The following is a 55091-nucleotide window of genomic DNA, read 5'->3' as shown; positions in this document are numbered from 1 at the left end:
CCCGGGCGGGCCGCCTTCGGACACGGCCTTTCGATCATGAGGGAGAGGATGGAACAGCTCGGCGGCACACTGCTGGTGGAGAGTGCCCCGGGCGCGGGCGCCACGGTGGCGGCCAGCCTTCCGGTGGTCGCGCTGAGCGGGGCGCGATGACCGTCCGGGTCCTGATCGCCGACGACCACCCGGTGGTCCGCGACGGCATCCGGGCGATGCTGGGCACCCAGGACGACCTGGAGGTGGTCGGCGAGGCGGTCTCCGGCGCGGACGCGGTGCGGCTGGCGCGCGGCCTGCGGCCCGACGTCACCCTGATGGACCTGCAGCTGCCCGAGATCGACGGTGCGACGGCGATCGGCCGGATCCTCGAACACGACCCGGGCGCCAAGGTGATCGTCTTGACCACTTACGACACCGACGGCGACATCTCGCGCGCCATCGACGCGGGAGCCATCGGCTACCTGCTCAAGGACACCGGCCGTGAGCAGCTGTTCGACGCGATCCGGGCGGCGGCGCGAGGGGAGAGCGCCCTGTCGCCGGCGATCGCGACCCGAGTGTTGTCGTGGGCGCGGGCCGATGCCCCCGACGCCCTCAGCGGCCGGGAGGTCGAGGTCCTCGGCGCGGTCGCCCAGGGGATGAGCAACAAGGCCATCGCCGCCCACCTGTGCATCAGCGAGGCCACGGTCAAGACCCACCTGCTGCACATCTTCGCCAAGCTCGGCGTGGACGACCGCACCGCCGCGGTGACGGTCGCCGCTTCCCGCGGCATCATCCGGCTGGGCGGTCAACCGCTCTCCGGCTGATATCGCGGTGACCCGGCCGGCCGAGGCCCGCCACCACGCCGCCGAAGGAAAGATCACCCAGTACCTGGCCGGTGTGCCGGTACTGCTCGTCCGCTACAGCGAAGCCCCGCCCGCGGCCAAGGCCCTGATCCACACCGCGATGGACGCCCGCCGGCTCGGCCACGGACCCCACCTGCCCTACCAGCTGCCGGCCAAAGCCGCCCTCGGCTACCTCGGTGCGCACGAGCAGATCGCCGTACTGTCTCGCCGCCTTCCTGCACTCGGCCTGTTCGAGTTCTACCGCGACATCGGAGGCAATTCGTCGTTGAAAACGTTCGGCTGCCGGCCTGACGGTTCCCCCGCGCGGCGATGGGACTGGGATGACCTGATGTGAGAGGTGCCGGGAACCGACCCCTTGAAGATCACGATCAACCGATGGCGTCTTCGGCTCCACAGCTTTGCCGATCATGCGTGAGACCGGAGGCGCCCAGTGCGAACACGGGCGCCATCGCCTTTCACGAACGGCACGGCGCCCGCCGTACGGACGAGCGGATGTGCCGTTTCCCGCGGGGTTTCGAATCGCCCGAGTTCGAGTACGCCCGGCCGGCGAACCGATCGGCCAGGCGCGCACCGGACCCTGTACGGATCCCGCCGTCCCACAAGCGTCCGCGAGGTCACCGCGGGTCGATTCGGTGACCGCGGTCCGTCACACCGGTTCAACGGGCAGCCACAGCTCGCACGTCGCGGTGCTGAAGTCGTCCGCCCGCTCGAGGACCGCGACGATCGAGGGACCTGGCCGCAGACGCCACGGGTTGGAGGGGAACCACTCGGTCGCGGTCGCGGCCCAGGCCGTCTGCAGGGCCTGCGGATGCGGTCCGGCGGTGCGGAAGACCGCCCACATGCCGGCCGGCACCTCGATGGCGTCGAGGTCGTCGGGGACCGGCGTGTCCCGGGAGACGGCGACCCCGTGCAGGTAGGTCAGCTCGCTCCCCTCCGCGCTGTCGGGGTCGAGGTCGTCGGAGACCTGCAGCAGGCCCCTCGGTTCGGTGTCGCCGAGGGCCTTCAGCCGCAGATGCTCCTCCTGCGGCAGTGCGGCGATGTGCCGCTGGATGTGCGGGTTGACGCCCCGGTGGATGAGCGGAACCCGGGCTGCGTGTCCGACCAGACGGAACGCGGGGCGGTCGACGATGCGGGTGTCCATGGGGATGCTCCCTTCGACGGTCAGGCGGAACCTGAGCTGCGGTTGTGTGCGCAGGGGGCCTCCGTCGCGGCGCACGTCGCCGGGACCGGAGCCGTGGACCGCGCGGAACGCGCGTCCGAACGCCTCGGTCGAGCCGTATCCGTACCGGACGGCGATGCTCAGCAGATCGTCCTCGCCCCGGACGACGTCGGCGGCGGCGACGGTCATGCGGCGGCGGCGCACGTACTCCGACAGCGGCATGCCGGCCAACGACGAGAACATCCGGCGCAGGTGGTACTCGGTCGTGCCGAGTTCCCTGGCCAGCCCGTGGATGTCGAACTCCCCGGCGAGATGCTTCTCGACGAGATCGACGAGTTGGTTGAGCGCCGAGATCACGAGGCCCCCTTTCGGTGTCAACCCTGCCGGAACAACCCCGGCCGTACCCGACCGCTGCGGTCCGATCCGATCAGGTGCCCGGACGGACGCGGGGCCGGCGCACGCTCATGCCGCCCGTCCCTCACGGCAAGTGCCAATGCTGTCAGACGAGCGGGGCGGCTCAGGGGGTGAGGTGAGCCGACGGTCCTTCGCCGTCGCCTCCTGGGAGCCGGTCGCCGATCACCGGACGTCCCTGCGGGCGAGCGCGACGGCCGCCGCGCCGAGGGCCGCGACGACGTACAGGGCCATCACCGCCAGCGCCGCCGCCGGGGACAGCCCGATCCCGCCGGGCGCGTCGCCGAGCCCGACCGCCAGGGGCGGCTCGCCCGCGGCCTGCCGGGTCAGGTCCTCCAGCAGCACCGAGCCGACCCTGGCGTTCCACGGGTCGGGCAGCGCGGTCGCGAACCTCGGCAGGACGTACAGGTACGCGACGACGCCGGTGATGGCCCCGGCGGTGGAGCGCAGCACGGCGCCCGCGCCGAGCCCGACCATGGCGAGCACCACCGCCGACAGCCCGGCGGCGAACATCCCGGGGAACTCCTCGTGCAGCGACGAGGCGAAGCCCGGGATCGGGCGGTCACCGATGATCAGCCGGCCGGCGGCGAACGTCACCAGCCCGCTCCCCTGCCCCACGGCGAACGCGACGGCGGCCACGACCGCCGCCCTGGCCGCCAGCACCGCTCCGCGCTGCGGAACCGCCGTGAAGGTGGTGCGGGCCATGCCGGTGGCGTGCTCGGAGGTGAACGCGAGGACCCCGAGCACGGCCATGCAGATCTGCACCGGCAGCAGCAGGAGCTGTTCGGGCCGCGCGGCGCGCAGGGTGGCCCGCCGTTCGGGAGGCAGCCCGTCCCACAGGCCGCCCACGTAGAGGGTGAACACCACCATGAGCACGACGGAGGCGGCGACGGCGGCCAGGACGTACCAGGTGGAGCGGACCGTGCGCAGCTTCAGCCACTCGGCGGCCAGCACGTCGGCCGCCTGCCTGCTCCCCGCCACCTCGCGCCGCGGGAGACGCGGGAGACCGGTCATCGCCCGCCCGCCCGGTACTCGGTGCTGTCGCCGGTCAGCTCCATGTACGCCTCCTCCAGCGTGGCGCTGCGCGGGGTGACCTCGTGCACGGCGAGGCCGGCGGCCGCGGCCAGGTCCCCGATCCGCGCGATGTCCAGCCCCCTGACGACCAGTCCCCCGCCCGGGTCCGCCTCGACCGTCGCGCCGGCGGCCTCCAGCACGCCGGTGAGCTCGGCGGCGCGCGGGGAGCGCACCAGCACGCCCCGGTCGTGGCGGGCGGCCAGGTCCCCGACCGTGGTCTCGGCGACCAGCCGGCCACGCCCGATGATCACGAGGCGGTCGGCGGTGAGCTCCATCTCGCTCATCAGGTGGCTGGAGAGCAGTACGGTGCGCCCCTCGGCGGCCAGCGAGCGCATCAGGTGGCGGATCCACCGCACGCCCTGCGGGTCGAGCCCGTTGACCGGCTCGTCGAACATCAGCACGCCCGGGTCGCCCAGCAGTGCCGCCGCGATCCCCAGCCGCTGCCGCATGCCGAGCGAGAGGTCACCGGCCCGCCTGCGGGCCACGCCCGCCAGGCCCACCCGCTCCAGGACGCCGGCCACCCGCGAGGTCCCGATCCCGTTGCTCCGCGCCAGGCAGCGCAGGTGGTCGTAGGCGCTGCGCCCGCCGTGCACCGCGTTCGCGTCGAGCAGCGCGCCGACCTCGTGCAAAGGGTGCCGCATCGTCGCGTAGCGGCGCCCGTTGACGAGCCCCTGGCCGGAGGTGGGGGCGTCCAGCCCGAGCAGCACGCGCATCGTGGTCGACTTCCCCGCGCCGTTGGGGCCGAGGAACCCGGTGACCAGGCCCGGCCTCACCTGGAACGACAGCCCGTCCACCGCGACGGTCGCGCCGTGGCGTTTGGTCAACTCCCTGACTTCGATCATGTCGTCGAGGCTCTCGCGGGGCGGGCGCCGGGCGCGTCGGGCCAGGGCGGGCACTTCCCGGTCGGCCCCGGGTCCGACGGCGGCGCCCGCGGCGCGGGGGGGTCGGCCCCGGGGATGACGTCCCGTGGGAGGAGGCGAGGAGGCGACCTCGGCGGATACGGTCTCATCGTGGACCTCACCATGGACGACTCGCTCTTCCCGCGGCACTGGAGCCGCGCCCGGCTCGTCCGCCTCGACACCCTGGGGGCGGCGGGGTACGCGCTCGCGCTGCTGCTGTTCGGCGCCGGGCGCCCGGACCCGGCGGTGCCCGCGTGGGCGGGGTTCCTGATCCTGGCCGGGATCACCCTGCCGCTCGCGGTACGGCGGCTGTGGCCGCTCACCGTCTTCTGCGCCGTCTTCGCGACGTCGCTGGTGTCCCTCGTCGTGCTCGGCACGGTGCACGACAGGTTCGCGGCGGCGGCCTTCGCGCTCTACCTCGTGGCGCTCACCCGGCCCCGGCCCCGGCGGGAGCCCACGATCGCGATCGGCGCCTGCGGCGCGGTGGCCGTCCTGCTGCTGTCGGCGGTGGGCGCCCCCGCCCCGGCGCCCGGCGTCGCCGGGCCGCTGCTGGTGGGGGTGGCGTTCATGGGCGGCGCCTGGGTCGCGGGCCGCGCCGTGCGGGAGCGGCGGGCGTACACGGCGCGGGCGGCCGAGCAGCTCGCGGGACGGGCGGTGGCCGAGGAGCGGCTGCGGATCGCCCGCGAGCTGCACGACGTGGTGGCGCACAGCATGAGCCTGATCGCGGTCAAGGCGGGCGTCGCCCACCACGTCGCCGCCGTGCGGCCCGAGGAGGCCACGGACGCGCTGCGCGTCATCGAGACCGCCAGCAGGGGCGCCCTGGCCGAGATGCGCCAGCTGCTGGGAGTGCTCCGCTCCGACCTCGACGCCGACCACGACGCCGATCTCTGCGCGCCGCCCGCCCTCTCCCCCTCCCCCGGTCTCGCGGGTCTCGGCGGCCTCGCGGAGCGGGCGTCGATGGCCGGGGTGCGCGTCGAGCTGGACGTCCGGGCGACCGGCCTGCCCGAGGGGGTGGAGCTGTCGGTCTACCGGATCGTCCAGGAGGCGCTGACCAACGTCGTCAGGCACGCCTCCCCCGCCCGGTGCCGGGTCTCGGTCGAGGCGTCCGGGGGCGAGGTCCGGGTCGAGGTCGCCGACGACGGGCCCGGCGAGCGGGTGCTGCCCGGCGGGCCGGGGCACGGCCTGATCGGGATGCGCGAGAGGGTGGCCGTGTACGGCGGGAGCTTCACCGCCGGGCGCCGCCCGGAGGGCGGGTTCGGGGTCTCGGCCCGCATCCCGTACGAGGAGACGCGCCTGCCGCACCGGGAGGCGCGCGCACCGGGCGAGGGGGCGTGCCCGCCACCCCCGGGAACCCACCCGGCGCACGTGCCGTACGGAGAGACGGCCGGGTCACCCGGCCCGGCGCGCGTGCCGTACGAGGAGGCCCGGTGATCCGGGTGCTCGTCGCCGACGACCAGGCGCTGCTGCGCGGGAGCTTCCGGGTGTTGGTGGACACCGCGCCCGACCTGGTGACGGTCGGCGAGGCCGGGACGGGTGCCGAGGCGGTGGAGCTGGCGCGCGGCGAGTCGCCGGACGTCGTGCTCATGGACGTGCGGATGCCGGAGATGGACGGCATCGAGGCGACCCGCCGCATCTGCGGCCCCGCGGGCGTCCCGGGGGTGCGGGTGCTCATGCTCACCACGTTCGACCTGGACGAGTACGTCTACGCGGCGCTGCGGGCCGGGGCCAGCGGTTTCCTGCTCAAGGACACCCCGCCGGGCGACCTGCTGGCCGCGATCCGGGTGGTCGCCTCCGGCGAGGCGCTGCTCGCGCCGACGGTGACGCGCCGGCTCATCGCCGAGTTCTCCCGGCGTCCCGAACCGGCGCGCCCGACGGCCCGCGAGCTCGACGGGGTCACCGGGCGGGAGCTCGACGTGCTGGCGCTCGTCGCCAGAGGATTGTCCAACACGGAGATCGCCGATCACCTGACCCTGAGCCTGGCGACCGTGAAGACGCACGTGGGCCGCCTGCTCGGCAAGCTCGGCGCGCGCGACCGGGCCCAGCTCGTCATCGTCGCCTACGAGACGGGCCTGGTCACGGCGGCCCGTCCGCCCCGCTAGGCCGGGGCCCGCGCCCCACCGTGACGGGCCCTTTCCGGCATCGGACCGGACCGTCCCCCGCCGTCCCCCGCCCTCGCGCGGCGGGGAACGGTCCGGTCAGCGGGGCTCGCCGGTGCCGGTCGCGCGCTCCAGGACCTCCAGGACGGTCCCGGCGAGCAGGGCGAGCTTGTAGGAGTCGCGGGCCGCCGGGGCGCACCGGGCGGTGGCCAGCCCGGCCGCCCGGTCCAGGGGCTCGCCCGCCAGGAGCGCCTCCTCGACCTCGGGCAGGCGGACGGGGACGCGGGCGACGCCCCCCGCGGCCACCCTGGCGAAGGTGATCCCGCCGCCGCCGCCGCCGTCGACGACGAGCCGCGCCACCGCCTCCACCAGCGGCCACTCGGCCTCCGACCTGCCGATCGCCCGGTGGTAGGCGGCCCGCTCCCCCGGCACGGGCGGCGGCAGGACGACGGAGAGAAGGATCTCCCCCGCGGCCAGCAGGTGGTCGCGGGAGGGGTCCGAGCCGTCTCCGTACAGCTCGGCGATCGGGAACGCGTCCCTGCCGTGCACCTCGACGGAGGCGTCGCAGGCGAGCAGGGCCACCGCCAGCGACGACGGGTGCGGCGCGACGCACGGGCCGGTGCCGAGGATCGCGGCGTTCGGGGCGAGCCCGGCGCGGGCCGGGCAGTGGTCGCCGCCGTCCTGGTGGCAGGAGAAGGCCGGGTTGCGGAAGTACACGCAGCGGTTGCGCTGCAGCAGGTTGCCCCCGACGGTGGCCACCTCCCGGATCTGGGGGGTGGCCAGGGCCGCCGCCGTCAGCGCCAGGCAGGGGTGGCCGGCGGCCAGGCGCGCGTCGCGGGCCACCCCCGCGACCGTGGTCAGCGCGCCGATCCCCGCGGAGCCGTCCGGCCGCCAGGTGACGCCGGACAGATCGGGCAGGCCGCGCAGGTCCACGTGCGGCCCCGCCGCGCGGCGGCCCATCAGGTCGGTGCCTCCGGCGCGGAACTCGCCCCCGCGCCGCACGGCCTCGCCGAGGTCGGTGAGTACGGTCATCGAACACCTTCCAGTGCAGGGATCATCGGACGCCTTCCGGCGCGGATCCGCGGGAAGAGGATCACCGGGCGATCCCCTCGAGGAGCCGGTCGGGGCGGATGGGCAGGTCGTGGGGACGCCAGCCGGTGGCGTTGTGGACGGCGTTGCCCACCGAGGCGGCCACGCCGACCGTGGAGATCTCGCCGACCCCGACGCCGTGGCCGTTGACGTGGTCCCACCCGTCGCGGTGGAAGTGCACGGTGATCTCCGGGGTGTCGCCGATGCCGGGGACGCGGTAGTCGTCGAGGTTGGCGGTCAGCACGACTCCCGTCACCGGGTCCACCAGGCGCTCCTCGTACAGGGCGTAGCCGATGCCCTGCACGACGCCGCCCTCGCACTGGCTGCGCGCCAGCCTCTCGGCGTAGATGTGGCCCACCGCGATCCCGGCCCACACCCGCAGCGGCCTGACGACGCCCAGGCGGGTGTCGACCTCGACCTCGGTGACGTGGACCGAACCGCTGAACCCGCGGCCGATCGCCATGCCGCCCACCGGGAACGGGGTGACGTAGCCGCGCCGGTCGCGGCGGCGCCCCCCGACGGCCCGGGCGCCGTCGGCCACGCCCAGCTTCCGCAGGCGCCGCGCGGCGTCGCGCGCGGCGGGGGCCACCGAGACCGTGGTGCGGCTGCCGATCGAGGCCGGCCCGTGCACGGTGCCCGTCCTGCCGATCTCGACGCGGACGCGCTCGGCGGGCAGCCCGAGCTCCTCGCGCACGACATCGGCGATGACGGTGCGGATGCCGGTCCCGATGTCCTGGGTCGTGGTGCGGGCCACGACCACGTCGCCCTCGACGCGCAGCTCCACCTCCGTGCCGGGGTCGAGCATGTAGGCCCAGTTGGCGGCGGCCACCCCGACGCCCCGGCGGAAGCGGCCCGTCTGGGAGCCGGTCCGCGGCCTGGTCGTCCATCCGGGCAGGGCCGCGGCCACGTCGTAGAGGGCGTGCCGCTTGCGGTTGCCGTCCCAGCGGCGGCGCAGCGCGATCGGGTCCTCGCCCAGGCGGTGGGCGGCCTCGTCCACCGCCTGCTCCAGCGCCCAGAGCATGGGCGGCGCCCCCGGCCCGCGGAACGGGGTGCCCGGCGGCTCGTTGGTGACCACGTCGTAGTCGCGGAGCCGCCGGGGCGCGGTGCCGTACATGAGGCGGGCCATCACCGCGACGGCCGACCCGATGGCCACCCCGCCGCGCCCGTGGACGTCCATGGTGAGGGCGGCGAGGTCGCCCCGGTCGTCGGCGAGCAGTTCGAGGGTGGTGCGGGTGCCGGGGCGGTTGCCCGCGTCGGTGAGCTCCTCGGCACGGCTGAACACCACGCGCACCGGCGCGCCGCAGGCCCGCGCGAGCTCGACGGCGGCGATCGTCTCCGTGCCGACGCCGCTCTTGGCCCCGAAGCCGCCGCCGACGTGGTCGGCGACGACGTGCACCCGCCCGGCGGGCAGGTTCCACCGCTTGGCGGCCTGCTCGGCGGCCACGCCCACGGTCTGGGTGGACAGGTGCAGGTGCAGGTCGCCCTCGGCGTCCCAGCGGGCGACGCAGGCGTGCGGCTCCAGCGGGGTGTGGACCTGGACGGCGGTGGTGAAGGTGCCGGTCACCAGGCGGGGGTCGGCGTCGCGGCGGGCGGCCTCGATCCTCTTGACGGCGGTGCGCCCGCGCCAGCTCGCCCGGGTGAAGGGGCCGCGCACGTTGCCGTTCCAGTCGCCGGGCAGCTCCAGCCCCTCGCTGGAGCTGGGGACGTGCTTCCTGGCGGCCTCGTCGTAGACGGGCGGGGCGTCCGGCGCGTCGTCGAGCGCGGCGGGCATCGGGTCGTAGCCGATCTCGGCGGCCTCCGCGATCGCCAGCGCCTCGCGGCGGGTGGGGGCGGCGACGGCGGCGACGGGCTGGCCCGCGTAGCGGACGGTACGGTCGGGCGGCAGCAGGTCGACCACGTGGGCGGCGTCCACCGTGACCGAGGTGACGCGGGCGTGCGCCCTCGTGGAGCGGATGATCACCCCTTCCAGCTGGCCCTCGAGGCGTACGTCGGTGGTGTAGCGGGCGCGGCCGGCGACCTTGTCCATCGCCTCCACCCGGGCGGGCGTCCCCGCGGCGCCGTCGTGCTCTCCCCGGCAGGCGGCGGCGATCGCGGCGTGGATCCCCTCGTACGCGCCGCACCTGCACAGGTGACCGGCGAGGGCGGCGGCGATCCGCTCGCGCGGCGGCGCGACGTCGCCGTGCTCGGCGCGCCAGGCGTCGACGAAGGCGGCGCCCTCGACCGCGAACCCGGGCGTGCAGTAGCCGCACTGCAGGCCGTCGTGGACCGCGAGCGCCCGCTGGACGGGGTGGTCGAGGCCCTCGGCGGTGGTGATCTCGCGATCCTCCAGCGCGGCGGACGGCAGCAGGCAGCTCGCCTGGGGAACCCCGTCCACCATGACCGTGCACGCGCCGCAGACTCCGGTGCGGCAGGCGGCCTTGGCGCCGGTGAGGCCGAGTCCGTCGCGCAGGACGTCCACGGCGGCGTCGTCGGGGCCGGCGTCCACCGTGGCGGGCAGCCCGTTCACCGTGATCTTCATAGCTCTCCGGTTGACGTCGTCAACATCATGTTGACAGTGTCAACCAGGTACGTTGACGTTGTCAACACGCGAGGCCCGGGAAGGTGGACCTGCATGGTGGACGACACCAGGACCCGCCTGGTCGACAGCGCGCTGAGGCTGCTGCGCGAGGGAGGTCTCGACGCCGTGACGCTGCGCGCCGTCGGCGACCTGGCCGGCCTGTCCCGTACGGCCCCCTACCGGCACTTCGACGACAAGACCGCGCTGCTGGCGGCGCTCGCCGTCCGGGTCATCACCGACCTCAGCGCGCACGTCGCCGCGGCGGCCCTGGAGGGGACGAGCCCGCGCGACCGGCTGCGGGCCTTCTACCTGAGCTACGTCGAGTACGCCACGACGCACCGCGAGGAGTACCGGCTGGTGTTCGCCGCGGAGTTCCTCGCCGGGCACCACCCGGAGCTGGAGACGGCGATCGACCAGGTGACGAGCGCGCTCGGCATGCGGGGTCCCTGGGACGGGCCGGCGTCCAAAGCCCGGGTGATGGCCCTGCTCTCGACCGCCCACGGCCTGGCGGAGTTCGCGGTGGCGGGACAGTTCACGCACAAGGAGATCGGGTACGCGGACATCGTCGACGTCCTCGTGACCCGCGAGGGCGAGCCGTGACGGGCGGGCCCCCGGCGGGTCAGCCGGGGACGGCGTCCCGGGGCTCGCCGGCGGCGGGCACGCCGGAGGCCGGGGCCCGGTCCCCGGGAGGGACGGGCAGGACACCGCGCTCGGCGGCCTTCGCCACGTTGCGCAGCATCGGCCCGAAGATCAGGCTGTGGAAGGGCGCGACCGACCACCAGTAGAGGTGCCCGGCCAGGCCGCGGGGGTGGAAGATCGCCCGCTGGCCGTAGACGGTCTCCCCCCGGTATGTGAGCACCCGCATCTCCAGCCAGGCGAGGCCGGGCAGGCGCATCTCCGCGCGCAGTCGTAGCAGGCGCCCCGGCTCGACCTCCTCGACCCGCCAGAAGTCGACAGAGTCGCCCACCCGGAGCCGCTTGGGGTCGCGGCGCCCCCGGCGCAGGCCCACCCCGCCGACCAGCCGGTCGAGGAGGCCGCGCAGGCTCCAGGCCAGCGGCAGGGAGTACCAGCCCGACTCCCCGCCGACGGCCTCGACGACCGCCCACAGGGCCTCCGGGGAGGCGCCGACCCGGCGGGCCCGCGCGTCGACGTACAGGCTGCCGCCCGCCCAGTCGGGGTCGGTGGGCAGCGGGTCGCTCGGCGCGCCGGGGATGGAGGCCGAGGACCAGCGGGTGACGACCTTGGCCTCCTTGATGCGCTCCAGGGCGAGTTCGATCGCCCGTCTCAGCCCGGTCAGGCCGCCGGGCGGGTCCTCGACGTGGCGGGCGATGTCGTGCTCGCCGCAGACGGCCTCGTTGCGCAGCGACTCCACCAGCGGGCGGGCCAGGCCCGCAGGGACCGGGGTGACCAGTCCCACCCAGTGGCTCGACAGGCCGGGGCTGAGCACCGGGACCGGGATGATCAGCCGGCGGGGCAGCCCGGCGACCTCCGCGTAGACCCGCATCATGTCGGCGTAGGTGAGCACGTCCGGGCCGCCGATGTCGAAGGAGCGGTTCACCTCCTCCTCGACGGAGGCCCAGCCCACGAGGTAGCGCAGCACGTCGCGGATCGCGATGGGCTGCGTCCTGGTGGCGACCCAGCGCGGCGTCGTCATCACGGGCAGCCGCTCGGTGAGGTAGCGCAGCATCTCGAAGGAGGCGGAGCCGGATCCGATGATAATCGCCGCCCGCAGCACCACCGTGGGCGTCGAGGAGCGCAGGAAGATCTCCCCCACCTCGACGCGGGAGCTCATGTGCGGCGAGAGCTTCTCGCCCGGCGCGGGGGCGCCGGGGTGGGGGCGCCCGTCGTCCGGGACGAGACCGCCGGGGTGGGAGTGCCCGTCGTCCGGGACGAGACCGCCGGAGTGGGAGTGCCCGTCGTCCGGGACGAGACCGCCGAGGTAGACGACGCGGCGGACCCCCGCGCGCTCGCACGCGGCGGCGAAGGTGGTGGCCGCCTCGCGGTCGGCGGCGGCGAAGTCGCTCCCCCCGCCCATCGTGTGGATGAGGTAGTAGACCACCTCGATGCCCTCCAGGGCCCTGGCGGCCTGCTCGGCGTCCGACGCGTCCGCCTGGGCGATTTCGACCCGGGAGGCCCACGGCTGGTCACGCAGACGGCCCGCCGACCTCACCATGCAGCGGACCTCATGACCCGCGTCGAGCAGTTCGGGGACGAGCCGCCCTCCGATGTATCCGGCCGCGCCGGTCACGAGACATCTCATGCCCACATCTTCGTACGGCGCCGCCCCGCGGTTGCGGCCGGGCCGCGTCACGGGCCCGGGGCCCCGCGTGAGGCGCACCGCCCCGCGGTCGCGGCCGGGCGACGTCACGGGCCCGGAGACCCCGCGTTCACCGGTCCCGCGAGCCCCGTTTCCGGATCGTTCACCGGTCCCGCGAGCCCCGTTTCCGGATCACAGCCTCCGCTGGAACTCCTCGCGGATCCCCAGGAGGATCTCACGGGTGCGCGTGGCCGGCTCGGCCTCGATGCACAGGCGCTCCATGACCTCCAGGTAGCTGTCGACGTCGTCGCGCTTCTCCAGGTAGACGGCGCTGGTGAGCTGCTCCATGTAGACGACGTCGGGCAGGTCGGGCTGGGAGAACCGCAGGATGCTGAAGGGCCCGCCGGCCGCGGCGTGGCCGCCGACGCTGAAGGGCACGATCTGGACGGTCACGTTGGGCAGTTCGAGCGCCCGCAGGATGTGGTCGATCTGCTCGCACATCGCCTGGACCCCGCCGAGCGGGCGGCGCAGCACGGCCTCGTCGAGCACGGCCCACAGGTGGGGCGGGTCCGGGCGGCGCAGCAGCCGCTGGCGTGCCATGCGCAGCTTCACCCTGCGGTCCAGCTCGTCGTGGGAGGCCGCGGGGAAGCCCAGCCGGATGACGGCCCGCGCGTAGCCCTCGCTCTGCAGCAGGCCGGGCACGAACTGCACCTCGTAGTTGCGGATGCCGGTGGCCGACTCCTCCAGGCCCACGTACGTCTCGAACCAGTGGGGCAGCACGTCGTTGTAGTTGTGCCACCAGCCGGTGAGGTTGGCCTTCTCGACGAGGGACAGCAGCGGCTCGCGCTCGGCGTCGCTGGTCACCCCGTACAGGGTGAGCAGGTCGGCCACGTCCCTGATCCGGAAGCTGACCCTGCCGAGCTCCATGCGGCTGACCTTGGAGTGCGAGGCGCGGATGGAGTGCCCCGCCTCCTCCAGCGTGATGCCCCGCTGCTCGCGCAGGCGGCGGAGCTGCGCGCCCAGGACGATCCGCAGCACGGTGGAGCTGCCTCGCGGCGCGGCCATCGAGGTTGGGCTGACCGGCGGGCCGTCGGCGTCGGGTGTGATCATCTGCAGTCCTTCGGGCGCGGAACGCGAGCCTCTGCACACTCTTTGTGGCGATCGCGAGCCTTCACGGTACTCCGCTCGCCCCGCCCAGACCATAGAGAGTTTTATTTTTCAACCACGACCTAATTCTCAGACGATCAGGTCGTCGAACTCCCCGCCCTTCACCCCGCGGACGAAGTCGCCGGCCTCACGGCGGGTGTAGATCAGCGCGGGGCCCTCGGGGTCGCGGGAGTTGCGCATCGCGACCCTGCCGTCGGGGAGCTCCGCGAGTTCCACGCAGTTGCCGCTGGGGTTGCTGAAATGGCTCTTGCGCCACACGACGCCGTCCATCAGGGCGGCCGACATGCCGCTGTACAGCTGGTTCATCCTCGCCTCTCACCGGTCGGGGAGGGAAACAACACTCCGAGCATAGAGCTTTTTGTGCAGATGCACGTGCATCTGTACTTGCCTATGCACATTACGGAAGGCAAGATGACTAGACGGATCAACCTCGCCATACGATCGCCCCCCTCCGCAAGGTCGCCGATGACTGGTTACCAAAGATACGAAGCCACACCTGTCCGAGCTGAGATCGGAGGGTGGGAACGGTGGTTGTCGATGCTTGATCACCTACTTCCCCCGAGCGGCCTGCCCCCCTGGGCCGGCGACGAGGGCCACGCCGGCCAGTTGCAGATGGCCGTGCGCAGCCTTCGTTACGACCCGTGCGCGGCACGGACCGCCCGCGAGTTCACCACCAGGTCGCTGCGGGCCTGGGAGCTGGAGCCGCTGATCGACGACACCGGTGTCGTGGTCTCCGAACTCGTGACCAACGCCCTGCGCCACGGCACCCGCGGCGTCCTGCACGCCCGCCCCTTTCCCGAGGTCAAGGTGATCCTCTGCCACACCGAGCGCTCGGTGCTGTGCGCGGTCACCGACCCCAGCGACCAGGGGCCCTGCCTGCGCGAGCCCGACTACGAGGCGGAGAACGGCCGGGGACTCCAGTTGGTCGACGGTGTCAGCGAGACGTGGGGCTGGGCCCCGCTGGAGAGCCGCGGCAAGGCGGTGTGGGCGGCCTTCGCCCTGCCCTCGGCGGGGGAACGTCACCTGGAGGCCTGCCACTGACGGCACCCGCCCGCCGACGACACCCGAAAGGCCCGCCGCCGGCGAACCCGTCCCGGCGGCCTGCCCGCCACCGGCGGGGGAGACGCGGAGCAGGGGGTGCGGACCGCCGAGTGTTCAAAAAGTGACATGGGCAGAAGGAGGCTCTGGCAAGAAATACAGCACAGCGTGGGCGGAAGGTCGATAATGTCCGCTGGAACCGCATGGCTGGACGGAGGACATCATGGCGTCGCCACAACCTGAGCGCCTCAGGTTCGACCCCACGATCCCGAACGCCGGCCGGATAACCGACTACTTCCTGGGCGGCAAGGACAACTTCGCCACCGACCGGGCCGCCGCGCAGGCGGCACTCGCGATCGCCCCCGAGCTCCCCGCCATGTCGCGGGAGGGGCGCAGGTTCCTCGACCGCGCCGTACGGTTCCTCGTGCAGGCCGGCATCCGGCAGTTCGTCGACATCGGCTGCGGCCTGCCGACCCAGGGCAGCGTGCACCAGATCCTGCGCGGCGTCGCGCCCGAGGCGCGGGTCGTCTACGTCGACAACGATCCGATGGTCGTCGTCCACGCCCAGGCCCTGCTGAAGGAGAACAGCCCGGCCGCGGTCGTCGAGGCGGACATCCGCGACCCGGAGCGGCTCCTGGCGCATCCCGGCCTCACCGACATGATCGACCTCGACGAGCCCGTGGCGATCCTGCTGTTCTCGGTGCTGACCGACCTCTCCGACGACATGCAGGCCACGCAGATCACGGCCGCCCTGCAGAAGGCCGTCGTGCCGGGCAGCTACCTGGCCCTCTCCCACGCGGTCTCGGACCTGTGCCCGGAGAAAACCGCGAGGCTCGCCGCCCTCTTCCAGGACAGCGGGTCGATCACCGGTCCCCGGCGGGCGAACCTGCGGACCAAGGCCGAGGTCGAGCTCTTCCTCGACGGGCTGCGGCCGGTCGAGCCGGGCATCGTCTACATCCCGGAATGGCGGCCGGAGGGCGCGGTGCCCCACCGTCCGGACTCCATCTGGGTCGTCGGCGGCGTTGCCCGCAAGGAATAGGCTTTCTTGGCAAATAACCACGTTTTTCATGTATCAACCGCGCCTTGACACCTGTTCACACATCGTGCGGTTCTTTATTGTCACAGGCAAAGGAGGGGGCGACACATGAGCGATGCGTCCCGGCGGCCGGGGGCGAGCCTGGACACCAGCGTGCCCAACATCGCCAGGATGAACAATTACTTCCTGGGCGGTAAGGACAACTTCGCCGCCGACCGCAAGGCGGCCGAGGAGGTGCTGGCCATCGCGCCCGAGGTCAGGGCCATGACCCACGAGGCCCAGGCGTTCCTGGGCCGGGTGGTGCGCTATCTCGTCGAGGAGGGCATGACCCAGTTCGTCGTCATCGGCTCCGGACTGCCCAACCGGCGCAACGTCCACCAGGTGGCCCAGGAGATCGTGCCCGAAACGCGCGTGGTCTACGTCTCCAACGACCCGGTGGTGCTCTCCCACGGCCGCGCCACGCTGGCCACCAACCCCTGCACCACCGTCGTCGAGGGTGACGTCATGCACCCTCGCGAGCTGCTCACCGACCCGGAGCTGCTGCGCCTGGTCGACCTGGACCTGCCGGTGGCCGTCCTGATCCTGTCGGCCCTGCAGTTCATCCCCGACGAGGACGACCCGCACAAGAGCGTGGCCGTCCTTCGCGACGCGGTGCCGGTCGGCAGCCACTTCGGCATCGGCCACGTCGTCTTCGACACCCGCCCGGAGGCCCAGCGCCCGCTGGTCGAGATCTTCCAGCGGATCCTCGGCCGCGGCGAGGACGCCTCCCGGCGGAGCGAGCAGGTGCTGCGCTTCTTCGACGGGCTGGAACTGGTCGATCCCGGCCTGGTCTACGTACGCCACTGGCGCCCCGACAACCCGCTCGCCGCGCAGGGCCGCGACAGGACGTGGACGATGGGCGGGGTGGGCCGCAAGTCCGAGGGCTGACCCGGCTCCGGCCTCGCGGGCCCTGCCCGGCCCGCGACGCCTAGCCCGCGACCAGGAGGTCGTCGCGCTCGACGGCCTCCAGGGAGAGCGTCTTGTAGCCGACCTCGTCGAACAGCACGGTGATCCGGTCGCTCTCCCTGCTCATCACCATCCCCGGCCCCCAGGCGCTGTGCCGCACCCTGGCGTGCATCGCGAAGGGCCCTTCCTCCCCGGCCCCCGTCACGGCCTCCTGTTCGTCGGGGAGACCGGCGCGGCAGGTGTCGCAGGCATCGCAGCCGCGCTCGCGCGGCTCGCCGAAGTACTCGAGCAGGAAGCGGCGGCGGCAGCCCGTGGTCTCCGCGTACGCGCGCATCATGTCGATCCGGGAGTCGTCGATGCGGCGCCGGGTGTCGTCCAGCTCGACGGCCCGCGCCGCGGCCGCCTCGGGCTCGGGCCCCTCGGGCACCCCGCGCAGGTCGCCCTCCCCGGTGACCTCGATCGCGTTCGCCCGCTCCAGCAGGTTGACCAGCCGGGTGAGCCGGGTGGCGCCGACGCCGAGCAGGGTACGCAGTTCCCCCGCCGGTACGGTGCCGCCGTGCTCGTGCACCAGCGTGGCGACCCGCAGCAGGAGCTCCTCGTCGGCCCGTCCCCCGGCGAAGAACCTGCGCAGCCCGAGATCCTCCGAACGGTAGAACAGCACCGCGGCGGCGGGCTCGCCGTCCCGCCCGGCACGGCCGATCTCCTGGTAGTAGGAGTCCGGCGACTCCGGCGGGGCGGCGTGCAGCACGAACCGCACGTCCGGTTTGTCGATGCCCATGCCGAACGCCGAGGTCGCGACCACCACGTCCAGCTCGTCGTCGCGGAACATCTCGTGGATCCTGTGGCGCTCGGCCGCCTTCATCCCCGCGTGGTACGGCTCGGCCCTGCGCCCGGCCTCGCGCAGCGCGGCGGCGTACTCCTCGGCGGCGCGGCGGGTGGCGACGTAGACCAGCCCGAGCCCGGAGCGGGACGCCGCGTCCTCCACCAGCGCCCGCCTCAGGTCCTCCTGGGTGACGAAGCGGCGCACCTCCAGGTCGATGTTGGGCCGGTCGAAGCCCCGCACGATCTGGCGGACGTTCCTCAGGCCGAGGGCGGTGACGATCTCCTCGCGCACCGCGGGGGCGGCCGTCGCGGTAAGCGCCACCACCGGCGGATGCCCCAGCCGCTCGATGACCTGGCCCAGCCTCAGGTAGTCGGGCCGGAAGTCGTGCCCCCACGCCGACACGCAGTGCGCCTCGTCCACGGCGATCAGCGAGGGGCGCGCGGCGCGCAGCCGCTCGACCGTCTCCGGTTTGGCGAGCTGCTCGGGCGAGAGGAACACGAACTCGGCCGCGCCCGCGCGTACGGCCTCCAGGGACGCCTCGCCGCCGGACTGGGCGGAGTTGACCGCGACCGCGCCGCCCGCGTCGGCCTCGGCCAGCCCGGCGACCTGGTCGCGCTGGAGGGCGATGAGCGGTGAGACGACGACGGTGGGCCCGTCGAGCAACAGGGCCGGTACCTGGTAGACGGCCGACTTGCCACTGCCGGTGGGCATGACCACGAGGGCGTCGCCGCCGCCCAGCAGGTGTCGCATGGCGTCGAGCTGCCCGGGCCGCAGGTCCCGCCAGCCGAAGACCTTGCGGGCCACCGCCCGCAGCCTCCGCGCCCTCGGCCCGAACCTGTCCTTGATACTCATGCCCTCCGCCTTCCCTCCGTGTGACGGCCAGTTACCCGTGGATCGGGGCGCTAGTCGCACGACGTCCCCTTGATCGCCGGATGGCACGAGACGGGTATGGGCGGGCGGCGGACACGGATGAGAGGCGCGCGGGCGGGGCCATGGGACGGGACCGTGGGACAGGGCACGCGTGCAGGGCGTGGGTGAAGGACGCGCGTCGGAGCCGTGGGGGCGGGGCACGCGGGCGGAGCCATGGGTGAAGGACGCGCGCGCGGGGCCACAGGTGAGGGGCGCCCCACACGGGCACCCCTCCTCCGGCCGGATCACCCCGGCCGCTCACGACCCGGCCGATCACCAGGCCGGATCACGACCCGGCCGGCCGGGCCACGACGGCCACCGGGACCGTCGTGGCCGTCACGGCGGTCACTTCGGCATGAGCACCGTGTCGATGAGGTAGACGACGGCGTTGGAGGTCTGGATGTTGCCGCAGACGACCTTGGCGTCGTTGACGGTGAAGTCCTCACCGGAGCCCGTGACGTTCAGCGTTCCTCCCTGCATCGTGGTCAGGTCGCCGCTGCTCAGGTCCTCGGGAGCCTTCTTCCCCTCGACGACGTGGTAGGTCAGGACCTTGGTGAGCTGCGCCTTGTCGGCCAGGAGCTTGTCGAGCGCGTCCTTCGGGATCTTGGCGAACGCGTCGTTGGTCGGCGCGAACACCGTGATGTCCTTGGCGGAGTTGAGCGTCTCGGTCAGGCCTGCCTGCTCGATCGCCTGGGCCAGCGTGGAGAGGGCGGGGTTGGAGGCGGCCGCGGTGGCGACCGGCTGCGAGGCCATCTCGCTGAGGCTGCCCTCGCCGCTGGCGGGCAGGGACGCGCACCCGGGGCCGAACGGCTCCGTCATCGCGCCCGAGGGCTCGGGCGACATGCTGTCCGTGGGCGAGGCGCTGTCGGTCGGCAGGGCCGTGTCCGTCGGGATCGGTGTGGGAGAGAAGATGCGCGCGTCGGCGGCGACCGCCTGCGCGGCGGGGACGGCGGTCAGGGCGAGCACGGTCAGGGCCGATGCCAGAAGAGACTTCTGCTTCACGGTTATCTCCTTGTTTGGGCGGATGAGCCATCCGGGGTCCGTCGGCGGGTTCCCGAGCCACTCATGTCCTGCATTGGAGATCAATTCCCTGATATTTGGTGTCAAATGCCCCATTAGACGACTCTTGACCACATATCTCCCGAGAAAGAGAGCCATTTTCCATTCGTCAGGGCGTTAATTCGGGCGTGCCACATCCCCCGTAGAGTGGGCATTATGAGCCCGAAGATCGCAACCAACGAGGTCGTCTCCCGCGACCGGCTTCTGGATTTCCTCCGTGACCGCCACCGCGCGCTGGTCATCACGGCGCGACGCGACGGCAGGCCGCAGGCGTCCCCGGTGACCTGCGGCGTCGACGCCGAGGGCCGGATCGTGGTGTCCACCTACCCCGAGCGGGCCAAGACCTCCAACGCCCGCCGCGACCCCCGGGTCAGCGTCGTGGTCCTGTCGGACGACTTCGACGGCCCCTGGGTGCAGGTGGACGGCACCGCCGAGGTCCTCGACCTGCCGGAGGCCCTCGAACCGCTGGTCGACTACTACCGGTCGATCTCCGGCGAGCACCCCGACTGGGACGAGTACCGGGCGGCCATGGCGCGGCAGGGCAAGTCGCTGCTGCGCCTCACCCCGGAGCGCTGGGGCCCCATCGCCACCGGCGGCTTCCCGGCCCGGCTGGCCTGAGGGAGACACCCCCCGGTCAGGCGCCCAGGTCCGCCAGGACGGCGTCGGCGGCCCGGCGCCCCGAGACCAGGGCTCCCTGCTGCGAGCCGGTGTCGCGGTGGTCCCCGCACACGTAGCGGCCCGGCGCGAGGCGCACCGCGCGCCGCAGCCGGAACGGCGGCACCATCGCGGGCAGCGCCCCCTTGACGGCGTACGTCGCCAGATGCTCCCAGCCCGAGGTGTCGGTCCCGTAGATCTGCGACAGCCGCGCCCTGACCCGGGGCTCGTCCGCGTCGGAGAGGACCCCCAGCACCGACGTGGAGACCAGCGCCCGGCCCGGCGGGGCGTACTCGGGCGCGGCGTCGCTGATGACCAGGGTGTCGGTGATGTGGCCCTCCGCGTCGACGATCTGCGTGGGGTCGTCCATGGGGGAGCGGGGGGCGGCGTGGTAGAAGGTCGTCACCGAGCGCATCGCCGGGATCTCCAGCCCCGGACAGAGCGTGGCGGCCGTGGCGGGGTCGGTGGCCACCACCACCGCGCGGGCCGGGATCGTCGCGCCCCCGGCCGTCTCCACCCCCTCCCCGGTCACGGCGAGGACCGGGGTGCCCGGCGCGAGCGCCCCCGGGGGGAGGCGGGTGGCGAGCTGCCGGGCGATCTCCCCCATGCCGAGCGCGGGCACCCCGACCGTTCCCCGGGCGAAGGCGCGCCAGACGAGGTGGAAGAAACGGCTGGAGGTCTCCAGTTCCCGCTCCAGGACGACGCCCGACAGGAACGGGCGGATCAGCTTCTCGACCATCTTCGGCGAGATGCCCCAGTGCCGCAGTTCCTCGCGCGTGGTGCGCTCGCGCCCGCCGCGCAACCGGCTCGCCGGCAGCAGGAGGTCCCGCGCGGTCAGCGCCGCCAGGGCCGCCTTGTCGGCCGGTGAGCCCACGTCGGCCAGGAGCCCGCTGAGCGCCTGGCCCGGGTGGCGCCAGGGCAGCATGAGCCGCTCCCGCCGCCCCCTGTCGAAGGAGATGAGGCCGGACGGGATCGGGCGCAGGTCCAGCGCGGCGACGTCGAGGACCCGCGCGGCCTCCGGGTAGGCGGTGTTGAACACCTGGAAGCCGTGGTCCAGCCTGAAGCCGTCCACGACGTCGGTGCGCACCCGGCCCCCCACCTCGTCCGCCGCCTCGACGACGCGGACCTCCACTCCGGCCGAGCGCAGCCGGAGGGCGCACGCGAGACCGGCGAGCCCCGCACCGACGATGACCACCGTGTCCCGCATGACGCATCCCCCCGGGTCGGCGGCGGCACGGAGTCCGCGGGGCCCCGGTTCACCGGGTTCGCCGGTCCGTGGGTCCGTGGAGTCCCCCCGGGCGCGGGGAGCCGCCGCCTGTGTCTTCGAGAAGGCGGGCGCCGGGGGTTGCGTCCGCCGCTCCGTTCCTCGTACGGCCTACCCCAGCCGTACGGTGATCTCTCCCCCGAGCCGGAAACCTCCGGTCAGCTCCAGGTCGTCGCCGCTCCAGAACCGGCCGGGGTCGTACCAGTTCGGCCGCCGTCCCCCCGGCAGCAGCCCCATGGCCTCGTACGTGACCGCGACGACCTCGGCGCAGTAGGCGCTCTCCAGGGCGCTCTCCTCCGTACCCCGCTTGAAGATCCTGGGCACCCGCCCCTTCATCCAGCGGCCGGCGAGCCTGGCCGTCGAGGGGAAGGGCGTGCCGTCCAGCCGGGCGACGGTGCGCAGGACGGCGTCCTCCATCTCGCGGGGGGTCTGCGGCTCCAGTTGCCTCAGCCAGCCGCGCTGGCCGTACCTGGTCGCCCAGACCGTGACCGCCTCGCGCAGGTCGTGCAGCTGGACGCCGCGCTGGTGGGTTCCCGACCACAGGTCGGGCAGGGAGCGGCCCAGCTCCGCGTGCCACATCAGGGGCGGCATGTCGTCGATGACGACCGACATGCCGACGTGGTTGACGGGGCTGTTCGTCATGGTCTGGATGGCTCGATCGGGCACCGTTCGACCGCGGAACAGCCACACGTCGCCGGTGCGGGTCAGGTTGACGGCCTCATCGAGGCTGATGCTCTTGCCGGACATTCCGCTAGCGTAGGCACATGCGATGGTGGAAGGTACTCGGTCTGGCAGGCGTGGCGGGCGTCGCGGCCACGGGGGTCGTGATCGCGCGGGCCGAGCGCCGGCGGCAGGCGTACACCCCGGACGAGATCCGCGCCCGCCTCCGCGCCCGCCTGGAGGAGTCCGCGGGAGAGCCCGCCAAGCCTGAGCTGAAGATCGTCGGTCCCGCCGACCAGGCCCCCTGAGCGAACGCGCCCCGGCGCGGCCGGGGGCGGGCCGAACCCCCGGCGGCGCTCACACCGGCCCGTCGGACACTCGCACCGGCCCGTCGGAGGCGAGAGCCGCGGACAGGGCGTCGAGGGCGGCCGGGTAGGCGCGCTCGGACGGGGCGGCGAAGCCGACCAGCAGGCCCTGCGGACGGCCGGCGGGATCGTGGTGGAGTTCGGTGAGACCGCGCAGGGCGACGCCGTGGCGGGCACACCCGGCCAGGAGCCGCTCCTCGGTGGGGCCGCCGGGCGCGAGGGTGACGAGGGTGTGCAGGCCGGCGGGGACTCCGTGGGCGGTGAGGCCCGGAACGGCGGCCAGCCGGTCGAGGAGGAGTTCACGGCGGCGGCGGTAGCGCAGGCGGGCGGCGCGGATGTGGCGGTCGTAGGCGTGAGTGGTGATCAGGTCGGCGAGGACGAGCTGGCCCAGGGTCTCGGTGTACAGGTCGGATCGCTGCTTGGCCAGCGTCACCGGCCGCACCAGGTGCGGCGGCAGGACCATCCAGGCCAGGCGGAGGGCGGGGCCCAGGGTCTTGGACGCGGTGCCGCAGTACACGACCTGGTCGGGAGCGACGCCCTGGAGGGCGCCGACGGGCTGGCGGTCGTAGCGGTACTCGCCGTCGTAGTCGTCCTCGACGATCGGCCCGCCCGTGGAGCGCGCCCACGCGACCAGTGCCTGACGGCGGCCGGGACGCAGCGGAACGCCGGTCGGGTACTGGTGCGAGGGGGTGAGGAACACCGCTTCCGCGCGCCGTGTCAGCGTCTCCACGCGGGCGCCGTGCGCGTCGACGGGCAGGGCGAGGACGGTGAGCCCCGCGCGCCGGACGACGTCGCGGAAGCTGTCGTGGCCCGGGTCCTCCACGGCCGCGGTGCGGGTGCCGCCCGCGGCCAGCACCCCGCTGAGCAGGCCCAGGCCCTGGTAGTAGCCCGAGGTGATCACGATGCGGTCCGGGGTCGTGATCACGCCGCGGGTGCGGCCCAGGTAGCCGGCGAGCGCCTCGCGCAGCTCGATCCGCCCCTGCGGGTCTCCGGCGCCGAAGACGTCGGGGCGGGCGTGGGCGAGGACGCGGCGGGTGGAGGCGAGCCAGGCCCGGGTGGGGAAGGCGCTGACGTCGGGGCGGCCGGGACGGAGGTCGTGGCGCGGGGTCACCGGCGCGGGCGCGCGGGGCGCGGGAGCCTGGGCGCGTTGCGGCACCTCGGCCACGCTGGTGCCCGATCCCGGCCGCGTGGTCAGGTAGCCCTCCTCGACCAGCTGGTCGTAGGCGGCGCTGACGGTGCCCCGGGAGAACCCGAGTTCCCTGGCCAGCCCGCGCGTGGACGGCAGGAGCGTCCCGGCGGGCAGCCGCCCCTGACGGATCGCCGCCCGGAGCGCGGCCTCCAGGCCGGAGCGCCGCCCGCCCGCCGCGTCGGGGGAGATGTACAGGTCGAGCCGGGAACCGGCCCAATAATCCGGCATGAAACTGGATCTTATTCTTGGTCCGGTGACCTTCTACGTTCGAGGTGAGCCTGGACGGGGAGCACGAGCGCGAAACGGGTCGCCGTCATCGCGACGGGTGCGTGACCGGGGCCGCTCGGCCGTCCTCGCTCACATCCCGCACACCGCGAAGAAGGGACCCCGGTGATGATCGTGATCGCCCACCTCAGCGACACCCACATCGACGGCGGGCGGCGCAGCGCCGAACGCACCCGGGCCGTCATGGACCACCTCGAAGACCTCCCCCACGACCTGGACGCCGTCCTGGTCACCGGCGACATCGCCGACCACGCCCTGCCGGAGGAGTACGAGCGGGCCCGCCGGCTTCTGACCTCCCGGCACCCGGTCATGATCTGTCCCGGCAACCACGACGAGCGCGCCGCGTTCCGGCGGCACCTGCTCGGGCAGCCGGAGACGACGGCACCGATCAACCAGGTGCACCACGCGGCCGGCGTCGTCATCGCCCTGTGCGACTCCTCCGTGCCGGGCAGGGACGAGGGCTTCCTCGAGGACGAGACGCTGGCGTGGCTGGAGGAGACCCTGGCCCGGGCCCCGGCCAGGGTGCCCGTGCTGGTCGGCTTCCACCACCCGCCGGCCCGGCTGCACGTCCCCTTCGTCGACGGCATCCGCCAGTTCGGAGCGGAGCGGCTCGCCGCGATCGCGGACCGCCACCACAACCTCGCGGCCTTTCTGTGCGGGCACGCCCACACCCCGGCGGCGACCACCTTCGCCGGACGGCCGCTGCTGGTGGCACCGGGAGTCGTCTCCACCCTCCGGCTCCCCTGGGAGCGCCGGGCCCACCCCGAGGACCACGTCCACCTCGACCAGCCGCCCGCGCTCGCCTTTCACGTCCTGGACGACGAGGGACGGCTGACCACCCACTACCGGTGCGTTCCCACGCCGGGGGTGGGGTAGAGGCCGGAACGGGGGTCGTGGAGCCCGGCCAGCGCCTGGTAGACGTTCATGATCACCAGCATCAGGACCGAGAAGACCCCGTACTGCAGGCCGCTCAGCCCCACGGCGAGGTCGATCGGGAGAGTCAGGGCGATCGCCACCCGGACGGCCGCGTCGGCCAGCGCCCCGGCGCCCCAGACGACCGTGGAGACCCGCCACACCCGGCGAAAGCGCGGCGAGCCGATCCAGAGGTCGTCCCACGACACGTCCCTGGCACCGGTCCGGCCCTCCAGCAGCGGCCGGGAGAACTGCAGGGCCAGCGGTCTCGGCCCCCGGGCGGTGGCCAGGAACCAGCCGCCGACCACGACCATCAGCAGGGCGCCCTTGAGCAGCAGGAAACGGGGACTGCCACCGAGGACCGACAACCCGGCGCTCACCAGCATGGCGCTCACCATGAAGAGACCCACGGAGTCGAGGCGGCGCTCCCTGACGAGGACGGCGACCGTTCCGGTGCCGGGCACCAGGGAACCGACGACCAGGGCGGCGACGTAGCCGACGTCCGCCGCGCGCAGGGCGTAGTAGAGCCCGACGGGCAGGACGAGGTCCACGAGCATCAGGACGGCGGCGGCACGACGGCCCGCTCTCGTCCCCGGCCTCGTCTCCGTCCCTGTTCCCGGCTCCGTCTCCGGCTCCGGCTCCGGCTCTGTCCCCGTTCCCGGCTCCGCCCTCGCCTCGCGTTCCGCCCTCATCTCCCGCTCCGCGTGGCCAGGTCGAAGACGGTCACCAGCTCGGCGGCGTAGAGAGCGGTGTCGACGTCCGGGTCGGCCTCCAGCAGGAAGGGCAACCCGTCCACGGACCGCTGGATGCTCATCGCCACCACCCTCGGCTCGAAGGCGCGGAACTCGCCCTCCCGCTGGCCCCAGCGCAGGATCTCCTCGAGGTGGGAGAGGGTGCTCAGGTCGGTGGCCGCGTCGTGGGAACGCGCACCGTCCTCGCCCCGATGGTTGACGAAGATCTCGTACAGCGCCCTCATCCGGGCGCGGTGGGTCGCGATGAACTCGACGTTGCCCGCGATGTAGGCCCGGATCGCCCCGCCGGCCGTGGACTCCGCCCGCACCCGCTCGGACATGAACGCGCCGATCTCCCGGTGGACCTCGGCGACGACCTGGGCGATCAGCTCGTTCTTGCCCTGGAAGTGGTACGAGATCAGGCGGGTGCTGCTGAGCCCGGCCCGCTCGGCGATGCGCGCGAAGGAGGCCTGCCCGTATCCCAGGTCGGCGATCGTCTCGATCGCCGCCTCGACGATCTGGGCGCGTCGCGCGGTGGCCGCGAGACTCGGAGGCTTTGTTACTTGCATAAGTAATAAATAACTCGGATGAGTAACAAGAGCAAGGGGTGGACCGGAAAACGGTCCACCCCTCGCGTGTTCGCCGTCGGGCCCTCGGGCCCGGAGCCGTCAGCCGAAACGGATCTCGGCCGGGTCCCACCCCTCGGGCAGCGGGGCCGGTACCGGGCAGGTGCTGCCGATCTCCACGAACTCGGCCCGCTCCGCGGACTCCGCGACGGCGATCATCGTGTCGAGGACGTGCAGGCCCAGCTCGCCGGTGGCCCGGTGCGGCCTTCCCTCGCGGATGGCCTGGGCCATGTCGAGCACGCCCAGGCCGCGACCGGCCTCGGTGCCCTTCGTGGGGACCGGCACCCACTCGTCGTCGACGGCCCGGCGCAGCCGCACCTCGCCGCCGAAGGTGTTGGGATCGGGCACCTGCATGGTCGCCTCGGTGCCGGTGATCTCGACGAACCCGGTGCGGCGCAGCGGCGAGTCGAAGCTGAAGACCATCGTGGCGGCCTGTCCCGCGGCGAACTCCAGGAGCGCGCTCGTGTGGGTGGGCACCGCCACCGGGAAACGCGCCCCGGTCTTGGGGCCGGAGCCGACGACCCGCTCGTCCCTGGCCCTGCGGCCGACCGCGGTCACCCGCGCCGCCGGGCCGAACAGGGTCACCAGGGTCGTCAGGTAGTAGGGCCCCATGTCGAACAGCGGCCCGGCTCCCGGCTGGAAGAAGAACTCCGGGTTTGGGTGCCACGACTCGGGGCCCGGCGTCTGGAACAGGACCAGGGCGGTGAGCGGGGTGCCGATGGCCCCCTCGGCGACGAGCCTGGCCGCGGTCTGCAGCCCGGCGCCCAGGAAGGTGTCGGGGGCGCTGCCCAGGAGCACCCCCGCCGCCGCGGCGGCCTCGACGAGCCGCGCGCCCGACTCCCGGTCCACGGTGAACGGCTTCTCGTTGTAGACGTGCCGTCCGGCCCGGACGGCGGCGAGCGCCACCTCTGCGTGCGCGGCGGGGACCGTGAGGTTGACCACCAGCTCCACGTCGGGGTGCGAGATCGCCTCCTGCGGGGAGGCCGCCACCGGCACGCCGTACCGGGCGGCGACCTCCGCGGCGCGGTCCAGGTCGAGGTCCGCGCACGCCACCACCCGCACGCCGGGGAAGGAGGTGAGGTTGGCCAGGTACTGGTGGCTGATGTTCCCGCAGCCGACGATCGCCACCCCGAGCGGGCCGGTCACGGGCTCACCCGCCCGGCGGCGGCGAGACCGGTCAGGTAGGCGTGGCTGTCGGCCAGCGCCTGGAGCATGTCGGTGGCGCAGTGGTCGAGCTCCACGATCCGCACCGCGTCCGGCGCGGTGTTCAGCGCGTCCACGATGGGCACCCGGCCGGAGCCGACCGCGGTCATCGGGCCCTCCTGGGTGGCGGGGCCGTCCTTGACGTGCAGGTGGCTCACCCGCTCGCCGAGCCGGGTCAGCAGCCCCGACGGGTCGACGCCGCCGGTCGCCGCCCAGTAGAGGTCCACCTCCAGCAGCACCGAGGGGTCCAGCAGCTCCGCGAGCACCTCCAGCGCGGGACGGCCGTCCACCCGCTGCTCCAGCTCCCACCAGTGGTTGTGGTATCCGAGCCGCAGCCCGTGGTCGGCCGCCTCGCGGGCCGCCTCGCCGATGGTCCTGGCGGCCAGCTCGACCCCCTCCCTGCCGGCGAACCACTCGGCGGGGGCGGCGGGCACGATGACGGTCTCCGCGCCGACGGTGACGGCCCCGGCCAGCGCGGCCGCGCGCCGCTCGTCGAGGAGCGGGGCGTGCACGCTGCACACCGAGAGCCCCGCCTCCCGCAGGTCGTCGCGGAGACCTTCCGGATCGAGGTGCACGTCGTACGGCTCGACCGCGCGGTAGCCCATGTCGGCGATGCGGCGCAGCACGGCGCGGCGGTCGACGGCCGCCTGTTCGCGCACGGAGTACAGCTGGACGGCGAGTGAGCTCATCGGTTCTCCTTAGCGTGGACACCTCCGCCTGCGGGCGGAGGAGAGAACGCGGTCCTCTACCCCGCGACGGGGAGGACCAGGGCCGCGGCGCCGTACAGGCCGGCGTCGCGTTCCAGGGAGGTACGTTCGACGTTCAGGCCGCGCAGGAAGCCGAGGCCCGCCCGCTTGGCGACCGCCTCGCGCAGCGGGGCGAGCAGGGTCTCCCCCGCCCCGGAGACGCCGCCCCCGATGACGACGTCGTCGAGGTCGAAGAGCGCCGCCGTGGTGAGGATCGCCACGGCCAGCGCGTCGGCGGCCCGCTGGAAGGCCTGCCGGGCGACGGGGACCCCGCGCGCGGCGTCGGCCGAGAGCGCGCGGGCGTCCGGGTGCGCACCGGGCGGGCTCCAGCCGTTCTCCAGCGCCCAGCGAACCATGCTCGGGCCGCTGGCGATCGTCTCCAGGCAGCCGGTCGCCCCGCAGGGGCAGAGCCGTCCGTCGCCGTCCACCGCGATGTGCCCGATGTGCCCGGCGTTTCCGGTCGGTCCCACGTACGGCACCCCGTCGAGGACCAGGCCCCCGCCCACGCCGGTGGACACCACGATGCCCAGCAGGGCCCGGGAGCGCGAGTGCCCGCCCCGCCACCACTCCCCCAGCGCCATGCACTGCGCGTCTCCCGCGAGCGCGACGGGAAGGCCGGGAAGGAGCTCGCTCACCGCGCCGACCAGCGGGAAGTCACGCCAGGCGGGGATGTTGACCGGGCTGACCGTACCGGCGACGGCGTCGAGGGGACCGGCCGAGCCGATGCCGACCCCGGTCAGATCTCCCAGATCCCCGGTCTCTCCGGCTGCGCCCTCGGTGCCGCCGATGTCCGGGACATCGCGGATGTGCCGGACGAGCGAGGCCAGCGTCGCCTCGGGATCCTGGCCGACCGGCAGTTCCGCCCTGCGTGCCACGGTCCCGTCCGGCCGGACCAGCGCCGCGGCGAACTTGGTGCCGCCGATGTCGATCGCGAGGGCGGTCATCGGCCGGCCTTTCCGGCGTACCGGAACCCGGAGGGACGGCAGGCGGCCGCCAGGGCCACCACGCGGCTGTGCAAGGGGATCCTCCGCTGATCAATGGCACAAAGGGTGTATTCCCCAAGTGACCGGGCAAACAGGGTGACGGTACGACGTTGATGACAACGTTGTCAACGGCATACGGGGCGGGCGGGACCACCGGTTTGCCATCAGCCCTCCATGAGTTGTGCAGGCTTATCCGATTTGGGGGCAGATACGGTTAGCTCAGGTGTGATGTGAGGAGACTGCGATGACGCACGAACACGCGGGACAGCCCGCCAGGCCGTCCGACCTTGTCGACGTGGCCCGCCTGGTGACCTCCTACTACGCCCTGCATCCAGACCCGGGCGAGGTGGGCCAGCGGGTGGCGTTCGGGACGTCGGGACACCGGGGTTCCTCGCTGAACGTCGCGTTCAACGAGGACCACATCCTCGCGACCAGCCAGGCCATCGTGGAGTACCGGGCGGCGCAGGGCGTCGACGGCCCGCTGTTCCTGGGCGCCGACAGCCATGCCCTGTCGGAACCGGCGCAGGTGTCGGCGCTGGAGGTCTTCGCGGCCAACGGGGTGACGGTCATGGTCGACAGCCGGGACGGCTACACCCCGACCCCCGCGGTCTCCCACGCGATCCTGGCCCACAACCGTGGGCGCTCCTCGGGACGGGCCGACGGCGTGGTGGTGACCCCCTCGCACAACCCGCCCGGCGACGGCGGGTTCAAGTACAACCCGCCGCACGGCGGCCCGGCCGACACCGACGCCACCTCGTGGATCCAGGACAGGGCCAACGCGCTGATCGCCGACGGCCTGAAGGAGGTCAGGCGGGTCCCGTACACCAGGGCGCTGGCGGCCGACACGACCGGCCGGTACGACTTCCTCGGCCACTACGTGGACGACCTGCCCTCGGTGCTGGACCTCGACGCCGTCCGGGAGGCGGGGGTGCGCATCGGCGCCGACCCGCTGGGCGGGGCGAGCGTCGCGTACTGGGGGGAGATCGCCGAGCGGCACCGGCTGGACCTGACGGTGATCAACCCGCTGACCGATCCGACGTGGCGGTTCATGACGCTGGACTGGGACGGCAAGATCCGGATGGACTGCTCGTCGCCGTACGCGATGGCCTCGCTCATCGCGGGCCGCGACGCCTTCGACGTCTCCACGGGCAACGACGCCGACGCCGACCGGCACGGCATCGTCACGCCCGACGGCGGGCTGATGAACCCCAACCACTACCTCGCCGTGGCGATCTCCTACCTCTACTCCCACCGGCCCGGCTGGCCCGCCGCCGCCGGGATCGGCAAGACGCTGGTGAGCAGCGGCATGATCGACCGGGTCGCCGCCGACCTGGGCAGGCGGCTGATGGAGGTCCCCGTCGGGTTCAAGTGGTTCGTGCCGGGCCTGCTGGACGGCTCGCTGGGCTTCGGCGGCGAGGAGAGCGCCGGGGCGTCGTTCCTGCGGCGCGACGGCTCGGTGTGGACCACCGACAAGGACGGCCTGATCCTGGCGCTGCTCGCCTCGGAGATCATCGCGACCACCGGCCGCTCGCCGAGCGAGCACTACGGCGACCTGGTGGCCAGGTTCGGCGACCCCGCCTACGCCCGCGTCGACGCCCCCGCGACCCGGGAGGAGAAGGCGGTGCTCGCCAGGCTCTCGGCCGAGCAGGTCACCGCCGGCAGCCTCGCCGGGGAGGAGATCACCCAGGTGCTCACCTCGGCGCCCGGCAACGGCGCCGCCCTCGGCGGACTCAAGGTCTCCACCGAGAGCGCCTGGTTCGCCGCCCGCCCCTCCGGCACCGAGGACGTGTACAAGATCTACGCCGAGTCCTTCAAGGGGCCCGAGCACCTGGCGCGGGTGCAGCAGGAGGCGCGCGACCTGGTCTCGGCGTCCCTGGGCTGACGGCGACGACGCGCGCCCGGCACGCGCCCGGCGGGCACCTCCCCGAGCGGCCGCCCGCCGGGCGGCCGGGATCCCCGGGACACCGGCTCGGACGGGCGCGCGACGTGGCCGCGACCCGCTCGGCACCCGGCCGGGGCGAACATGACCGGACGGCCGCGACCCCGCGAACCGGCCCCGGGCGGACGCAAGCCGGGCGGCCGGGCTCTCGCGAACCGGCCCCGGGCGGAGCGGGCGCGGGCTCAGGTGAACATGCGCCAGGCGGCGGGCACGACCGTCCAGCGGCGCCGGGTGATCCGGCCGGTCAGCTCGCCGTCGGCGTTCACCGGGACGGGGCCGCCCTCCACGGTCACCTCCCCGCCGCGAGTGGTGATGACGTCGCGCAGGCCGAGGTGGGTTCCCTTGCGCAGCCGGAGGGCGTAGACGAGCCTGTCCAGCGGACCGGTCGTCAGCGAGACGACGACGTCGGCCATGCCGTCGTCGGGCCTGGCCCGGGGGGCCAGCGGGGCGCCGCCGCCGATGGTGACGCCGTTGCCGATGCCCACCATGAGCGCCGGGCGCCCGTCGCCGACGGAGCGGCCGTCCACGGTGACGCGCAGCCGCCAGCCGGGGCTGAGCACCCCCGCGAGCAGCGCTCCCGCCGCGTAGGCGAGCCGTCCGAGCACCGGCTTGAGTGGCGTGGCACCCTCGGACGCCCGGGCGCCGATGCCGAGGTGGACCATGTTGACGACGACCCCGCCCTCGTCGTCCACCAGGAGGTCGAGCGGCCGGGGCCGGCCGGCGAGCACGACGCGGGCCGCGACCGGCGGGTCCAGCGGGATGCCCAGGCCGCGGGCGAAGTCGTTGCCGGTGCCCAGCGGCACGAGCCCCACCGTGCGGGCGTCCAGCTCGCCGCGCCGGTGCAGGGTCGCGACCACCACGTGCAACGTGCCGTCACCGCCCAGCACGACCACGTCCCTGCCGGGACAGGCGTCGAGCATCTCGTCCAGGTCCTTCTCCCCGGCGGGCGCCTCGATCACGTCGGCGCCACCGCCGCGCAGCGTCTCGAGGGCGGTGGTCCTGGCCTCGTCGTCGGCGCTCCCCGCGCTCTCGTTGTAGATCGCCAGCAACTCGGCCATGTCGTTCCTCCAGGTGGTCGTCCCTACGGTCCCTGCCCACCGGAGTCACGATCACGCGGGTCCCTGTCCATCCGCCACCAGCGCAGCGACACCCAGAGCCCGGCTCCGACGCCGATCAGCGCGGCCAGGACGTACACCGCGCCGATCGTCGTGTCCGAGGTGTAGCCGTTGCCGGCCACGAGGACGGCCATGAGCAGCGCGGCCAGCAGCCCCACGCCCGCGCCCCCGGCGAGACCGAGCAGGCCCACCTTCAGCGCGCGTGACAGGCCGCCCGCGCGGCGCGGCACCGGCGTCATGACGGTCATGAGGCGGCCCACGACGAGGGCGGGGTCGTCGTCGACCCCGCCGGCGACGAGCTGGACGGTCACCCCGCCCCGCTCGGGCTCGCTCAGGCAGATCCAGTGGCGTTCCTCGAGGAAGACGGTGGCGCCTCCCGCGCCGGGAACGGTCAGCCACAGGAACGGCGTGCCCTCGGGAAACGTCCTGACGCCGTGCCTGGCCGCCGGGGCGTGCACGTCGAGCGCCGCGCCGAGGGCCCGCAGCGCCACCTCCTGGCCGGATCTCCCCACGGCAGCCTCCCTTCCTCATCCCTTCGCGCCTTCGTGGCGCACGACGCGGCGGTCGCCTCCCGGCGGGAACCGCCCGGTGGCAGGTCGAGGGGCGCCCGGAGGATCGGGACCGTGCGGCGGGATCGCGGACGCCGTACGGCGGATCCTGGGGACCGGGGCCCGAGGGCCCCGGCGAGCGGTCAGGCGGATCTCACCCGGCTCTCACACGGTGGACCTGCCGAGAGAACCGGCCCCGGCGAAAGACGGGGAGCAGATCTCCTCCAGCACGTCGCGGAGCCGGCCCCGGTACTCCTGGTCGGCGAGCCTGCCGGCGGCGTCGAACTGGTCCGGGGCCGGGGAGACGGCCAGTTCCGCGCCGCACACCACCGCCCCCGCCGCGCCGAGGGCCCTGCGCAGCTGGATCTGCGTCCACATCCCCTCGTGGGCGCGCGGGCAGGCGGTCACCACGCCCACCGGCTTCCCCACCAGGACCGCGCCGCCGCGCGCGGACGAGATCCAGTCGAGCGTGTGTCCCAGCTGCGCCGGGAGCGCGCTGTGCGCCGGCGCGGTGATCAGCACACCGTCCGCCGCGGAGAGGCGGTGCCACAGATCGGCGACCGGCCTCGGGAGCTCGCCCTCCTCGAAGGACGGCACCTGGTCCAGGCCCCGCCAGATCTCGAAGTCCACCGTCTCGGGCAGTTCCCGTGCCGCCGCCTCCAGGAGCCTCCAGACGTACGCCCCCGGGCGAAGGCTTCCCGCGATCCCAACGATCCTCATTCCCGGCCCCATCCCTGTCGCCATACCGCGACGTTACGAGTGAGGAAGGTCCCGCCTTCGGTCACGCGGTAGCGGCCGTCAGCGGGGCGCTCCCCCGAACTCACCGACAAAAACCGCTACTCGACGCCACCGTGACGCGGAGAGAGTGGTCCGCCCGCGGTACCGGTCGAGCCGCCCCGCTCACGAACCCCGGGACGGCGGTCACGCTTCCGCAGGTCGGCGCCGCGACGGCGGTGCCGGCGAACCTCACGCTCCATCACACTCGGGGGCCTGCCCTCAGTGCGGGGCGACGAACATGATCAGGCGTATCGTTCGCGAAAAAAGCGGTTATTTCTCCGTCAAGCGCGGCGAGGACGCTGGCAGGGAGGCCCCGTCCCGCGCTATGTGGCCTGCGGCCAGGTGCGGGGAACCGCCCGGTCGGTGACCCGCTTGAGCTCGAAGAACGCCTCCTCGGTGGCGAGCACCTTGAACGCGTCCCAGAGCCGCCCGGCCCGCTCGCCGGTCGGGATCTCGCTGATGACGGGACCGAACTGCCCGGCGTGCCCGTTCACCGAGATGGTCGGGACACCGATCAGCGACGGGTTCCGCCTCCCTGCGGGCACCAGGGCGTGCGAGGCGTGGATCGCCTCGTCCCAGGTGCCGTCGGTCCTCGCGTCGAGCAGTTCGGCGGGCAGCCCGGCGTCGGAGAGCGCGGCGGCGATCACCGGTTCCAGGGCCTCCATCGCGGCCCGCCAGCCCGCGAGACCGCCGTCCGGCGTCGTGTCGCGGGGCCGCCGGAACAGGCCGTCCTCGCCGTGGTAGCGGGTGCCGAGCGTGGTGTAGAGGTCGCCGACGGCGGCGTCCCCGGCCGTCGCGCGCGCCGCCGCGAACACCCGCATGGTGCCCCGGCCCAGCTCGACGATCTCGCGGTACTCCTCGGACATGTCCTGCTTCTCGTTGAGCACCGCCAGGCTCATCTCCCGCCAGCTGATCGTGATGGGGCGCACCTCGCGCACCTCCAGGATCCAGCGGGAGGTGATCCAGGCCCAGGGGCAGCCGGGATCGAACCAGAAGTCGACCAGGTCCTCGCTCATGAGGGTCCTCTTTCCTCGGGGGTCCCCCCAGGATGAGACCTCAACCCCGCTCAAGGTCAAGCCCGGGCGGCCCCGGCCGGGGCACGGTTCCCCCGCCGGTTCAGGAGGCGGTGTAGACCCAGGCGCGCACGCCGGAGGCGAGCGTCACCGGCACCCGGCTGTAGTCGGCCACCTCGTAGCCGTCGGCGGCGGCCAGCTCCGCGCCGGTGATCTCGAACACCGTTCCCTCGACCCGGTCCGAGGGATCACCGGTGGCCCGCACGATCGGATGGCGGTCGGCGCCGCTGACCGCGACGACGTCCGGGTCGGTTATCGCCACCGTCGACAGGGTGTGGCCGGGCAGCAGATCCGGCCTGCCGTCCAGTTCCCGGCCGAAGGTGGACAGCTGCACGTCGCGCTGCCGCAGGGTCCCGTAGGAGAACAGGTACGTGCGCTCCTGTGCGGCCTGACCGTCCTCGGACAACGAACACCCCTCCCCGCGCGGACGTGGACTCCCTCACCGAAGTCTAGAACGTGCCGGTCACCGTCCTTTGGCGGGGAGACCGCCCTGGCGGCCGGCCCGGGGCGCCGGCCCTTCGGCGAGCCCCCGCCCGTCCTCACGCTTACCGGCCCTGCGCGGGGGCCGTCGGGCGGGCACCGGAGGCGAGCGCCCCCACGAGGCGTGGCGCGAGGGCCGCGGCCTGGGCGCGGATCTCCGGGATCGCCGTCGTCTCGTACAGGCTTCCGCGCAGCATCGGGCCCAGCGTGAAGATCCGGTCGTCGGGGTCTCCCGCCGCGTCCAGGACCGCACCGCCGGGAGCGGCGTCCAGCCCGAGCCGCAGCGGGTCCGGCCGGACCACACCGCCGGCGACGAGGCCGGCGAGGAGGGGATCGCGGGTGATGTCGGCCCCGGGCCCGGTGGCGTCGACCAGCCAGCCGACGTCGAGTTCCCGGACGGCGCCGTCCGCGCTCACCTGGACGCGCAGCCCGCCGGGACCGGCCTCGGCCCGGAGCATCCGGCCGCGCAGCACCCGGAGGCGGCCGCCGGCCCGCAGATCGGCGATCCTGGCGGCCGTGACGGGAGGGATCCGGTGCCGGTGGACCTCCCAGTAGCGGGCCGCCAGGCCGAGGAACCGCCGCCGGTCGTCCGGGGAGAGCCGGGTCCACAGCCTCTGGGCCTGGGGCCGCAGGCCGTCGACCACGCCGTGCCAGTCGCCGCCGTTGTCCCGCACGGCGAGGCGTACGGCGCGGAGCAGGTCGCCGACCCCCAGCGGCCCGTCCGGGACCGGCGTCGGGACCGGGGGCGGCACGGGCCGGGGGTGCGGCCGCGGCAGCAGGGCGTGCCGCGACACCGCGTGGACGACGGTGTCCGGGTGCGCCCGGGTCACGGTGACCGCCACGTCCACCATGGTCAGCCCGGTCCCCAGCACGAGCACCGGCGCGCCGTCGCGGATCCCGGCCAGCGCGTCCGGCGCCCACGGATCGGCGACGTAGCCGGGGCTCGCGGCGTCCGCGATCGGCGGCCGGGCGGCCTGGGAACGGTTGCCCAGGGCCAGGACGGCGGCGTCGGCGTCGATCCGGCCGCCGCCGGACAGGTGGACCCGCACCCCCCGGCCCCGGGTCAGGGCGCTCACCGTGCCCGTCACCTTGCGCACCACCCGGACGGGCCACTCCTCGGCCCCGGCCAGCAGGTCGCGGAGGTAGCGCCCGTACGTCCGTCTCGGCAGGTAGTCGGAGGCGGAGACGTCCAGCCCGCCCTCGAGGGCCCAGCGCAGGAAGTGGCCTGGGTCGTCGTCCAGCCCGCTCATCTTGTTCGCGCAGGCGTTGAGGAGGTGGTGCGGGTCGGTGGTCGAGTACGCCTGTCCCAGCGCGTGCCGCCCGTACTGGTCGATCAGCACGACCTCCAGCGGCATGGCCCGCGCCCGCGCCTCGCGGAGAAGGTGGACCGCCGCCAGCGTGCCGCTCGCGCCGCCGCCCACGACGGCGACCGATGAGGAACCTGACACGCGACCCAGCATAACCTACTATTCCTGTAGGGTATACAGGATAGCGGGAGCGTGAACCGTTCCATCCACGATCTTGACGTTCGCGGCGGGCCCATGCTCGGCCGCCACGACGCCCGCCCCCCCTCTCCCGGCCCGGAGGCCGCGCGGCCGGAGGGACGCCCCCACGACCTATCCGGCCGCCCCCGCCGGGGTGAGGCGCAGGCGGCGGGGTCCCTCGCCGAGGGGTTCGGGCAACCTCAGCGCTCCGGCGCCGGGAGTGATCGCGCCGAGGAGGCGGGGGCCGGACGCGCCCGTGCAGCCGGGGACCGTCGCGGGCAGCCCGTGCGCCGCCAGCCAGCCGAAGAGCGAGAAGGCGATCGCCTCCTTGGCGCCGGCGGGGACGCCGAGTTCGTCGCTCGGCACGATGCGCGCGCCCCCGGCCCGCGCGGCCAGCATCGCCATCAGGACCGGGTTGCGCACCCCTCCCCCGGAGACGACCACCGTCTCGAGGCGGTGGCGCCGGATCTCCGCCGCGACGGTCTCCGCGGTGAGCGCGGCCAGCGTCGCCAGCAGGTCGGGCAGGTCCGGCCGGTACGGCGACGTCTTGCCGTCCAGGTAGCCGGGGTGGAACAGCTCCTTGCCGGTGCTCTTCGGCGGCGGTGCCCGGTAGTACGGCTCGGCCAGCAGGTCCGCCAGCAACCCCTCGTGCACCTCCCCCGAGGCGGCGAGGCGGCCGTCCTCGTCGTAGGGCGCGCCCGTGGCGGCCGACACCGCCGCGTCCATCAGCGCCGACGCCGGGCCGATGTCGTAGGCCGTCCCGGCGTCCCGCACGGTCAGGTTCGCGATCCCGCCGAGGTTGAGCGCGCCGCTCGGCCCCGGCAGCCCGTCCAGGAGCAGCAGGTCGAAATAGGAGACCAGCGGCGCGCCCTGCCCTCCGGCGGCCACGTCCCTGGCCCGCAGGTCGGAGACCACCGGCACGCCGGTCCGCTCGGCGATCCAGGCGGGCTGGCCCAGCTGCAGCGTGCCGCGCACCCGGCCGTCCTCCACCCAGTGGAACATCGTCTGCCCGTGCGAGCAGATGAGATCCACCGGCCCGCACGCCTCGGCGGCGTCGGCGAACGCCTGGCCGACCAGGGTGTCGAGCCGGCACACCTCGGCCATGTCGGCCGGGTTGGGCGGCAGCGCGCCGGCGATGCGCTCGCGCAGCCGCTCCTCGTACGGCCGCGTGCCGGTGTGCTCGACGACACCGGTGAGCACGTCGCCGTCCGTGGACCAGTCCACGACCGCGCCGTCGATCCCGTCGTGGGACGTTCCCGACATCAATCCCAGCACGCGCACGCCCTCACCCCCTCACGATCCCCCCGGATCCCGCCGGGCCGTCACCGGGCCGTCACCGCGCGCGGCAGGCGTCGCTGGGCGGGCTCAGGCGGCCGGCCCGGTCGACGGCCACCACGTGGTAGTACGCGCGCCCGGTGCCGCCGGGGCCCGCCGGGTCCGTCCAGCGCATGTCCCGGGCGGCGGGGACGACGGCGATCAGGTTCCGGGCGTCGGTGAAGTCCCCGGGCCCGGCCGGCCGGTCGAACCGGAAGATCGCGAACTGGAACGGGACGCGCCGGCCGGCGGCCAGGATGCGCAGCTCGACACCACCGGGCACCCGGCGCGCCACGGGGAGGAGCGGGCGCTCCGGGGCCCGGCCCGAGGCGAGCCTGGGCAGCAGCGGGGACAGCGCGGGGCGGGTGTAGTGGCCGGTCACCACGGCGCTGATCGAGCCGATCCGGTCGTCGCGGACGTCGCCGGAGTTGTACCAGATGTCGCCGCCGACCTCGGGGTGGTCCTCGTTGAGGGTGAGGTGCCTGCTGAGCTCGTCGGGCCGGGACCACTCGGCGGGCTGGCCCGCCGCCCCGGCCTTGTAGGCCGCCTGGCCGATCCACAGCTGGGTGCCCGTGCCCGCCGCCACGTCGGACCACCAGGGGACCAGCTTGGCGTAGTCGGCGTTGGACTGGCCGATGTACCAGTAGAGCTGCGGCGCGATGTAGTCGAGCCAGCCCTTCTTCACCCAGCCGCGCGTGTCGGCGTGCAGGTTGTCGTAGGACTGGCCGCCGCCGGTCTCCGACCCCAGGGGGTCGGTGGCCCGGTTGCGCCAGATGCCCGAGGGGCTGATGCCCCAGGCGATCTCGGGCTTGGCCCGCCGCACCCGCCGCTGCATCTCCCGTACGAGAAGGTCGACGTTCTCGCGCCGCCAGGCCGCGAGGTCGGGGAAGCCGGCGCCGTACCGGGCGTAGGCCTCGGCGTCGTCGAAGGCGGTGGTGTTGACCGGGTAGAAGTAGTCGTCGAAGTGCAGGCCGTCGATGTCGTACCTGGTGACCGCGTCCATCATCGCGTCCTGCACGAACGCGCGGACCTCGGGCATGCCGGGGTTGTAGTAGAGCTTGCCGCCGTAGGGGACGATCCAGTCGGGGTGCCTGCGGCCGGGGTGGTCGGGGTGCAGCAGGGCCGGGTCGTCCCGCATCGACACCCGGTAGGGGTTGAACCACGCGTGGAAGGCCAGGCCCCGCCGGTGCGTCTCCGCCACCAGGAAGGCCAGCGGGTCGTAGCCGGGGTCACGCCCCTGCACGCCGGTCAGATACTGCGACCAGGGCTCGTACCGGGAGGGCCAGAAGGCGTCGGCGGTCGGCCGGATCTGCACGAACACCGCGTTGAGCCCGCGGGCCCGCGCCAGGTCGAGCCAGCCGAGATACTCGGCCCTCTGCTGCTCGGCGCTCAGCCCGCTCCTCGACGGCCAGTTGATGTTGGCGACCGAGGCGATCCACATGCCGCGCATCTGGCGCAGCGGCGGCACCCGCCCGGCCCCGGAGGAGCCCGCGTCGAAGACCCCGGTCTCGTACGAGATCCCGGAGGCGGCGGCCGAGGCCCGGCCGGACAGGGAAACGGCGGCCGCCGAGACGGCGAGGGCGAGGCCGCGCAGGACGGCTCGCCGGCTGGATGAGCTCATGTGGGCTCCAGGGGTGTTCGGCCCCGGACGGCGGGCCGGGGACCGCGGTCCGGACGCCACCGGGCCGACGTGAGGGCGGGCACCGGGGCGGGCACGAAGACGAACATGAGGACGGACGCGGAAATGATCGCGAGACCGGCACGGGATCACAAGGTCACAGGGTCACGGGTTCTCGATCGAGAGAATGACAGAAAGCTACTTCTAAGGCAACGATAATGAAGGAAATTGTCATCGATGTGTAATCTACCTTGGGACACCTCCTCCCGCCGCCCTGTCGAAAGACGCCTGCCTCGATCGAGAAGGTGACCGCATGCCCCATCGCAGCCCCGACCTGGCCCGGCTGGCCATGACCGTCCTCCAGCCGGGTTTCGACGGCACCGAGCCGCCCGGGTGGCTGCTCCGCGCGCTCGGCGACGAGGGCCTCGGCGGGGCCGTGCTGTTCGCCCGCAACCTCGACGGCCTCGGCCACACCGCCGGCCTGGTCGCCCGGCTGCGCGCGGAGAACCCCGCCGCGGTGATCGCGGTGGACGAGGAGGGCGGATCCGTCACCCGCCTGCAGGCCGCGCGGGGCAGCTCGTGGCCGGGCAACCGGGCGCTGGGCGTGGGCGACGACGTCGAGGCGACCCGGCTGGTCGCCCAGGAGATCGGCCGTCTCCTCGCCTCGGCCGACATCACCCTCGACTACGCCCCGGTGGCGGACGTCAACGCCAACCCGGTCAACCCGGTGATCGGTGTCCGCTCCTTCGGCGCCGATCCCGACCTGGTCTCCCGGCACACCGCCGCCTGGATCTCCGGGCTCCAGGGGGCCGGGGTGGCCGCCTGCGCCAAGCACTTCCCCGGCCACGGAGACACCCACACCGACTCCCACCACGCCCTGCCGACCCTGCACGCCTCCCCGCGGCTCCTCGCGGAGCGTGACCTGCCGCCCTTCCGCACGGCGGTGGCCGCCGGGGTACGGGCCGTCATGTGCGGGCACCTGCTGATCCCGGCCCTCGACCCGGAGAACCCCGCGACGCTGAGCCGGCGGATCACGACCGGGCTGCTCCGCGAGGAGATGGGCTTCACCGGGATGATCGTCACCGACGCCATCGAGATGCGCGCCGTCGCGGCCCTCCACCCGCCGGGGGAGATCGCGGTCCGCGCCCTGGCGGCCGGGGCCGACGCGATCTGCGCGGGCATCTCCTCCCCCGGGGGCGAGAACGTCCACGAGCTGCGCGACGCCATCGTGGACGCCGTGCGTGAGGGCAGGCTGGCCGAGGACCGGCTGGCCGAGGCCGCCTCCCGCGTGCTCGCGCTGTCCGGCTGGTACGCCGCGAGCGCCGCCGCGCGGGCTGCGGGGCTCGCAGCCCGGGGCTCGGGGGAGGAGGGCGAGGAGCTCGGCCTGCGAACCGCCCGGGCGGCCATCCGCGTGACCGCCACGGACGCCCCGACCGTGCTCTCCGGGCCGCCGCTGGTCGTCGACATCGCCCCCCGGCTGAGCGAGGCGGTCGAGCCGGGCATGCTCACCGGTCTCATCGGCGCCCTCACCGAGGTGCTGCCGGGCACCGTCGGCCACGTCGTCACCGTGGAGGCGCCCGAGCTGCCCGACCTGGGCGACGGGAGCCGCCCGCTGGTGATGGTGGTGCACGACGCCAGGCGCCACCCCTGGGTCGGTGAGCTGCTGGCGCGGGCCGTCGCGTTGCGCCCCGACACCGTGGTGGTCGAGACCGGGATGCCCGGCGAGCCCTCGGGGGCCGTGTACGTGACCACGAACGGCATCTCCCGGGCTTCGGCCCGCGCCGTGGCCCGCTGGTTGACCGGCGACCAATAGGCTGATTTATGACATGAAAGGCGCTTAATGAACGTCCTCGACGGCCCCACCCCCGTGAACCTGGTGGCCACGGTGAGGGCCGTCCTCCCCTCCCTCACCCCCGCGGCCCAGTCCATCGCCCGTCTCATCCTCGACGACCCCGGGGTGGTGGCCCGCAGCACCATCACCGAGTTCAGCGCGGCCTCCGGCACCAGCGAGGCCACGATCGTGCGCACCGCCAGGGCCCTGGGCTTCGCCGGATACTCCCAGTTGCGCTTCGCCCTGGCCGCGGCGGTGGCCAGGGACGAGCCCGAACGGCTGGTCCCGGGCGACCTCGGCCCCGACGACCCGCTGACCGACGTGATCGCGAAGGTGGCCAGGGCCGAGTCGGAGGCACTGGCCGACACCGCGGCGCAGCTCAACCCCGACCGGCTGGGCATGGTGGTGGAGGCGATGGCCGGGGCGCGCAAGGTCGACGTCTACGGGGTCGGCGCCTCCGGGCTGGTGGCGGCCGACATGGTGCAGAAGCTGATGCGGATCGGCCTGCCCGGCCACGCCTACACCGACGCGCACCTCGCGCTGACCAGCGCGGCGCTGGTACGTGAGGACGACGTCGCGGTGGCGGTGAGCTGCACCGGCGAGACCCCCGACGTGCTGGCGCCGATGCGCGTCGCGCGGCGGGCGGGCGCGACCACGGTGGCCATCACCAACAACCCGCGTTCCTCCCTGGCCGGGCTCGCCGACCACGTCCTGGTCTCGGCGGGCAGGGAGACCGCCTTCCGCCCGGGGGCGCTGGCCAGCCGGATCAGCCAGCTCCTGATCGTCGACTGCATCTTCGTCGGGATCGCCCAGCGCACCTTCGAGACCTCGGACGCGGCGCTGCGGGCCACCAGGGACGCCATCGACGGCTTCAGGACCGACTACCCCCGCCGGAGCAGGTCCTCCTAGCCCGTGCCGCTCCGCACGGGGCGTCCGGGCACCTCGTTCACAGGCAGCCGTAGAGCGCTTCCAGGATCGGGGGCCAGCGAGGATCGGGGCCCGCGGGGGCGATGATCGTGCGGCTCGGCGTGTAGCCGAATCCGACGCCGGCCACCGGGTCGGCGAAGGCGAGCGCGCCGCCCGACCCGGTGTGCCCGAACGCCTCCGCCCGGGGCGCGAAGGGGCGGACCTCGTTGGGGAGCATGTATCCCAGGCCGAAGCGGGTCCGGCCGCGCAGGACCTCGTCGAACCCGTCGCTGTGCGCCGTCGTGGCGCGCGCCAGCATCCCGGGGGCGAGGAGGTCGCCCGACAGGAGCCTGCCGTACAGGGTCGCCAGGGCCCTGGCGGAGGCGTGGCCGTTGGCGGCGGGGATCTGGGCGGCACGCCAGCGCCCGGTGTTCGGCAGGCCGGGCACGAGCTGGTCGGCCGGGTTGAGGAACGCCCTGGCGGTGACCGACGCGGGATCCGCCATCGCCTCGGCCAGCGGGGAACCCGCGGGCATGGGCGGGCTTTCCGGCGGGAGCACGAACGCCGCCCGGTGCGCGTCCTGCCGGGGAAGGCCGATCGAGAGACCGGGGACGCCGAGCTCCCCGGAGACCAGGTCGCGGATCTCCCTGCCGGTGACCCTGCGGAGCAGCTCGCCGACCAGCCAGCCGAACGTGACCGCGTGGTATCCGTGCCGCTCCCCCGGGGTCCACCACGGCTCCTCGGCGGCCAGCGCGGCCGCCATGGCGTCCCAGTCGTAGAGACTCCCCGGTGGCAGCGGGGAGCGGACCGCGGGCAGCCCCGCGCGGTGGGAGAGCAGCTGGGCGACGGTGGCCTCCGAGGTGAACTCCGGCCAGTAGCGGGCCACGGGCGCGTCGAGGTCGACGAGCCCGCGCTGCGCGCACAGCAGGGCCACGGTCGCGACGACGCCCTTGGAGACCGAGAAGACGTTGACGACCGTGTCGCGGCGCCACGGGCGGCTCCCGCCCTCGTCGGCCGTGCCGAACCAGACGTCCACGACGGGACGGCCGCCCGCGGTGACGGCCAGGGCGGCACCTCCGGGACCCAGTCCCTCCCTGAGCGCCTCGACGACCGGGGTGAACGCGGGATCGCAGAACATGATCTCCTCCTCCAACTACTAAACCTTAGTTGCGCAACCATGGTTGAGTATTGGATGGTGGACCACGTGACGTCAAGCCCGGTCGATCCCGGCGCAGCCGGAGACCTCTCCCTGCTCTTCACCGCCCTGGCCGCCGCCTGCGACGCCGAGGTGCGCGGGCGCATGGCCGCGGCGGGTCACACCCAGGTGCGCACCGTGCACGGCTACGTCTTCCAGCACCTGCTCGGCGGCCCGGTCCGCGTCAGCGACCTGGCGGGACTGCTCGGCATGACGCCGCAGGGCGCGTCCAAGGTCGTGGCGGAAATGGAGCGGATCGGCTACCTCACCCGCAGGGCCGATCCGGAGGATCAGCGGGCGCGCGTCGTCGAGCTGACCGGGCACGGCAGGGACGCCGTCGAGGCCGGCCGCACGGCACGCGCCGCCGTCACCGCCGAGCTCCGCGCGGTCCTGGGCGAGACGGCGGCGGGTGATCTGGTGTCGTCCCTCGATCGGCTGGCCGACCACACGGGCGCCATGCGCGAGCTCCTCGCCCGCCGCCTCCGGCCCCGCTACACGTGACCTCCGGGTGAGCCCCCGGTGAGCCCCGGCGCCCCGTCGCGCGGGCTCAGGACAGGCGCTCAGGACAGGCGCAGGGCCTCGGCGGCGACCGCGTGGCGCAGGTCGCGGATGCCCGCGCGGCCGCGCAGGGGGTGGACGTTGTTGGTCAGCAGGACGACGGTGAGGGCGCGGCCGGGATCGACGACGAGCGAGGTGCCGGTGAAGCCGGAGTGGCCGTAGGCGTCGGCCAGCGGGCCGACGATCGCGGGGTCGCCGATCCGCGCGCCCAGGCCGTGGCGGAAGTCCGCGCCCCGCACGCCGTGGTCGCGGGTGATCTCGGCGACCGAGGCGGGACCCAGCACCGGCGCTCCCCCGGTGCGCAGCGCCTCGGCGAAGCGTACGAGGTCGTCGGCGGTGGAGAAGATCCCGGCGTGCCCGGCGACCCCGCCCAGGCCGTGCGCGGTCTCGTCGTGGACCTCGCCGCGCACGCATCCGGGGCCCGGGCGCTCGGGCTTGTGCTCGGTGGCGACGATCCGGGGCAGCAGGGACGCGGCGGGACGGTAGCCGGTGTCGGGCAGGCCCAGCGGGTCGATGACCCGGGCGCGGGCGAGTTCGTCCAGGGAGGCCCGCCCGGCGATCTCCGCCACCCGGCCCGCCGTGATCAGCCCGACGTCGGAATACAGGTAGCGCTCGCCCGCGGGACCGATCGGCGCCGTCGAGAGGATCCGCTCCATGCGCGTGGCGTGGATCTCCGGGCCGTCGCCGGGGATCTCCTCGTGGGCCCTGCGCCCCGGCGGCAGGCCCGCGGTGTGGGTGAGCAGGTGCCGCAGGGTGACCTCGGGGGCGCCTCCGTAGCGGCCGGGCAGCCAGGCCGCGACGGGCTCGTCCAGGCCGAGAAGGCCGTCCTCGGCCAGTGACAGGATGACGGCCGTGGTGAAGAGCTTGGTGATCGAGGCGAGATCGAAGATCGAGTCGCGGAGGGCCCGCGGCCGGTCCTCGGCGAGGTCCCCGGAGGCCGACGCGTAGCGCACGGCCTCCCCGGCCGCCGCGGCGGCCACCGTGACCCCGCCCACGGCGATCGCGGCCACCGCCGCCGAGCAGACGCGCGGCACCGCCGCCCCGAGGATCCCGGCGAGCCGGGCGCCCTCCGCGGAACCGGTCACCGCTCCCGCTCCACACCTCGGCCCCGGTCCCGCTTCCGCTCCCGGTTTCGGCCCCGGTCCCGCTCCCGGTTCCGCGGCCGGTGCGGCTTCCCCTTCCGAGGGAGGTTCAGGCACCCCTGGCCTGCCCCGCCGCCTCCAGTGCCGCCTCGAGCTGGTCGCCGTGCCGCTCCAGCAGGACCCGGGCGCCGCCGGCGTCGAGGCCGTGCTCGATCATCAGTACCGCGACCTTCACGTGCCATCCGGCGGCCTCCAGCGCGGAGCGGGCGGCGGAGAGGGCCGCCCCGGTGATGTCGCTGACCATCCTGGCGGCCCGGTCGGCCAGCTTGGAGTTCATCGCCGACACCTCGATCATGGTGTTGCCGTAGGTACGGCCCAGCTTGACCATCGCGATCGTGGAGATCATGTTGAGGACCAGCTTCTGCGCGGTCCCCGCCTTGAGCCTGGTGGAGCCGGTCACCACCTCCGGGCCGACGATCACCTCGATGGGGTGCAGCGCGGCCGCCGACAGCGGGGTCGCGGCGTTGCACGACAGTCCCACGGTCAGGGCGCCACGGCGGCTCGCCTCGGCGAGCGCGCCGAGCACGAACGGCGCGCGACCGCTGGCGGAGACGCCCACCACCGCGTCGAGCGCGCCCACCCCCCGTTCCCCGAGGGCGGCCGCTCCCCCGGCGTGGTCGTCCTCCGCGCCCTCGACCGAACGGGTCAGCGCGGGAGTGCCCCCCGCGATGACGCCCTGGACGAGCTCGGGATCGGTGCCGAAGGTCGGCGGGCACTCGGAGGCGTCCAGCACGGCCAGCCGGCCCGACGTCCCCGCGCCCACGTAGAACAGGCGCCCCCCGGACTTCATCCGGGCCACGACCGCGTCCACCGCGGCCGAGATCTCCGGGATCGCCTCGCCCACCGCCGCGGGCACCGCGGTGTCCGCCGCGTTCATCAGCCGGGCCACCTGGTCGGTGGGAAGCCGGTCGATCCGGCTGTAGCGCGGATCGCTCTGCTCGGTGGAGAGCGTGGACAGTGTGGCTAGTTGATCACTCATGACGTCCCATGTCGTTAGTTTTCCTGATCTCACTACCGCTAAGTAGATGATCTTCTGACAGTGAGGCCGTTACAGGCACATACCCGCTGGGAGCCCGCCCATCGGCCCGCCCCGGCGGGCACGGGCCGTCACGGCAGGCCACGGCGGTAGAGCCAGAAGACACGCTCGGCGTACGCGCCGACCGCCCTGGCGTAGAAGCGCAGCGGCCCCACCCAGCCGATCTGGGTGCTCGACATGCCCGCGGCCCGCTGCTCGGCGAGGCAGCGGCGTACGAGCACCCGGCCGACTCCCAGGCCCCGCGCGGCCGGCGCGGTGCCCATCGGGCCGAACCAGGAGGGCCTCGAACCCCAGGCGGCGAAACCGAGGATCTCGCCCTCCCTGACGGCGTAGTGGCAGCCGGTGGCCTGCTCCGCCTCCCAGGCCCACCTGTCGTTCCACTGCTCCTCGACGAAGGCGGACACGGCGGCGCGCTCCCCGGGGGCGGCGGCGCGCACGGTGACCCCCAGGTCCGCCAGCCGCGCGAGGTCGGCCTCGACGGAGAGGTCACCGGTGAGGTCGGCGGTCATGTTCCAGGCGACCCGGTAGCGCTCGTAGCCGAGGCTCTCGGCCAGGCAGGCGGCCTCGGTGTAGCGCACGTCGACGCCGGGCCAGGCGTAGCAGGGCGGGTTGCCGGCCAGGCGGACCTCGGTCGCCCCCCGGTCGCGCAGCCAGTCCTCGGCCGCGGTGACCAGTGCCCGGCCGAGGCCCCTCCCCCGGGCCTCGGGACGTACCGCGAGCAGGTCGACGTGGCCCGCGTGCGGGTCGCGCGCCGACATGGAGGCGAACGCCACACCGTCGAGGCCGCCTGTCACCAGTGCCGTCCAGGACCGTTGCGCGGGCGGCGTGGCGAGCCTGGCGACCAGGCTCGCGGCCTCCCCCGCGTCATGGGTGAGCGCGGCCCCGGCGATTCCCGCGAGCGCCACCGAGTCTGCGGCGGCGGCCTCGCGGATCCCGGACGCCGCGCCCGCGCGCCCCGCCCCGGGACCGTTTCCCAGCGGGCTCACGGGTGGCCGACCGGCATGGCGACGACGTTGCGGGGAGCGGGGTGGAAACAGGCGTGCTCCTGGGGCGTGCCGCCGCCGTGGCCGAGCGGCGGGTGTTCCGACTCGCAGCGGCCGGTACGGAACGGGCAGCGCCGGGCGAACAGGCAGCCCGCGTCGAGGCGGCTCTCGTCGAGCGCCCCGGTCGGCGTCACCGGCTCCTCGCCGGGCCGCTCCAGGCCGTGCAGCACGGGGATGGCCGACAGCAGTGACTGGGTGTACGGGTGCACGGGGCCGGAGATGATCGTCTCGACGTGGCCGCGCTCGACGACCTCGCCCCGGTAGATGACGTACAGCTCGCCGTCGTCACCGATGTAGCGCGCGGTCGCCACGTCGTGGGTGATGAACAGCACGCTCACCCCGAGGCGCTCGCGAAGGTCCTTGAGCAGGGCGAGGATGCCCAGCCGCAACGATACGTCGATCATGGAGACGGCCTCGTCGGCGACGAGCATCTCGGGGTCGACGGTGAGGGCCCGGGCGATGACGACCCGCTGGCGCATGCCGCCGGAGAGCTGGTGGGGGTAGCGCGACAGCACGTAGCCGGGGTCGAGGCCGACCAGTTCCAGCAACTCCTGGGCACGCGCGTCGGCCCACGCCCGCGAGCGGCCGGTCTGCGCGGCCCGCAGCGACAGCGGCGCGTCCAGCGTCTGGTGCACCGTACGGGTCGGGTTGAGCGCCGAGTACGGGTCCTGGTGGATGAGCTGGATGCGGCGGAAGTAGGGCTCACGCTGCTTGGGACGCAGCGACGACATGGGCGTGCCGTCGATGGTGATCTCTCCGGAGTCGTGTCCCTCCAGCCCGGCGATGATCCGCCCGAGCGTCGTCTTGCCGCAGCCCGACTCCCCGATGAACGACGCCGCCCCGCCCTTCGGAATGGCGAAGTCGACGCCGCGCAGCGCCTTCACCTCCCGTCCGGCGAGGATGCCGCCCCGCTGTTTGAAGGTCTTCGTGATTCCCCGACCAGTGATCACGTTTTCTCCCTCGGTCCGTGTGTCCGGGCGGCGACGGCGTGGCAGGCCACGATCCACTCACCGCGCGAGACGGCGGGCGGCTCCTCGGTCTCGCAGACGTCCATGCGCAGCTCGCAACGCTCCCTGAAGACGCATCCCCGCGACGGAACGGTCCCAAGCGTCGGCGGGCGGCCGGGCAGCGCCCTGGCCTCCCCGATGTCGCCGATCAGGCGCGGGATGGCCCGGATCAGGCCCTGGGTGTAGGGGTGGCGGGGGCCGCCGAGCACCTCGGTGGTCGGCCCCTGCTCCACCACGCGCCCGCCGTACATGACGGCCAGCCGGTCGGCGACCTCGGCCACCACGCCGAGGTCGTGGGTGATGACGAGCGTGGTGAGCCCGCGCTCCTCGTGGACCTCCCTGACGATCCGCAGGATCGTGGCCTGAGTGATCATGTCGAGGGCGGTCGTGGGCTCGTCCAGGATGACGAGGTGGGCGTTGAGCACCAGCGCGAGCATGATGCCGACCCGCTGGCGCATCCCGCCGGACAGCTCGTGCTGGTGGGAGTCGAGCACGCGCGCGCCGTCCATGCCCATCCTGCCGAGCAGGTCCTTCGCGTCCCTGACCAGCCCCCGCAGGTCCTGGATGTCGTGCGAGCGGCCCAGGTCGAGGAGCTGCTTGCCGACCGTCTTGAGCGGGTTGAGGGAGTTCTGGGCGGCCTGGAAGACGTACCCGATGTGCCGTCCCCGCGCCCGGCGCAGTTCGTCGCCCCGCAACCCGACGACGTCGCCGAGCCCGTCGATCTCCACGCTGCCCGAGCGGATCCTGCCGGGGGGCTGGACCGCGTTGAGCAGCGACAGCGCCAGGGTGGACTTGCCGGAGCCCGACTCGCCGACCACCCCGGTGATCGTCCCGGGCACCAGCTCGAGATCGATCCCCGACACCGCGGGCAGTTCTCCCGCCGAGGTCCGGTAGACGACGGACAGGCCGTTGACGCGCACTCCCGGCGGGCCGCTCCTCCCGGCCTCGCGGGGGCTCGCGGTGCCTTCGGTGCCTTCGGTGCTCTCGATGGCCCCGACGCCCTCCGCGCGCCGGGCGCCCCAGGCGCCCCAGGCGCGCCGGGGCCGCACGGCGGCGGACCGCCGCTCGCCCGGTGTCACGGACACCTTCTCCGAACGTGTGAACATCTGTTCAGTCCTCCCGCAGCCGGGGGTTGAAGATCTCGTCCATGGCGTCGACGACGAGGACGATGCCCAGGGTGAGCAGCAGGATCGCCAGCAGCGGCGCCAGCATGTACGGCAGCGCGGTGGTCGTCGTCAGCGCGCCCCCGCCGAACACGGCGAGGTTGAGCATGACGCCCCAGTTGTTGGCGTCGAACGGCAGGACGCCCAGGAAGAACAGGCCCACCTGCGCGTACACCGCGCCGGTCACCGCGATGAGCATGTTCATCGCGATGAAGGGCGCCATGCTGGGCAGCAGTTCCCTGCCGACGATGTGCCGGCCGGACAGGCCGAGCCCCCTGGCCGCCTCGATGAAGCCGCGCTCGCGCAGCGAGAGGGTCTGCGACCGTACGGCGCGCGCCACGCCGCCCCAGCCGAGGAGGCCGAGCACCAGGCCCATCTCGATCGCGCTGGTGAACTTCCAGACGGTCGACAGGACCAGCAGCAGCGGGAGGGCGGGGATGGTCAGCTTCATGTCGGTGATCCGCATGAGCACGCTGTCCCAGCGCCCGCGCCGGAAGCCCGCGAACAGCCCGACGGTGGTGCCGAGGGCGACCGTGATGACGGCGGTGACCAGGGCGGTCATCAGGACGTACCGGGAGCCGGTGACCACCAGGGCGAGCACGTCGGTGCCCTCGAAGTCGGTGCCGAAGGGGTGCGCCAGGCTCGGCGCGGCGTAGAGCGCGTTGTCGTCGCGCGGCAGCCGCGCGGGGTAGAGCAGCGGCCCGAAGATCCCCATGAACGCGAACACGCCCAGGATGGCCACGCCCACGATCCGGCTGGGCTTGCGCCGCAGGACCCGCCAGACGCCGCGCCAGAAGTTGCGCCGCTGCGCCGCGCGGGTGCCGGAGACGCCGGGGACGCCCGGAGTACCGGGAGCGCCGGGAGCGGTGATGACGGGCGCCGTCATGCGACCACCTCCGCCACCGGTGTGACCTGCGGGCCGTCTCCTGCGGTTCCCCTGATTCGCCCGGTCATGACGTCTCCTGTCCGGAACGGACCCGTGGGTCGATGGCGGTGTAGAGCATGTCGGCCACGATGTTGGCGATGACGATCGCCACGGTGATCAGCAGGAAGGCCCCGCCCATCAGCGCGTAGTCGCGGTCGGTGATGCTGTTGAGCAGCAGCAGACCCAGCCCCGGGTAGGTGAAGATCCGCTCGATGAAGATCGCGCCGCCGAACAGCAGGCCCAGCGAGAGCGCCAGGATGGTGAACAGCGGCAGGATCGCGTTGCGCGCCACGTAGCGGAAGATGATCCCGCGCTTCATGCCGCGCAGCTCGGCGGCGAGGATGAAGTCGTCGCCCAGCACGGTGACCACGCTCGACTTCATCGCCAGGATCCAGCCCCCGTACCCGGCCAGCGCGTAGGTCAGGACCGGCAGCGTGGCGTACTGGACCAGCGAGCCGATGTAGGCGGCGTTGAGCCCGGGTTCGAGCGTGACGTCCGCGGTGCCGCTGGAGGGGAAGATCGGCAACAGGGTCGTGAAGGCCGCGCTCAGCAGCAGCGCGAGGACGTACTGCGGCAGGCCGTGCAGGAGCGAGCCGGAGACGGCCAGGATGTCCCCCAGCCTGCTCGACCGCTTGATCGCCGCGTAGACGCCCAGGATGACGCCGACCGCGAAGCTGAGCAGGGTGCCGACGAGGACCGGCAGGATCGTCCAGGTGGCCGCCGAGCCGAGCAGGGTGGTCACCTCGGCGCCGGGGACGCTCAGCGACTGGCCGAGGTCGAGGTGGAGCAGGCCCCGCATGTAGTCGAGGTACTGCTCCCACATCGTGCCCTTCGGCATGAACCCGTACAGCACCGCGACGGCGCGCTCGGCCTGGTCGGGTGACATGCCCTGCTCGACCAGCTTCTCGTAGCGGGCCCGCATGGGATCGCCGGGGATGTTCCTGATGATCACGAAGCTGATCGTGGTGACCACCAGGATCATGGCGAGCCCGCGGGCGAGGTGGCCCGCGAGGCGGCGTGCGATGACCGTCATATGTGGCCTTTCCTCTTGACCATGCCGAGTTGGAGCCAGACCCCGGAGGTGAGGCGCAGCGCGTCGCTGTCATCGCCCGGGAATCCGGTGAAGCGGGTGGTGTTGACGACCTGGGTGTTGACGTAGTCCCACAGCTGGATCACCGGGAGGTCCTGGTTGGCGGTCCTGGCGAGGGTCGAGACGATCCGCCGCTGCTCGGCCTCGGGGACGGAGTTCAGCTTCACCGCCAGCTCGCCGGGGTTGACCCTGCCCACGCCCCTGACGTCGATGAGCTCGGCGCCGCCCATCCAGTTGCCCTCCGTGCCGGGGGCGACGTGCTTGAGCCTGCCGCCGAAGAGCTGCCAGCCGTTCTGGGCCCCGTACAGGCGCTGGAAGATGTTGTACGGCGCGGGGCCGAGGGCCACCAGCCAGAAGCCGAGGTCGTACTTCCCGGCCGCCATCTCCTCGAGGTAGAGCGGGTAGTCGGCGGTGGTGACGACCTGCGCGTCGATCCCGGCGTCGTTGAGCTGGCTGGTGACGGCCTTGGCGCCGGCCAGCCAGTCGGAGAAGGACGCGGGCACGTTGATGGTCATCTTCCAGGGGCTGCCGTCGGGCATCGCCCACTTTCCGTCGATCTTCCTCATGCCCGCGGCCCGCAGCTCGCTCGCGGCCCTGGCGGGGTCGTGCCGGTACGGCTCCAGGGCTGCGAGGCCGTCGCCCAGCCACGCCTTCGCGGCCTCCTGGTGCAGGCCGGAGGTGGTGACCGAGGCGGTGCCGCCCTCGGGGGAGGCGACCTTGGTGACCTGCCTGCGGTCGATCAGGTAGGCCAGCGCCCGGCGGACGTGCACGTTGTCGTAGGGCTTCCTGGACTGGTTGAACGCCAGCCCCTCGCTGACGGGCGAGTATCCCCTGACGACGGCGTTGCCCGAGGTCTCGGTGATCCGCCGCATCACGCCGGCGGGGACCGCGGTGAACGGCGCGCTGTCCAGCCTGCCGGCGACCAGGTAGTTCCAGACCTGCTCGTTGCCGGTGTAGTTGAGGATGCGCACCTGGTCGGCGGCGACGTTGGCCGCGTTGTAGAAGTTCTTGTTCTTGACCAGCAGCGCCTCGCCCGGGTTGACGCGCTTCAGGACGAACGGCCCCGCGGAGACGTCCCTGGCCGGGGCGAAGGAGATGACCTTGTCCGCGAGGCTGGTGATCCCGGCCCGCGCCGCCTCGGCCCCGGGGGCGGTGCTCTGCGCGAGCTTCAGCTTCTGCCAGAAGTCGGCGGGCAGCACGCCGCGCCAGACGTGCTCGGGGACGATGACGGTCTCCATGACGCTGCGGACGAAGGAGGAACTGGGGTTCCTCGCCGCCTGGGTGATCTTGATCGTCCTGTCGTCGACGATCGTGATGTCGGAGGCCGTACCGGCCGCGGAGGGGTCGAGGGCATAGGCGGTGCCGCCCTGGGTGTACGCCAGGCCGATGGAGAACTTCACGTCCTCCGCGGTGATCGGCTCGCCGTCGGACCACTTCCCGCCCGGGTGGAGCTTGAGGGTGATCGAGGACTGGTCGGGGGCGATCTGCCAGCTCTGCGCGACCCCTGGGTAGAACTGGTTCGGATCGGTCAGGTGGTTCTTGGTCCACCCGAGCCACTCCGCGTTGTAGCCCCGGAAGGCGTTGCCCTTGGGGTTGTACGGGTTGATCGGCGCGTTCGCGTCGATGCCCGGCTTGAGCGCGTCGATCGTGGTGAAGACGCCACCGGCGGAGCTGTCGCCGCCGCTGCCACACGCCGCGGCACCGGCGGCGAGGCAGAGGGAGACCGCTGCCGCTGCTAGTCGCTTCATGAACCGCTCCGTTGGGTGTTCTTCGAGGTCAGGGCACCAATACCGAGGCGTCGGCGTTGTCCGGACAATACGTTCGACCCACCGTTCGCGTCAATTATCTCCACTTCTGTGATACTCCCTGTAACTTTCCTTCACCGACCGGTCGCCCCGGCGCCGCCCCTCGCCGATCGCCGCCGCCCTCCTGCGGGACGGGCGATCCGGGCCGGGCGGGCGCGGGACGGGATGGGAGGCACGGGGCGGGAGGCGCCCTTGGCCGGATGCACGAAGAACCTGGCCGATCTTCGGGAAACCAGACGGATCCCGGCGTCCCGGCCTGTCATACGGTCGCGGTGACAACGGATCGATGGAGAGGCGACCACGGTGAACCTGGATGTCATGCTTGAGGACCTGCGAGAGCTCGTCGTGTGCGAGTCGTTCTCCGCCGACCACCGGGCGGTGGCCCGCAGCGCGCGGGTGGTCGCCGACCAGGGGCACCGCGGGCTCGGCGTCAGGGCCGAGACGATCGTGATCGGCGGGGTCACCCACCTGCGGTGGACCTTCGGCACTCCCAGGGTGCTGCTGCTCGGCCACCACGACACCGTCTGGCCGGTCGGCTCGCTCCCGGCCCGCCCCTGGTCGGTCACCGACGGGATCGCCCGGGGCCCCGGGGTGTTCGACATGAAGGCCGGGCTGGTCCAGATGTTCCACGCGCTGGCCGCGCTGCCGTCACCGGACGGGGTGTGCGTGCTGGTCACCGGGGACGAGGAGGTCGGGTCCCCGACCTCCCGCGCGCTGGTCGAGGAGTCGGCGCGCGACTGCGCGGCCGCGTTCGTCCTGGAGGCGAGCGCCGAGGGCGGCGCACTCAAGATCACGCGCAAGGGCACGTCGATGTACGAGGTCGTGGTGCACGGCCGTGGCGCGCACGCGGGGCTCGACCCCGGCAGGGGCGCGAACGCCGGGGTCGAGCTGGCCCACCAGATCCTCGCCGTCACCGGCATCGCCGAGCGGGTGAACGACGGCCGGGCCGACGGCGACCGGGCCGACGGCGACCGGACGGGCGGCGAGAGCCACGATCACCGGACCGGCGACCGGGCGGACGGCCCGACGGGGGACGGCCACCGGGGGGACGGCGACCGGGAAACGCGGGGGTCCCTCGGGCCGGCCACCGTCACGCCGACCGTGTTGTCGGCCGGGACCACGGCCAACACCGTGCCCGCGCTGGCCCGCCTGTCGGTGGACGCCCGCGTGCCCACCCTCGCCGCGCAGAGGCGGGTGGACGAGCTGATGCGGGCGCTCTCCCCCCGGATCGCCGGGACCCGGCTGGAGATCACCGGAGGCCCGAACCGCCCTCCCATGGAGCACGCCTCGTCGGCCGGGCTGTTCGCCCTCGCCCAGAAGGTCGCCGCCGATCTGGGGCTCGCCCCCCTCACCGGTGTCGGCGTGGGCGGGGCCTCCGACGGCAACTTCACCGCCGGGGTGGGCTGTCCCACCCTCGACGGGCTCGGCGCGGTGGGCGGCGGCGCCCACGCCGACGACGAGCACGTCGTCGTGGCCGAGATGCCCGGCCGCGCGGCGCTGCTGGCGGGCCTGATCAGGGCGGTGCTCGCGTGAGCGGCGGGACGTCACCGGCGAACCGGGGGACGCCCGGGTGAACGGCGTCGTGTCGCGCGAGTTGCGCTCCATCGAGGAGTTCGAGGACGTCTTCCGCCTGTTCGACGGCATCTGGCGACCTGCCCCCGGCGGCGCGCCCGTCACGGTGGAGCTGATGCGGGCGCTGTCGCACGCGGGCAACTACGTGGCCGGAGCGTACGAGGGCGGCAGGCTGGTGGGCGCGTCGGTCGGGTTCCTGGGCGCTCCGGCCGGGCAGGTGCTGCACTCGCATGTCACCGGCGTCCTGGCCGGGCGCGGGATCGGGTTCGCGCTGAAGCTGCACCAGCGGGCGTGGGCGCTGGAGCGCGGCCTGGAGCGGATCACCTGGACCTACGATCCGCTGGTGCGGCGCAACGCGCATTTCAACCTGGCCAAGCTGGGGGCCCGCCCGGAGGAGTACCTGCCGTCCTTCTACGGCGCGATGGGCGACGCGATCAACGCCGGGGACGAGTCCGACCGGGTGCTGGCCGTCTGGCGGCTGACCGAGCCGCGCGTCCTGG

At 73.6% G+C, this 55091-nt stretch carries 53 protein-coding genes (2 of these 53 running past the window's edge); 18 read left to right on the top strand and 35 right to left on the bottom strand.

Annotated features, from left to right (window positions below; translation table 11 throughout):
• The 3 genes in view from AB0G15_RS14280 to AB0G15_RS14270 are tightly spaced (at most 7 nt apart) and all read left to right on the top strand, a layout consistent with a single transcriptional unit that may run on beyond the window.
• Positions 1 to 150, top strand: the 3' portion of a protein-coding gene (locus AB0G15_RS14280) for a sensor histidine kinase (protein ID WP_362838917.1). Its footprint begins 990 nt before the window's first position; the window shows 150 of its 1140 coding nt (coding positions 991–1140); the start codon falls outside the window, past its left edge; its stop codon occupies positions 148 to 150.
• Positions 147 to 794 (top strand): response regulator transcription factor, encoded by a 648-nt coding sequence (locus AB0G15_RS14275; RefSeq protein WP_362838914.1) that lies wholly within the window; start codon positions 147 to 149, stop codon positions 792 to 794. Before AB0G15_RS14280 ends, AB0G15_RS14275 begins: the two co-directional genes overlap by 4 nt.
• Positions 795 to 801: 7 nt before the next feature.
• Positions 802 to 1167, top strand: coding sequence for a hypothetical protein (locus AB0G15_RS14270; RefSeq protein WP_362838911.1), 366 nt, complete (start codon positions 802 to 804; stop codon positions 1165 to 1167).
• A gap of 312 nt (positions 1168 to 1479) precedes the next feature.
• Here AB0G15_RS14270 and AB0G15_RS14265 read toward each other — a convergent pair whose 3' ends face one another.
• From AB0G15_RS14265 to AB0G15_RS14255, 3 genes are all read right to left on the bottom strand, one after another.
• Positions 1480 to 2349 carry an AraC family transcriptional regulator gene (locus AB0G15_RS14265; protein ID WP_362838908.1) on the bottom strand — a complete coding sequence of 290 codons (870 nt, stop codon included), beginning with the start codon at positions 2347 to 2349 and terminating at the stop codon, positions 1480 to 1482.
• 219 nt (positions 2350 to 2568) lie between these two features.
• Positions 2569 to 3417, bottom strand: coding sequence for an ABC transporter permease (locus tag AB0G15_RS14260; protein ID WP_362838905.1), 849 nt, complete (start codon positions 3415 to 3417; stop codon positions 2569 to 2571).
• On the bottom strand, positions 3414 to 4319 hold the full coding sequence (locus AB0G15_RS14255) for an ATP-binding cassette domain-containing protein (protein ID WP_362838902.1): 906 nt from the start codon (positions 4317 to 4319) through the stop codon (positions 3414 to 3416). The genes AB0G15_RS14260 and AB0G15_RS14255 overlap by 4 nt, the downstream gene beginning before the upstream one ends.
• Positions 4320 to 4487: 168 nt before the next feature.
• Here AB0G15_RS14255 and AB0G15_RS14250 point away from each other — a divergent pair, with 168 nt between their 5' ends.
• The gene (locus AB0G15_RS14250; protein ID WP_362838900.1) at positions 4488 to 5807 is read left to right on the top strand and encodes a sensor histidine kinase; all 1320 of its coding nucleotides are present in this window, start codon (positions 4488 to 4490) and stop codon (positions 5805 to 5807) included.
• Entirely contained in the window at positions 5804 to 6475 is a 672-nt protein-coding gene (locus AB0G15_RS14245) for a response regulator transcription factor (RefSeq protein ID WP_362838898.1), read from the top strand. Before AB0G15_RS14250 ends, AB0G15_RS14245 begins: the two co-directional genes overlap by 4 nt.
• Before the next feature lie 96 nt (positions 6476 to 6571).
• Here AB0G15_RS14245 and AB0G15_RS14240 read toward each other — a convergent pair whose 3' ends face one another.
• Positions 6572 to 7504, bottom strand: coding sequence for an FAD binding domain-containing protein (locus tag AB0G15_RS14240; RefSeq protein WP_362838896.1), 933 nt, complete (start codon positions 7502 to 7504; stop codon positions 6572 to 6574).
• A gap of 61 nt (positions 7505 to 7565) precedes the next feature.
• Positions 7566 to 10079, bottom strand: coding sequence for a molybdopterin-dependent oxidoreductase (locus AB0G15_RS14235; RefSeq protein WP_362838893.1), 2514 nt, complete (start codon positions 10077 to 10079; stop codon positions 7566 to 7568).
• Between the two features lie 93 nt (positions 10080 to 10172).
• Between AB0G15_RS14235 and AB0G15_RS14230 the strand changes: the two genes are divergently transcribed.
• Complete coding sequence (locus AB0G15_RS14230) at positions 10173 to 10718, top strand: TetR/AcrR family transcriptional regulator (protein WP_362838891.1); 546 nt, start codon at positions 10173 to 10175, stop codon at positions 10716 to 10718.
• A gap of 19 nt (positions 10719 to 10737) precedes the next feature.
• Here AB0G15_RS14230 and AB0G15_RS14225 read toward each other — a convergent pair whose 3' ends face one another.
• The 3 genes from AB0G15_RS14225 to AB0G15_RS14215 form a co-directional block, all read right to left on the bottom strand.
• Positions 10738 to 12378, bottom strand: a complete 1641-nt coding sequence (locus AB0G15_RS14225) for an SDR family oxidoreductase (RefSeq protein ID WP_362838888.1) — start codon at positions 12376 to 12378, stop codon at positions 10738 to 10740.
• A 189-nt stretch (positions 12379 to 12567) separates the two neighbouring features.
• Positions 12568 to 13485, bottom strand: a complete 918-nt coding sequence (locus tag AB0G15_RS14220; RefSeq protein WP_362838885.1) for a helix-turn-helix transcriptional regulator — start codon at positions 13483 to 13485, stop codon at positions 12568 to 12570.
• Positions 13486 to 13611: 126 nt separating this feature from the next.
• Positions 13612 to 13848, bottom strand: coding sequence for a DUF397 domain-containing protein (locus AB0G15_RS14215; protein ID WP_362838878.1), 237 nt, complete (start codon positions 13846 to 13848; stop codon positions 13612 to 13614).
• 231 nt (positions 13849 to 14079) lie between these two features.
• Here AB0G15_RS14215 and AB0G15_RS14210 point away from each other — a divergent pair, with 231 nt between their 5' ends.
• The 3 genes from AB0G15_RS14210 (at position 14080) to AB0G15_RS14200 (ending at position 16543) form a co-directional block, all read left to right on the top strand.
• Positions 14080 to 14583: an ATP-binding protein gene (locus tag AB0G15_RS14210; protein ID WP_362838875.1), complete on the top strand. Its 504-nt coding sequence runs from the start codon at positions 14080 to 14082 to the stop codon at positions 14581 to 14583.
• 220 nt (positions 14584 to 14803) lie between these two features.
• Entirely contained in the window at positions 14804 to 15619 is an 816-nt protein-coding gene (locus AB0G15_RS14205; RefSeq protein WP_362838872.1) for an SAM-dependent methyltransferase, read from the top strand.
• A 105-nt stretch (positions 15620 to 15724) separates the two neighbouring features.
• On the top strand, positions 15725 to 16543 hold the full coding sequence (locus AB0G15_RS14200) for an SAM-dependent methyltransferase (protein ID WP_362838869.1): 819 nt from the start codon (positions 15725 to 15727) through the stop codon (positions 16541 to 16543).
• 40 nt (positions 16544 to 16583) lie between these two features.
• Here AB0G15_RS14200 and AB0G15_RS14195 read toward each other — a convergent pair whose 3' ends face one another.
• Both AB0G15_RS14195 and AB0G15_RS14190 read right to left on the bottom strand, forming a co-directional pair.
• Positions 16584 to 18236, bottom strand: coding sequence for a RecQ family ATP-dependent DNA helicase (locus tag AB0G15_RS14195; RefSeq protein ID WP_362838866.1), 1653 nt, complete (start codon positions 18234 to 18236; stop codon positions 16584 to 16586).
• Positions 18237 to 18638: 402 nt separating this feature from the next.
• Entirely contained in the window at positions 18639 to 19295 is a 657-nt protein-coding gene (locus AB0G15_RS14190) for a fasciclin domain-containing protein (protein ID WP_362838863.1), read from the bottom strand.
• Positions 19296 to 19508: 213 nt separating this feature from the next.
• On the opposite strand from AB0G15_RS14190, the gene AB0G15_RS14185 reads away from it, so the two are divergent.
• Positions 19509 to 19970: a PPOX class F420-dependent oxidoreductase gene (locus tag AB0G15_RS14185; protein ID WP_362838861.1), complete on the top strand. Its 462-nt coding sequence runs from the start codon at positions 19509 to 19511 to the stop codon at positions 19968 to 19970.
• A gap of 16 nt (positions 19971 to 19986) precedes the next feature.
• Here AB0G15_RS14185 and AB0G15_RS14180 read toward each other — a convergent pair whose 3' ends face one another.
• The gene (locus AB0G15_RS14180) at positions 19987 to 21213 is read right to left on the bottom strand and encodes an NAD(P)/FAD-dependent oxidoreductase (protein WP_362838858.1); all 1227 of its coding nucleotides are present in this window, start codon (positions 21211 to 21213) and stop codon (positions 19987 to 19989) included.
• Positions 21214 to 21381: 168 nt separating this feature from the next.
• On the bottom strand, positions 21382 to 22017 hold the full coding sequence (locus tag AB0G15_RS14175; protein WP_362838856.1) for a hypothetical protein: 636 nt from the start codon (positions 22015 to 22017) through the stop codon (positions 21382 to 21384).
• A gap of 17 nt (positions 22018 to 22034) precedes the next feature.
• Between AB0G15_RS14175 and AB0G15_RS14170 the strand changes: the two genes are divergently transcribed.
• Positions 22035 to 22238 carry a hypothetical protein gene (locus tag AB0G15_RS14170; RefSeq protein WP_362694856.1) on the top strand — a complete coding sequence of 68 codons (204 nt, stop codon included), beginning with the start codon at positions 22035 to 22037 and terminating at the stop codon, positions 22236 to 22238.
• A 49-nt stretch (positions 22239 to 22287) separates the two neighbouring features.
• Here the strand turns inward: AB0G15_RS14170 and AB0G15_RS14165 are convergent, their stop codons facing one another.
• Entirely contained in the window at positions 22288 to 23712 is a 1425-nt protein-coding gene (locus AB0G15_RS14165; protein WP_362838853.1) for a PLP-dependent aminotransferase family protein, read from the bottom strand.
• A 165-nt stretch (positions 23713 to 23877) separates the two neighbouring features.
• Between AB0G15_RS14165 and AB0G15_RS14160 the strand changes: the two genes are divergently transcribed.
• Complete coding sequence (locus tag AB0G15_RS14160; protein ID WP_362838957.1) at positions 23878 to 24645, top strand: metallophosphoesterase; 768 nt, start codon at positions 23878 to 23880, stop codon at positions 24643 to 24645.
• Here AB0G15_RS14160 and AB0G15_RS14155 read toward each other — a convergent pair.
• The 5 genes from AB0G15_RS14155 to AB0G15_RS14135 all read right to left on the bottom strand — a co-directional run bounded on the left by AB0G15_RS14155 (position 24612) and on the right by AB0G15_RS14135 (position 28931).
• The gene (locus AB0G15_RS14155) at positions 24612 to 25373 is read right to left on the bottom strand and encodes a VC0807 family protein (RefSeq protein WP_362838850.1); all 762 of its coding nucleotides are present in this window, start codon (positions 25371 to 25373) and stop codon (positions 24612 to 24614) included. The genes AB0G15_RS14160 and AB0G15_RS14155 overlap by 34 nt on opposite strands.
• Positions 25370 to 25981 (bottom strand): TetR/AcrR family transcriptional regulator, encoded by a 612-nt coding sequence (locus tag AB0G15_RS14150; protein WP_362838847.1) that lies wholly within the window; start codon positions 25979 to 25981, stop codon positions 25370 to 25372. The genes AB0G15_RS14155 and AB0G15_RS14150 overlap by 4 nt, the downstream gene beginning before the upstream one ends.
• Before the next feature lie 99 nt (positions 25982 to 26080).
• Positions 26081 to 27184 carry a Gfo/Idh/MocA family oxidoreductase gene (locus AB0G15_RS14145; protein WP_362838844.1) on the bottom strand — a complete coding sequence of 368 codons (1104 nt, stop codon included), beginning with the start codon at positions 27182 to 27184 and terminating at the stop codon, positions 26081 to 26083.
• Positions 27181 to 27930: a sugar phosphate isomerase/epimerase gene (locus AB0G15_RS14140; RefSeq protein ID WP_362838841.1), complete on the bottom strand. Its 750-nt coding sequence runs from the start codon at positions 27928 to 27930 to the stop codon at positions 27181 to 27183. The genes AB0G15_RS14145 and AB0G15_RS14140 overlap by 4 nt, the downstream gene beginning before the upstream one ends.
• 56 nt (positions 27931 to 27986) lie before the next feature.
• Positions 27987 to 28931, bottom strand: coding sequence for an ROK family protein (locus AB0G15_RS14135; RefSeq protein WP_362838839.1), 945 nt, complete (start codon positions 28929 to 28931; stop codon positions 27987 to 27989).
• A gap of 283 nt (positions 28932 to 29214) precedes the next feature.
• Here AB0G15_RS14135 and pgm point away from each other — a divergent pair, with 283 nt between their 5' ends.
• The gene (gene pgm, locus AB0G15_RS14130; protein ID WP_362838837.1) at positions 29215 to 30852 is read left to right on the top strand and encodes a phosphoglucomutase (alpha-D-glucose-1,6-bisphosphate-dependent); all 1638 of its coding nucleotides are present in this window, start codon (positions 29215 to 29217) and stop codon (positions 30850 to 30852) included.
• 239 nt (positions 30853 to 31091) lie between these two features.
• On the opposite strand, the gene AB0G15_RS14125 is transcribed toward pgm, so the two are convergent.
• The 8 genes from AB0G15_RS14125 to AB0G15_RS14090 all read right to left on the bottom strand — a co-directional run bounded on the left by AB0G15_RS14125 (position 31092) and on the right by AB0G15_RS14090 (position 39321).
• Complete coding sequence (locus AB0G15_RS14125; protein ID WP_362838834.1) at positions 31092 to 31967, bottom strand: diacylglycerol kinase family protein; 876 nt, start codon at positions 31965 to 31967, stop codon at positions 31092 to 31094.
• Between the two features lie 23 nt (positions 31968 to 31990).
• Positions 31991 to 32536 carry a hypothetical protein gene (locus AB0G15_RS14120; protein WP_362838832.1) on the bottom strand — a complete coding sequence of 182 codons (546 nt, stop codon included), beginning with the start codon at positions 32534 to 32536 and terminating at the stop codon, positions 31991 to 31993.
• 201 nt (positions 32537 to 32737) lie between these two features.
• Complete coding sequence (locus AB0G15_RS14115; RefSeq protein WP_362838829.1) at positions 32738 to 33292, bottom strand: NAD(P)H-dependent oxidoreductase; 555 nt, start codon at positions 33290 to 33292, stop codon at positions 32738 to 32740.
• Between the two features lie 380 nt (positions 33293 to 33672).
• The gene (locus tag AB0G15_RS14110; protein WP_362838826.1) at positions 33673 to 34365 is read right to left on the bottom strand and encodes a DsbA family protein; all 693 of its coding nucleotides are present in this window, start codon (positions 34363 to 34365) and stop codon (positions 33673 to 33675) included.
• Positions 34366 to 34465: 100 nt separating this feature from the next.
• A complete protein-coding gene (locus tag AB0G15_RS14105) occupies positions 34466 to 34828 on the bottom strand; it encodes a gamma-glutamylcyclotransferase family protein (protein WP_362838823.1) in 363 nt (120 codons plus the stop codon).
• Positions 34829 to 34967: 139 nt separating this feature from the next.
• A complete protein-coding gene (locus AB0G15_RS14100) occupies positions 34968 to 36350 on the bottom strand; it encodes an FAD/NAD(P)-binding protein (protein ID WP_362838820.1) in 1383 nt (460 codons plus the stop codon).
• A gap of 168 nt (positions 36351 to 36518) precedes the next feature.
• Positions 36519 to 37667: an anhydro-N-acetylmuramic acid kinase gene (locus AB0G15_RS14095; protein ID WP_362838817.1), complete on the bottom strand. Its 1149-nt coding sequence runs from the start codon at positions 37665 to 37667 to the stop codon at positions 36519 to 36521.
• A 52-nt stretch (positions 37668 to 37719) separates the two neighbouring features.
• Entirely contained in the window at positions 37720 to 39321 is a 1602-nt protein-coding gene (locus AB0G15_RS14090; protein ID WP_362838814.1) for a family 10 glycosylhydrolase, read from the bottom strand.
• Between the two features lie 310 nt (positions 39322 to 39631).
• Here AB0G15_RS14090 and AB0G15_RS14085 point away from each other — a divergent pair, with 310 nt between their 5' ends.
• Entirely contained in the window at positions 39632 to 41131 is a 1500-nt protein-coding gene (locus AB0G15_RS14085) for a glycoside hydrolase family 3 N-terminal domain-containing protein (RefSeq protein ID WP_362838811.1), read from the top strand.
• 27 nt (positions 41132 to 41158) lie between these two features.
• Positions 41159 to 42058, top strand: a complete 900-nt coding sequence (locus AB0G15_RS14080) for a MurR/RpiR family transcriptional regulator (protein WP_362694805.1) — start codon at positions 41159 to 41161, stop codon at positions 42056 to 42058.
• A gap of 37 nt (positions 42059 to 42095) precedes the next feature.
• Here the strand turns inward: AB0G15_RS14080 and AB0G15_RS14075 are convergent, their stop codons facing one another.
• Complete coding sequence (locus tag AB0G15_RS14075) at positions 42096 to 43193, bottom strand: serine hydrolase domain-containing protein (RefSeq protein ID WP_362838808.1); 1098 nt, start codon at positions 43191 to 43193, stop codon at positions 42096 to 42098.
• A gap of 66 nt (positions 43194 to 43259) precedes the next feature.
• Here AB0G15_RS14075 and AB0G15_RS14070 point away from each other — a divergent pair, with 66 nt between their 5' ends.
• Entirely contained in the window at positions 43260 to 43751 is a 492-nt protein-coding gene (locus AB0G15_RS14070) for a MarR family winged helix-turn-helix transcriptional regulator (RefSeq protein ID WP_362838805.1), read from the top strand.
• A 59-nt stretch (positions 43752 to 43810) separates the two neighbouring features.
• Here AB0G15_RS14070 and AB0G15_RS14065 read toward each other — a convergent pair whose 3' ends face one another.
• The 8 genes from AB0G15_RS14065 to AB0G15_RS14030 all read right to left on the bottom strand — a co-directional run bounded on the left by AB0G15_RS14065 (position 43811) and on the right by AB0G15_RS14030 (position 52962).
• Positions 43811 to 44893, bottom strand: a complete 1083-nt coding sequence (locus AB0G15_RS14065; RefSeq protein WP_362838802.1) for a serine hydrolase domain-containing protein — start codon at positions 44891 to 44893, stop codon at positions 43811 to 43813.
• 106 nt (positions 44894 to 44999) lie between these two features.
• Positions 45000 to 45929, bottom strand: coding sequence for an N-acetylmuramic acid 6-phosphate etherase (murQ, locus tag AB0G15_RS14060; protein ID WP_362838799.1), 930 nt, complete (start codon positions 45927 to 45929; stop codon positions 45000 to 45002).
• A gap of 128 nt (positions 45930 to 46057) precedes the next feature.
• Complete coding sequence (locus tag AB0G15_RS14055; RefSeq protein WP_362838797.1) at positions 46058 to 46972, bottom strand: GNAT family N-acetyltransferase; 915 nt, start codon at positions 46970 to 46972, stop codon at positions 46058 to 46060.
• Positions 46969 to 47979 (bottom strand): ABC transporter ATP-binding protein, encoded by a 1011-nt coding sequence (locus tag AB0G15_RS14050; protein WP_362838794.1) that lies wholly within the window; start codon positions 47977 to 47979, stop codon positions 46969 to 46971. Before AB0G15_RS14050 ends, AB0G15_RS14055 begins: the two co-directional genes overlap by 4 nt.
• Entirely contained in the window at positions 47976 to 49142 is a 1167-nt protein-coding gene (locus AB0G15_RS14045) for an ABC transporter ATP-binding protein (RefSeq protein WP_362838791.1), read from the bottom strand. Before AB0G15_RS14045 ends, AB0G15_RS14050 begins: the two co-directional genes overlap by 4 nt.
• A gap of 4 nt (positions 49143 to 49146) precedes the next feature.
• The gene (locus tag AB0G15_RS14040) at positions 49147 to 50085 is read right to left on the bottom strand and encodes an ABC transporter permease (RefSeq protein WP_362838788.1); all 939 of its coding nucleotides are present in this window, start codon (positions 50083 to 50085) and stop codon (positions 49147 to 49149) included.
• 64 nt (positions 50086 to 50149) lie between these two features.
• Positions 50150 to 51157 carry an ABC transporter permease gene (locus tag AB0G15_RS14035; RefSeq protein ID WP_362838785.1) on the bottom strand — a complete coding sequence of 336 codons (1008 nt, stop codon included), beginning with the start codon at positions 51155 to 51157 and terminating at the stop codon, positions 50150 to 50152.
• Positions 51154 to 52962 (bottom strand): ABC transporter substrate-binding protein, encoded by a 1809-nt coding sequence (locus AB0G15_RS14030; RefSeq protein ID WP_362838783.1) that lies wholly within the window; start codon positions 52960 to 52962, stop codon positions 51154 to 51156. Before AB0G15_RS14030 ends, AB0G15_RS14035 begins: the two co-directional genes overlap by 4 nt.
• 360 nt (positions 52963 to 53322) lie before the next feature.
• Here AB0G15_RS14030 and AB0G15_RS14025 point away from each other — a divergent pair, with 360 nt between their 5' ends.
• Together AB0G15_RS14025 and AB0G15_RS14020 are read left to right on the top strand one after the other, a co-directional pair.
• Complete coding sequence (locus AB0G15_RS14025) at positions 53323 to 54552, top strand: M20/M25/M40 family metallo-hydrolase (protein WP_362838781.1); 1230 nt, start codon at positions 53323 to 53325, stop codon at positions 54550 to 54552.
• Positions 54553 to 54589: 37 nt separating this feature from the next.
• Positions 54590 to 55091 carry the 5' portion of a GNAT family N-acetyltransferase gene (locus tag AB0G15_RS14020; protein ID WP_362838779.1) on the top strand. The gene runs 290 nt beyond the window's last position, so only the first 502 of its 792 coding nucleotides appear in the window; the start codon lies at positions 54590 to 54592; the stop codon falls past the right edge of the window.

Origin of the sequence: Streptosporangium sp. NPDC023825, from assembly GCF_040639575.1 — a bacterium.
Classification (GTDB): Bacteria; Actinomycetota; Actinomycetes; order Streptosporangiales; family Streptosporangiaceae; genus Streptosporangium.
The sequence above is the reverse complement of the archived record's forward strand: the minus strand, read 5'-3'. Positions and strand labels throughout refer to the sequence as shown.

What these genes read in the sequence shown, in the direction of transcription:
- AB0G15_RS14165 (WP_362838853.1), bottom strand. Translation starts at nt 23,712, where the DNA reads ATGCCGGATTATTGGGCCGGTTCCCGGCTCGACCTGTACATCTCCCCC.
- pgm (WP_362838837.1), top strand. Translation starts at nt 29,215, where the DNA reads ATGACGCACGAACACGCGGGACAGCCCGCCAGGCCGTCCGACCTTGTC.
- AB0G15_RS14125 (WP_362838834.1), bottom strand. Translation starts at nt 31,967, where the DNA reads ATGGCCGAGTTGCTGGCGATCTACAACGAGAGCGCGGGGAGCGCCGAC.
- AB0G15_RS14140 (WP_362838841.1), bottom strand. Translation starts at nt 27,930, where the DNA reads ATGAGCTCACTCGCCGTCCAGCTGTACTCCGTGCGCGAACAGGCGGCC.
- AB0G15_RS14155 (WP_362838850.1), bottom strand. Translation starts at nt 25,373, where the DNA reads ATGAGGGCGGAACGCGAGGCGAGGGCGGAGCCGGGAACGGGGACAGAG.
- AB0G15_RS14035 (WP_362838785.1), bottom strand. Translation starts at nt 51,157, where the DNA reads ATGACGGTCATCGCACGCCGCCTCGCGGGCCACCTCGCCCGCGGGCTC.
- AB0G15_RS14170 (WP_362694856.1), top strand. Translation starts at nt 22,035, where the DNA reads ATGCGATGGTGGAAGGTACTCGGTCTGGCAGGCGTGGCGGGCGTCGCG.
- AB0G15_RS14235 (WP_362838893.1), bottom strand. Translation starts at nt 10,079, where the DNA reads ATGAAGATCACGGTGAACGGGCTGCCCGCCACGGTGGACGCCGGCCCC.
- AB0G15_RS14200 (WP_362838869.1), top strand. Translation starts at nt 15,725, where the DNA reads ATGAGCGATGCGTCCCGGCGGCCGGGGGCGAGCCTGGACACCAGCGTG.
- AB0G15_RS14230 (WP_362838891.1), top strand. Translation starts at nt 10,173, where the DNA reads ATGGTGGACGACACCAGGACCCGCCTGGTCGACAGCGCGCTGAGGCTG.
- AB0G15_RS14085 (WP_362838811.1), top strand. Translation starts at nt 39,632, where the DNA reads ATGCCCCATCGCAGCCCCGACCTGGCCCGGCTGGCCATGACCGTCCTC.
- AB0G15_RS14115 (WP_362838829.1), bottom strand. Translation starts at nt 33,292, where the DNA reads ATGAGGATCGTTGGGATCGCGGGAAGCCTTCGCCCGGGGGCGTACGTC.
- AB0G15_RS14225 (WP_362838888.1), bottom strand. Translation starts at nt 12,378, where the DNA reads ATGAGATGTCTCGTGACCGGCGCGGCCGGATACATCGGAGGGCGGCTC.
- AB0G15_RS14210 (WP_362838875.1), top strand. Translation starts at nt 14,080, where the DNA reads ATGCTTGATCACCTACTTCCCCCGAGCGGCCTGCCCCCCTGGGCCGGC.
- AB0G15_RS14045 (WP_362838791.1), bottom strand. Translation starts at nt 49,142, where the DNA reads ATGTTCACACGTTCGGAGAAGGTGTCCGTGACACCGGGCGAGCGGCGG.
- AB0G15_RS14180 (WP_362838858.1), bottom strand. Translation starts at nt 21,213, where the DNA reads ATGCGGGACACGGTGGTCATCGTCGGTGCGGGGCTCGCCGGTCTCGCG.
- AB0G15_RS14260 (WP_362838905.1), bottom strand. Translation starts at nt 3,417, where the DNA reads ATGACCGGTCTCCCGCGTCTCCCGCGGCGCGAGGTGGCGGGGAGCAGG.
- AB0G15_RS14175 (WP_362838856.1), bottom strand. Translation starts at nt 22,017, where the DNA reads ATGTCCGGCAAGAGCATCAGCCTCGATGAGGCCGTCAACCTGACCCGC.
- AB0G15_RS14255 (WP_362838902.1), bottom strand. Translation starts at nt 4,319, where the DNA reads ATGATCGAAGTCAGGGAGTTGACCAAACGCCACGGCGCGACCGTCGCG.
- murQ (WP_362838799.1), bottom strand. Translation starts at nt 45,929, where the DNA reads ATGAGTGATCAACTAGCCACACTGTCCACGCTCTCCACCGAGCAGAGC.
- AB0G15_RS14030 (WP_362838783.1), bottom strand. Translation starts at nt 52,962, where the DNA reads ATGAAGCGACTAGCAGCGGCAGCGGTCTCCCTCTGCCTCGCCGCCGGT.
- AB0G15_RS14110 (WP_362838826.1), bottom strand. Translation starts at nt 34,365, where the DNA reads ATGAGCGAGGACCTGGTCGACTTCTGGTTCGATCCCGGCTGCCCCTGG.
- AB0G15_RS14195 (WP_362838866.1), bottom strand. Translation starts at nt 18,236, where the DNA reads ATGAGTATCAAGGACAGGTTCGGGCCGAGGGCGCGGAGGCTGCGGGCG.
- AB0G15_RS14220 (WP_362838885.1), bottom strand. Translation starts at nt 13,485, where the DNA reads ATGATCACACCCGACGCCGACGGCCCGCCGGTCAGCCCAACCTCGATG.
- AB0G15_RS14135 (WP_362838839.1), bottom strand. Translation starts at nt 28,931, where the DNA reads ATGACCGCCCTCGCGATCGACATCGGCGGCACCAAGTTCGCCGCGGCG.
- AB0G15_RS14075 (WP_362838808.1), bottom strand. Translation starts at nt 43,193, where the DNA reads ATGTTCTGCGATCCCGCGTTCACCCCGGTCGTCGAGGCGCTCAGGGAG.
- AB0G15_RS14215 (WP_362838878.1), bottom strand. Translation starts at nt 13,848, where the DNA reads ATGAACCAGCTGTACAGCGGCATGTCGGCCGCCCTGATGGACGGCGTC.
- AB0G15_RS14080 (WP_362694805.1), top strand. Translation starts at nt 41,159, where the DNA reads ATGAACGTCCTCGACGGCCCCACCCCCGTGAACCTGGTGGCCACGGTG.
- AB0G15_RS14185 (WP_362838861.1), top strand. Translation starts at nt 19,509, where the DNA reads ATGAGCCCGAAGATCGCAACCAACGAGGTCGTCTCCCGCGACCGGCTT.
- AB0G15_RS14240 (WP_362838896.1), bottom strand. Translation starts at nt 7,504, where the DNA reads ATGACCGTACTCACCGACCTCGGCGAGGCCGTGCGGCGCGGGGGCGAG.
- AB0G15_RS14040 (WP_362838788.1), bottom strand. Translation starts at nt 50,085, where the DNA reads ATGACGGCGCCCGTCATCACCGCTCCCGGCGCTCCCGGTACTCCGGGC.
- AB0G15_RS14160 (WP_362838957.1), top strand. Translation starts at nt 23,878, where the DNA reads ATGATCGTGATCGCCCACCTCAGCGACACCCACATCGACGGCGGGCGG.
- AB0G15_RS14090 (WP_362838814.1), bottom strand. Translation starts at nt 39,321, where the DNA reads ATGAGCTCATCCAGCCGGCGAGCCGTCCTGCGCGGCCTCGCCCTCGCC.
- AB0G15_RS14150 (WP_362838847.1), bottom strand. Translation starts at nt 25,981, where the DNA reads ATGCAAGTAACAAAGCCTCCGAGTCTCGCGGCCACCGCGCGACGCGCC.
- AB0G15_RS14275 (WP_362838914.1), top strand. Translation starts at nt 147, where the DNA reads ATGACCGTCCGGGTCCTGATCGCCGACGACCACCCGGTGGTCCGCGAC.
- AB0G15_RS14205 (WP_362838872.1), top strand. Translation starts at nt 14,804, where the DNA reads ATGGCGTCGCCACAACCTGAGCGCCTCAGGTTCGACCCCACGATCCCG.